Genomic DNA, 57402 nt, shown 5'->3' on the forward strand with positions numbered 1-57402 from the left:
CCGGTCCCATTCCGAACCCGGTAGCTAAGCCTTTCCGCGCCGATGGTACTGCACTCGACAGGGTGTGGGAGAGTAGGTCGCTGCCGACATTCAACCTTCAAGAGGGGGAGTCCGTGTCCGGTGTCATCACCGTGCAGGCTCCCCCTCTTTTTCTTTGTCTGTGACCGTCTCCGCTGTCCCGGCGCGATGTAGCGGTCCGCTCGTTGCGGTCGTCCGACCGCGGAAGTGATGGTGTCCCTTTGTACCCTGACCACGTGACGGACGGGGAACGTCCCGGCAGCGGCCGGGGAGGCAGTGACCGCGGACGGTCGCAGCGGCCCGGTGGGTCTGGCTCCCGGTCCGGCTCCGGCTGGGGACAGAGCGGCAGCGGCTCGTCGCAGAGCGGGGCCGCCGGACGATCCGGCGACCCGCGTGGCCGGCGTGACGACCGGGCCGACCGCAGGAGCGGTGACCGGCCTCGTGGCAGCGGCGGCCCGCACCGTGGCGGCTACCGCGGTACGGACGAGGGCGGCGCCCAGCGCGCACGCCGGGACACCGGCGATTACCGCGGCGGCGGCGGATCAGGAGGTGGCCGTTCCGACACCGGCGGCAACCGGGGTCGCGGGGCCCCGGCCGGCGATCGCGGCGGCTTCCGGCCCGGCGGGCAGCCCGACGGTGACCGGCGCGGACGCGACGGCGGTGGCTTCGGTCGTGACGACAGCGGCGGCTACCGCAGCCGCAGGAACGACAACCGCAAGGACGACTCGGCCGGTCACCGCGGGCGCCGCGACGACGGCGGTGGCCAGCGCGGCCGCGAGGGCAGCGGTGGTGGCTACCGTGGTCGTCAGGACCGCGACGGATACCGGGGCCGGGACGACGGGGACGGTGGCTACCGCCGTGCCCACGACGGTGGTGGCCGGTTCCGTGGCTCGCACGACGGCCCCGGCGGTTCCCGCGGACGTGGTGACGGTGCCGGTGGTGGTCATCAGCGCCGCGACGACGGTGGCCACGGGCGTCGCGAGGACGACCGGCGTGGCCGTGGCGCCGAGCGCGAGCGGTCCGGCGGCGGCGACCGGTCCCGTGGCGGAGCCGGTGGTCAGCGCGGGCGCGAGGATCGGGAACGCCGCGGCCATCAGCATGGTTCGGGCGGCGCCTGGGGCGGACGCGACGGCAGGCCCGACGAGGGTGGCGTGCGGCGGGAAGAGCGCGGCCGCCGTGACGACGCTCGTGGGCCCCGCCGGGACGACCGCCCCCGTGACGGTGGCCATCGCAGCGTCGAGGGCGGTGGACGTGCAGGCCAAGGCCGGCCGACCCGTTCCTACCGCGACAGCGGCGGCCGCCCCACCGGCGGACGGGACGACCGGAGCCGGTCGTTCGGAGACCGGGGCGAGCGCCGAGGATCCGGGCCCGGCCGCGACGACCGCGGCTTCCGTGGCCGGGACGAGCGCGGAGGAATCCCGGGGCCGGGCGACTCGCGCAGCAGGCGCCCCTCCTACGACGACCGGCGTGCGGGCGGGACCTATCGCGACGACCGCGCAGACCGGCCACGGCGCGACCGTGACGACCGGCGAGCACGACCGGAGCGCCCGTTCCGTGAGCGGGACACCGCGTCGCGCAGTGATCGGGACGTCCGGGCCGGTGGCGGATCGGCCGACGATTCGGCGGGCAGCCGCAGCGAGGTCCGTCACGACGCTGACGAGCAGGCTGTCCGCAGGGGCACCGACCCTGTCGGCCCCGAGCTCCACCGGGGCACGGCGGAGCACGGCGGCGACGTCCGCCCCGGTGAGCAGGTCGGGCCCGTCCGGTCGGAGCGGGACACCCGGCCGTCCTCGGCGGAGGCGCAGCTGCCGTCGGGTGTCGAGCCCGACCCCGGAGCGGACAGGACGGGCGGCGGAGCACCGCAGCAACCCCACCAGGCCGCGGCCGTGGCACCGACGCACACCGGCGACCAGCGCGCGTCGGGGGCGGTGGCCTCCGGCCGGCAGGCGCCACAGCGCGACCGGGCCGATCGCGGTCACCGGGACGACCGGCCGGCGCGCCGCGACGACAGCCGCGGCGGGCCCGGGCGACGGTCGCACGGCGGCCCCGACCAGCGTGACCGCCGCGAGCGTCCCCGTCGTATCCCCGAGTCCGCCGAGCGGACCTTCGTCGCCGAGCCGGATCTCCCCGACTCGGTCTCGGCTGCCGAACTCGACCCCGGGGTCCGGCGCGATCTGCGCGGACTGCAGAAGGAGACCGCGGAAAGCGTCGCCAGGCACCTGGTCGCCGCCGGTGTGCTGGTGGACGAGGACCCGGCGTTGGCGCTGGAGCACGTCCGGTACGCCCGGCGACGTGCATCGCGGATCGCGGTGGTGCGGGAGGCGGCCGGGATCGTCGCCTACCACGCGGGTGAGTGGAACGAGGCCCTCGGTGAGTTCCGTGCCGCCCGCCGGATGGGCGGGGGGCCCGGCCACGTGCACGTGATGGCCGACATCGAGCGTGCCCTCGGTCGCCCAGAACGGGCACTCGACCTGGCGCGCAGTCCCGAGGCGCGGGACCTGGGCCGGGAGGAGCGCATTGAGCTGCTCATCGTCGCAGCCGGTGCCCGGCGGGATCTCGGCGAGCTGGACGCCGCCGTCGTCGGGTTGCAGGTGCCCGAGCTCGACCCGGCCGCACGTGACCCGTGGAGCCCACGGCTGTTCTACGCCTACGCCGACAACCTGCTCGCCGCCGGTCGTGAGGCCGACGCCATCCAGTGGTTCGTCCATGCCCACGACGCCGACACCGAGGGACAGACCGACGCCGCCCTCCGGATCGCCGAACTGACGGGGGAGGATCTCCCGCCGTCCGACGACGACGAGCTGACCATCGGTTACGAGGAGCTGCCGGAGGAGGCGGGGCCGCCCCCAGGCCCGGGGGCCCACCGCGCGGCGGACGAGGCTCCCGCCGTGGACGAGGCTCCCGCCGTGGACGCGGCGGGAGCCGTGGACCTCACCGGGCGCGCGCCCGGTGAGCCGGTGCCGCCCGGTGAGCCGGCGCCGACCGACGGGCCGGCGCCGACTGACGGGCCGACGGACGGCGAGGGCCCGGCGGCGGAGTACCGGTCCGACGAGGACCCGGCGGCCCACGCGACAACGGCATCGGAACCGATCGAGGAGCCGATGGCCGGACGGCCCGACGAGATCGGCCCCGCCCGCGGGCGGGTCGACGAGCCGGTGGCGGGCGGGTCCGCGACCGACGAGGCCGCCGGGTCGGGCACGTCCGCCGAGGATGTTGTAGCGGAGAGCCCGGCCACCCAGGACGCTGCCGCCGAGGACGCGACCGCCGGCGACCTCGCGACCGGGGACCCGACGACCGAGGGTCCGGCGACCGAGGACCCGGTCAGCGAGGACCCGGCCACCGACGACGCAGCCGCTGAGGACACGCCCGGTGGGGACACAGCCACACAGGACACAGCGGCCGAGGGCACGGTCGTCGACCCGGAACGGCGCAGCCATGACCGATGATCTGTTGTCCCGGCACGACGTCCTGCTCGCCGACCTGGACGGAACCCTCTACCGCGGCCCCGAGGTCGTGCCGGGCGCGCTGGACGCCGTCCTCGCCGCCGCAGCGCGGGGAGTGCGGACGGTCTACGTCACGAACAACGCGTCCCGCAGTCCCGCGGACGTCGCGGCACACCTGACCGAGCTGGGTTTCCCGGCCGGGATCGCCGACGTGCGCACCAGCTCACAGGCCGCCGCCACGATGCTGGCCGAGCAGCTCCCGGCCGGCTCACCGGTCCTCGTCGTCGGTACCGAAGCCCTCGCCGACGAGGTCCGCGCCCGCGGGCTCACGGTGGTCGCCACGGCGGCCGAGGCCGTCGCCGTCGTCCAGGGACATTCACCGGACACCGGATGGCGGAACCTCGCCGAGGCCGTCGTCGCGGTCCGGGCCGGCGCGCTGTGGGTCGCGACGAACGTCGATCCGACCCTGCCGACCGACCGCGGCCGGTTGCCCGGCAACGGTTCCATGGTGCAGGTCGTGCGCACCGCGACCGAGGCGCAGCCGCAGGTCGCGGGGAAGCCGGCGGCCCGGCTGCTGCGGGAGGCGCAGGGGGATGCGACCCGCCCGCTGGTCGTCGGGGACCGGCTCGACACCGACATCGAGGGTGCGAACGCGCTAGGGGTGCCGTCACTGATGGTGCTGACCGGCGTGAACGGGGCGGCCGACCTGCTCGCCGCGCCACCCGCGCTGCGGCCCACCTACATCGGCGCCGACCTCGCGGCACTCGGCAGGCACCCGGACGAGCTGTCGCCCGGGCCGCGCCCCGGCTGGCAGGTCGAGCACGGACCGGACGGGTTGCGGCTCACCGGACGCGGTGGTGGACCGGACCCGGCGGTCGATGCGCTCCGGGCACTGTGTGCCCTCGCCTGGGAGCACGGCGAGACCCGGGTGAGCGCCGAGGGCGCTGCGGCCGCCGCCGCGCTCGCCGAGCTCGGCATCGGCGCCTGAACCGTCGGCCCCGCCGGCCGGGACCGGGCCACAACGGTGCCCGCGATCGCGCCCCGGCGTGTTCGGCTACCGTGGCCCGCGAGACCCCCGTCCCCGGAGATCAGCGATGAGCGTCCCCACCCCCGGCCCGCGCCCCGGTGACCCGCGGCAGGCGGAAGTCCGCCCGGTCAGCGCGCTGCGTGCCGACGTCGAGGCCGCGGTGGCCGGCCTCGACGATCTCGACGGCCGGCCGGTCTCCGAGCACCCTGCCGCCTTCGAGCGGGTGCACGGCGCCCTCGGCCGCGCGCTGGGCGCCGACTCGGAACGGGGCTGAGCGTGCCACCGATCCGTGCCCGGCTGGACGCCGAGCTCGTCCGGCGCAAGCTTGCGCGATCGCGGGGCCAGGCCGCGGAGTTCATCGCGGCCGGCCGGGTCACCGTGAACGGCATGCCCGCCGAGAAGCCGGCGACGGTCGTCGAACGGGACGCGCCCGTCGTGGTCCGGCCCGACGACGGCCCGGAGTGGGCGTCGCGCGGGGCGAAGAAGCTCCTCGGCGCGCTCGACGCGTTCACCGTGGTCGATCCCGCGGGGCTGCGCTGCCTGGACGCCGGCGCCTCCACCGGCGGGTTCACCGACGTGCTGCTCGATCGCGGCGCCCGCGAGGTCGTCGCCGTCGACGTCGGTTACGGACAGCTCGTCTGGCGGCTGCAGTCCGACGAGCGGGTGCGGGTGCACGATCGCACCAACGTCCGTGCTCTGGAGCCGGACCAGATCGGCGGGCAGGTCGACCTGACCGTCGCCGACCTGTCGTTCATCTCCCTGCGGACCGTGCTGCCCGCGCTCGCCGCGTGCACCGCGCCCGGCGGGTCGCTGCTCCCCATGGTCAAACCGCAGTTCGAGGTCGGGAAGAACCGGCTCGGTTCGGGTGGCGTCGTGCGCGATCCCGCACTGCGCGTCGATGCGCTGCGCGGTGTCGCCGTCGCGGCGGGTGAGCACGGCCTGCAGGTCCTCGGCGCGGTGGCGAGCCCGCTGCCCGGCCCGTCGGGCAACGTCGAGTACTTCCTGCACCTGCGCCGCCCCGACGGCGACCCCGGCCCCGCTGCCGATCCGGAGCCGATGCTGGCCGCCGCCGTCGCGGACGGCCCGGCATGAGGGAGGTCCTGCTCGTCCTGCACACCGGGCGCCCGGCGAACCGCAAGACGGCAGTGCGGGTGATGGGCGAACTGGCCGCGCTGGGCCTGCGGACCCGGGTGCTGGCCGACGAGTGGGCCGAGATCGGCGCCGATCCCGACCTTCCCGCACACCTCGCACCCCTGCAGGTGGCGGCCGGCCCGGACTGTGCGGCCGGGGCGGAGGCGGTCCTCGTCCTCGGTGGCGACGGGACGTTGCTGCGCGCGGCGGACCTCGCCCGGCCGTCCGGGGTGCCGTTGCTCGGGGTGAACCTGGGCCACGTCGGGTTCCTCGCCGAGGCCGAGGAGGACACCCTCGACGAGGCGCTCGACAAGCTCGCGGCAGGCGCCTACGAGGTCGAGGAACGGACGACGCTGCAGGCGGTGGTCCGCTCCAACGGTCACGTGCTGGGCCGGACCTGGGCGCTCAACGAGGCCGTCGTCGAGAAGACCACCCGTGGTCGGATCCTGGAGGTCGTGCTGGAGGTGGACGGCCGGCCGGTGTCGTCGTTCGGCTGCGACGGCGTGCTGTGCTCGACGCCGACGGGCTCGACCGCCTACGCGTTCTCCGCGGGCGGCCCGCTGATCTGGCCGCAGGTGCAGGCGATGCTGGTGGTGCCGAGCAACGCGCACGCCCTCTTCGCCCGGCCGATGGTGATCGCGCCGGACAGTGCGGTCGCGATCGAGGTCTCGGCGGAGGGGCCGTCCGCCGTGCTCGACTGCGACGGACGCCGGACGATCGCGGTCCCGCCCGGGGCCCGCGTCGAGCTGACCCGGGCGGCCGAGCCGGTGCGGATGGTGCGCCTGGCGGCGCAACCCTTCGCGGACCGGCTCGTTCGCAAGTTCGATCTGCCGGTGCGCGGCTGGCGAGGCGCGCAGCAACGCCGGTCCTCGAACACCTGATCGACCGCTCGTCGCACAGGAGCGACCGTACGAACATCTGTTCGCGTGCTCGCGCGTGTCGACGCTGATTTCGGTCGGGGTTCGAACGTATGGTCCCACTCATGTTGGCCGAGATGCGGATCCAGGGCCTCGGAGTGATCGATGACGCGACCCTGGAGCTCGACCCGGGGCTGACCGTGCTCACCGGTGAGACGGGCGCGGGCAAGACCATGGTCGTGACCGGGCTGAACCTGCTCGGTGGCGGCCGCGCGGAGTCCTCGCGGGTGTCGTCCGGGGCTCGGCGGGCCGTCGTCGAGGGCAGGTTCGCAGCCTCGCCGGGAGCGGTCGAGCTGGCCGAGGAGGTCGGTGCCGAGCCGGACGAGGACGGCACGCTGATCGCGGCCCGCACCGTGTCCGCCGACGGGCGGTCCCGGGCCCATCTCGGTGGCAGGTCGGTCCCGGTCGGGGTGCTCGGGCGGCTGGCCGAGGCGCAGCTGGCCGTGCACGGCCAGAACGACCAGCTCCGGCTGCTCCGCAGCTCCGACCAGCGGGCCCTGCTCGACCGGTTCGCCGGCGGGCCGGTCGCCGTCCCGCTGGCCGAGTACCGGAGGGTCCGCGGCGAGTGGCTCACCGTCGTGGCCGAGCTGGCCGAGCGCCGGGGCAATGCCCGCCGGCTGGCCCAGGAGGCCGACATGCTGCGGCACGGCCTGGTCGAGATCGAGTCCGTCGACCCGCAGCCGGGGGAGGACCGCGAGCTCGTCGAGCTCGCCCGCCGGATGGCCGAGGCCGACGACCTGCGCGCCGCGGCGGAGTCCGCCCGGGCCGCCCTGTCGGGGCCGGACGACGGCGAGGCCCCCGGTGCGGTCGATCTGGTCGGGCAGGCGCGCTCCCTGGTCGAGGGCAGCGGGGATCCCGCGTTGCAGGAGCTGGGGCCGCGGCTCGCGGAGGCGCTCGCCGTCCTCGCGGACACCGGTGCCGAGCTGTCCGGGTACCTGGACCGGCTCGACGCCGACCCGGAGCGGCTCGAGCAGGTGCTCGCCCGGCAGGCCGAGCTGCGTTCACTCACCCGCAAGTACGCCGCCGACACCGACGGCGTGCTGGAGTGGGCGCGGACCGCGCGCGAGCGGCTGAGCGGCCTCGACACCTCCGACGACGCGCTGGCGGCGCTCGCCGCCCGGCGCGACGAGCTGGCGGCGGAGCTGGCCGGGCACGCAGCGGCCGTGACCGCGGCGCGTACCGAGGCGGCCGGGCGGCTGGCCGAGGCGACCACCGCCGAGCTCGCCGGTCTCGCGATGCGCGACGCCCGGCTGCAGGTCGGTGTCGCGCCGCGCCCGGCCGGCGACTCCGGCCCGGTGCTTGTCGTCGACGGCCGCGAGTGCCATGCCGGTTCCGCCGGCGTCGACGAGATCGAGATCCGCCTCGTCGCTCACGCGGGGGCCGCGCCGCAGCCCCTGCACAAGGGAGCCTCGGGTGGTGAGCTCTCCCGGGTGATGCTCGCGCTCGAGGTCGCGCTGGCCGGCGCCGACCCGGTGCCGACCATGGTGTTCGACGAGGTCGATGCCGGTGTCGGTGGCCGGGCGGCGGTGGAGATCGGCCGCAGGCTGGCCCGGCTCGCCGCTCGGCACCAGGTGATCGTCGTGACGCACCTGCCCCAGGTCGCGGCTTACGCCGACCGGCACCTGGTGGTCCAGAAGTCCTCCGGATCGGGGGTCACCCGTTCCAGTGTGCGGCGGCTCGCCGAGCCGGAGCGCGCCGCCGAGCTGGCGCGGATGCTCGCCGGGATGGACGACACCGACACCGGCCGCGCGCACGCGGAGGAGCTGCTCGCCGCGGCGACCGCGCACCGTGAGGCAGATCGCCGGGAGCAGCTCGCAGCGGCCGAGCCCGCGGACCTGGCCGAGGCGCGATCGCGCCGCACCGGAGCGGCGACGACCACGGCGCGGGCCCGGCGACGCGGGGTTCCACGGGCCGGTTGACCGGGCCGGGCGGCCCTGCGCCGCGAGCGCAGCGCCGGTTGCGGCGGCCGGGGTCCCGGGGATCCGGCAACCGGGTGACAACACTGCACCGAGGGGCGGAAGCGCCGGGGCGGTGCGGCGTGCCTGCGTGGTCACAGCCGCCCCACCTGCCACAGTTCGCTCCATGAAGCTGTCCGGCCTGCTGCACCGTTCGCGACCGGAGCTGCCGGGCCTGACCGGCCCGGTCCGCACCGACCGCCGTACCGAGGCGCTGCTGCGCCGGCTCCGGCCCGGTGACATCGCCGTGATCGACCAGGTCGACCTCGATCGGGCCACTGCCGATGCGCTGGTCACGGCCCGGGTCGCCGCGGTCGTGAACGCCGCCCCGTCGATCTCCGGCCGGTTCCCCAACCTCGGCCCGCAGGTGCTCGTCGAGGCGGGCATCCCGCTGGTCGACGACTGCGGCGCGGACCTCATGCACGCGGTCAAGGACGGCGCGAAGGTCCGGCTGCACGACGGCGTGCTCTACTCCGGCGAGCAGCCGCTCGGCGAGGGCCGGGTGCAGACCGAGGACAGCGTCGCCGACGCCCTCGACGAGGCGAAGTCCGGTCTCACCCATCAGCTCGAGGCGTTCGCCGCCAACACCATCGAGTTCATGCGCCGGGAACGGTCGCTGCTGCTCGACGGGCACGGCGTCCCCGAGGTCGACGTCCCGCTCGACGGGCGGCAGGTGCTCCTCGTCGCCGCCGGGTTCGAGCACATCGCCGTCCTGAAGCGGCTGCGCTCCTACATCAAGGAGTACCGCCCGGTGCTGATCGGGGTGGGCGCGGGCGCCGACGCGCTGATGAACGCGAAGTACCGGCCGGACCTGATCGTCGCGGACCCGTCCGAGGTGTCGAACCAGGCGCTGACCAGCGGCGCCGATGTCGTCGTGCCGGCCTTCCCGGACGGGCACGCGCCCGGCCTGCACCGGGTGCAGGACCTCGGCGCCAGCGCGGTGACGTTCCCGTCGATGGCCAACCCGGAGGATCTCGCGCTGTTGCTGGCCCACCACCACGGCGCCTCGATGATCGTCACCGTCGGGTTGTCCGCGTCGATGGCCGAGTTCCTCGACCGCGGCCGCTCCGGCAGCAACGCCTCCACCTTCCTCACCCGGCTGCAGGCCGGTGGATCGGTGGTGGACGGCGCGATGATCGCGCAGATGTACCGCAGCCGGTCGTCGTTCGCACCGTTGCTGCTGCTCGTCGCGGCGGCGGTCGTCGCCGTGGTCGTCGCGGTGCTGGTCTCCGGAGCGGGGCCCGCGGTGCTGGAGTGGGCGCGCGGGCTCATGGAGACCGTGCGGGCCTGGTTCCCGGCGTGATCTCGCGCCGCTACCACCGGATCGCCCTCGTCACGGTCTTCGTGATCGCGCTCGCGGCCGGCGTGGTGATCGCGACCGTCGGACTGCCGCAGCGGGTCGCGGCATCGCTCGCCGCCGCCACCGCCACGAGCGAGGTCGACCAGCTGCGGATCGAACGGGACGTGCTCGCCGACCGGCAGGCGTCCGCCGACGAGTTCACCGCGCGGATCGGGCCGGACGTCGTGCGCGGCGCGCTCACCGGGGTACCGGTCACCGTCGTCGCGCTCGGTGCCGATCCGGCCGACACCCGAGCCGTCGCCGAGCTCCTCGCCGCGGCCGGGGGGAGCGTCGCCTCCGAGATCGTGCTGACCCCGGCCGTCACCGATCCGGCCCGGGCCGACCAGCTCCGCGATCTCTCGGCGCGACTGCTTCCCTCCGGTGCGCAGCTGCCCGAGTCCTCCGAGGCCGGCGCGCTCGCCGGCGGACTGCTGGGCGCGGCGTTGCTGACACCGCCGGACGGACCCGCGCCCGATCCGCAGCAGGCGTCCGCGGTGCTCGCCGGGCTCGCCGGCGGGGGGTTCGCCGAACAGCCTGCGGCCGACCCGGCAGCGGGACGGCTCGCCGTCGTCGTCACCGGGGGGCCGTTCGGCGGGGTCGACGCCGCCGGGTCGGCGGCCACCGCGACGGCACTCGCCGCCGAGCTGGACCGTCGCGGCGCCGGTGCCGTGCTGGCCGGGAGCGATGCGGCTGCGCACGGCGCGGTCGGCGCGGCCCGCGGGGCCGGCGCCCCGCTCTCCACGGTGGACGGCGTCGGGACCGGCGCGGGACGGATCGCGACGGTGCTCGCGCTGGCCGAACGCAACGGTGGCGGGACCGGCCACTACGGCTCCGGTGACGGTTCGCAGGGCCCGGTTCCGGCCGTTCCGCAGCGATCGGTAGGCTGAAACTCCGTGCAGACTCGCGCCACCCGTCATCTGTTCGTCACCGGTGGGGTCGCCTCCTCGCTGGGCAAGGGACTGACCGCCTCGAGCCTCGGTCAGCTGCTCACCGCGCGCGGGCTCCGCGTCACCATGCAGAAGCTGGATCCCTACCTCAACGTCGATCCCGGGACGATGAACCCGTTCCAGCACGGTGAGGTCTTCGTGACCGAGGACGGCGCGGAGACCGACCTGGACATCGGCCACTACGAGCGGTTCCTGGACCGGAACCTGCAGGGCCGGGCGAACGTCACCACCGGGCAGGTCTACTCCGAGGTGATCGCCAAGGAACGCCGCGGCGAGTACCTCGGCGACACCGTTCAGGTCATCCCGCACATCACCGGTGAGATCAAGGACCGGGTGCTGGCGATGGCCGCGCCGGACGCCGAGGGCATCGCCCCCGACGTCGTCATCACCGAGGTCGGCGGCACCATCGGTGACATCGAGTCGCTGCCGTTCGTCGAGGCCGCCCGGCAGGTCCGGCACGAGGTCGGCCGGGACAACTGCTTCTTCCTGCACGTCTCGCTGGTGCCCTACCTGGCGCCGTCCGGCGAGCTGAAGACCAAGCCGACCCAGCATTCGGTCGCCGCGCTGCGCAACATCGGTATCCAGCCCGACGCGCTGGTGCTGCGGGCCGACCGGGAGATCCCGGACGCGATGAAGCGCAAGATCTCGCTGATGTGCGACGTCGAGATCGACGGTGTCGCCGCTGCGCCCGATGCGCCGTCGATCTACGACATCCCGAAGGTGCTGCACCGCGAGGGCCTCGACGCCTACGTCGTCCGACGGCTCGGGCTGCCGTTCCGCGACGTCGACTGGACGGTGTGGGGTGACCTGCTCGACCGCGTCCACCACCCCCAGGAGACCGCGACGATCGCGCTGGTCGGCAAGTACGTCGACCTGCCCGACGCGTACCTGTCGGTGACCGAGGCGCTGCGCGCCGGCGGGTTCGCCCATCACGCGAAGGTCGGCATCCGCTGGGTGCCCTCCGACACCTGCGAGACCCCGGCCGGAGCGGCCGAGGCGCTCGACGGTGTCGATGCCGTCCTCGTGCCGGGCGGGTTCGGCATCCGCGGCATCGAGGGCAAGCTCGGTGCGATCACCCACGCCCGCACCCGGCGGATCCCCACCCTCGGCCTGTGCCTGGGCCTGCAGTGCATGGTGATCGAGACCGCCCGCAACGTCGCCGGTCTGGCCGACGCGAGCTCATCGGAGTTCGACCCGGACACCCCGCACCCGGTGATCTCGACGATGGCGGCCCAGCGCGACGTCGTCGCTGGGGAGCGCGACATGGGCGGCACCATGCGGCTCGGCGCCTACCCGGCGGTGCTGGCGCCGGGGTCGGTCGTCGCGAAGGCCTACGGCGCACGTGAGGTCTCCGAGCGGCACCGGCACCGCTTCGAGGTGAACAACACCTACCGCCAGCAGCTCACCGATGCCGGACTGGTGTTCGGTACCTCACCGGACGGTGCCCTGGTCGAGTTCGTGGAGCTGCCGGAGCAGGAGCACCCGTTCTTCGTCGGCACCCAGGCGCACCCCGAGCTGAAGAGCCGCCCGACCCGGCCGCACCCGCTGTTCGCGGCGTTCGTCCGGGCCGCGTTGCGCTACCGGGCGGAGGACCGGCTGCCGGTGGAGCTGCCGGGCCGGCACGGCAGCGTCCCGGAGGAGACCGGGGCGCAGGAGGCCACGAACGGCGTCGCCCCGGCGGAGAGCACCGCAGGACCGACCTGACGGCCGGCCCCCGGCGCCCGGAGCGAGACCGGATCGCGACCCGCACGGGTGAACGCCGCGGCGGGGCGGGGCGGGGCGGGACGGGAGCAGTAGTGTCCCGTGAGGTGAAGATCAGGCGCTGGCCGGCCACCGGCCCCACCTCCCCGGTCGCCGGACCGTGACCCGCCCCGGAGAGCACGACTTCCCGGTCCGCTCGGCCACCGACATCTACTCGGGCCGGGTCATGGCACTGCGGTCGGACCGGGTGGTCATGCCCGGTGGCCGGGTCGCCACCCGGGAGATCCTGGAGCACCCCGGTGCGGTCGCCGTGCTCGCCGTCGACGACGACCGGCGGGTACGGATGCTCTACCAGTACCGGCACGCCGTCCGGCGCCGGCTCTGGGAGCTCCCGGCCGGTCTCCTGGACGTCGCGGGGGAGGACCCGGTCGTGACGGCCGGCCGCGAGCTCACCGAGGAGGCCGGGCTGGCGGCGGACGACTGGTCGGTCCTGCTCGACGTCGTCCCGTCGCCTGGGTTCTCCGACGAGTCCGTCCGGATCTTCCTGGCCCGCGGGCTCACCGAGCGCCCGCGCCCGGACCTCGGGGACGACGAGGAGGCCGACATCGAGCTGCGCTGGATCCCGATCGACGACGCCGTCGCCATGGTCTTCGCCGGTGAGATCGTCAACGCGGTGACCTGTGCCGGCCTGCTCGCGGCACGGTCGGTGCTGGCCGGGGACGCCGAGCCGCGGCCGGTCGGGGCCGAATGGGTGGACCGGCCGGAGCGTTTCGCCCGCCGCCGCGACGGCGACTGATCATGGGCGCAGCGGCCGCCCGTCCGGGTCGGTCGGGTTCCCGGCCAGGATCACGATCCCGTCGATGAACGACCAGATCGCGCCGAACCCGAACGTGAACAGGGTGACCAGCAGCTGCGCGACCGCCATCGCGGTGTGCCCGGTGTAGAACCGGCCGACGCCGAAGGGCAGGAACATCTGCAGCAGACCGCCGACGATCCGCTGCCGGTCCGAGTACGGCCGCCCCGAATAGGGTTCCCGCCCGAACGGTGCGGCCGGGTCGTACCCGGCGTACACCCCGTAGGTGGGTGGGCCGGGATGCGGCGGGTAGGCGGGCGGAGACCCGCCGTGCTGCCACGGGGCGGACTCGTACCCGGGCGCGAACCCGGGAAAGCCTGGCTGCTGGGCATCGGGCGCCGCAGGCCACGGCGGTGGCGGGTGACGGTGCTCGGCGCCCCGGCCCGGGTAGGTGGCCGGGTCCTGGGCATCGCGGTACGGGTAGGGCTGCCAGGTGTGGGCGGTCGGGCCGCTCCGGCTCGTCGGAGCCGGAGCGGCGGAGCCCGGGGTGGCATCGGCCGGGACGGCGGGGTCGGGAGCCGCCGCCGTCCCGGCTGGTGCTGCGGTGCCGGTGGGCGCCCCTGCGCCACCGGGGGCCGCCGCGGTGTCGGCGGTGCGGGTGGCCGGGTCCGGTGCGTCGGCCGGGGACGCCGCCGTCGTCCCGGACCGGTGGGTCGCGCCGTCCGCACCGCCGGGCCCCGGCACGGCTCCGGGCGGGAACACCGGGTGCGGCTCGGGCAGGTCGCTGAACAGCGACGCCAGTTCGGCCCAGGTCCCGGCCGCCCGTGCCCGCCGGACCCGGTCGTCGAACGCCTCGACCTCCAACCGGCCGCCGGTGTAGTGCTGGGACAACACCCGCACCGCGTCCTCCTGCTCGGCGTAACCGATCTCCCCGGTGCTCATGGTGGCGACGGTATCCCCGGGCGTGCCGCGGTCCGAGTGCCGGTTCTAGGCTCGGTCCATGCGCTTCGGACTCTTCGTGCCCCAGGGCTGGCGACTCGATCTCGTCGGAATCGACACCAACGCCCAGTGGGACGTCATGCGTGGCCTCGCCGAGTACGCCGACCGCGGCGACGTGTGGGAGTCGGTGTGGGTCTACGACCACTTCCACACCGTCCCGGCGCCGACCGACGAGGCCTGCCACGAGGCGTGGAGCCTGATGGCCGCGTTCGCCGCCAGCACCGAGCGGGTGCGGCTTGGCCAGATGTGCACGTGCATGGCCTACCGCAACCCCGCCTACCTGGCGAAGGTGGCCGCGACCTGCGACGTCATCTCCAAGGGCCGGGTCGAGATGGGCATCGGCGGTGGATGGTACGAGCACGAGTGGCGGGCCTACGGCTACGGCTTCCCGCGTCCGGGTGAGCGGCTCGGCATGCTCGACGAGGGCGTGCAGATCTTCGCGCAGGCCTGGCGGGAGGGCCGGGCGACCCTGGACGGGAAGCACTACCAGGTCGACGGTGCCATCGTCGCCCCGAAGCCGCTGCAGGACGGCGGCATCCCGCTCTGGATCGCCGGTGGCGGTGAGAAGGTCACGCTGAAGATCGCCGCGAGGTACGCCCAGTACACGAACTTCGACGGCACCCCCGAGGGCTTCGCCCACAAGTCCGAGGTCCTCGCCGGGCACTGTCGCGAGCTGGGCACCGACTTCGACGCGATCGTCCGGTCGGCGAACTACAACATCGCGATCGGTCACACCGAGGACGAGGTGGAGGACCGGTTGCAGCAGCTCGTCGCGCGCCTCGAGCCGCTCGTCGGGGAGGAGAAGGCGCAGGGCGCGCTCGGTGCGTTCCGCGGGATGCCCGGCTGCGGCACGCCGGAGCAGATCATCGAGAAGCTCTCGGCGTTGCGGGACAAGGGGATGAGCTACGCGATCTGCTACTTCCCGGAGGCCGCCTACGACCGGTCCGGGATCGAGCTGTTCGAGCGCGAGGTCGTCCCGGCGCTGCGCGGCTGAACCGCCGGTGCCGTCCCCGGAGCGGGTCGTCGAGGACTACCTCGGGCACCTCGCCGTCGAGCGCGGGCGGGCGCAGAACACGCTGCGCTCGTACCGGCTCGACCTGGCCCGCTACACCGGGCATCTGGCGTCGTCGGGCCGTGACGATCTCGCCGCGGTGCGCGAGGCCGACGTCGCGGCGTTCGTGACGGCCCTGCGGACCGGGGAGCGGCCGCTCGCGGCGTCGTCGGCGGCACGCGCGCTGGCGGCGGTGCGCGGGCTGCATCGGTTCGCGGCCCGGGAGGGGCTGGTCCCGACCGACGTCGCCGCCGCGGTGGCACCGCCGTCGTTGCCGTCCCGGCTGCCGAAGGCACTCTCGGTGGACCAGGTCGATCAGCTCCTCGCCGGCTGCGTGGCCGACGGCCCGACCGGGTTGCGGGACCGGGCGCTGCTGGAGCTGCTGTACTCGACCGGCGCCCGCATCTCCGAGATCGTCGGCGCCGACCTCGATGACCTCGACCCCGGAGCTCGGACGATCCTGTTGCACGGCAAGGGGAACAAGCAGCGGATCGTGCCGGTCGGGCGGCCTGCGCTGGCCGCGGTCGACGCCTACCTCGTACGGGCCCGGCCGGTCCTCGCCGGCCGCGGCACCGGCAGTCATGCGTTGCTGCTCAACGCCCGCGGCGCAAGGCTGTCCCGGCAGAGCGCGTGGCACGTGCTGCGCGCGGCGGCCGAGGCCTCCGGTCTGGAACCGGCGGTGGTCGCATCGGTGTCCCCGCACACCCTGCGGCACTGCTTCGCGACGCACCTGCTCTCCGGCGGGGCGGACGTGCGCGTGGTGCAGGAACTGCTGGGGCACTCGTCGGTGGCGACGACCCAGGTCTACACCCACGTCGCGGTCGACACGCTGCGCGAGGTCTACGCCACCGCACATCCGCGCGCCCTCGGCTGATCACGGATCCGGCACCCGAACCCTCGCGCGGCGAACGTCGGGGTGCCGGATCCGTGATCACCGGGGCTCGCGCGGGCGAACGGTCTCGCCCGGTCCGGTCCCGGGGCGGCGGGAGCCGGGCAGCGTCGGGGCATGGATCCGGCCCGGGTGCTTCGCGAACAGGACGGCGTGATCACCGCCGCCCAGGCCGCTGCCTGCGGGATCGCCGCGCAGGCAGCCCGGCGGCGGGTCGCGGCCGGCCGGTGGTCGGCGCCGTTCCCCGGCGTGTTCCACGACCGCGGACAGCAGTTCGGACCGCGGGCGCGGATCCGCGCGGCCGGTCTGTGGGGCGCCGATGCCGTGGTCTCCGGGCCGGCGGCGGCCTGGTGGTGGGGGATGCTCGACGTCGCGCCCGCGGTCGTCGATCTCACGGTGCCCCGGAGCCGGCGCCGACGGCCCCGAACCGGGGTCCGGGTGCGGCGACGTGACCTCGACCCCGTCGACCGGATGCTGCGTCATGGTCTCCGGCTCACCGGCCGTCCGCTGACGGTCCTGCGGGTGACCTGGCACGACCTCGACACCGCGCCGGCTCGCGTCGTCGCCGAAGATCCGGCACGCCCTCCGCCTCGCACGCTGATCCCGGATCGGGCACCCGAACCCTCGCGCGGCGAACGGCGGGGTGCCCGATCCGTGATCACCGGACCCGGCGGTCGGCCCCGCGGCCGGAGGTACTACGTTCCGGGATCGATGCGATACGGAGCGTGGGTCGTCGGGGTCGTGGCGTGCCTGGTGGCGGCCGGGTGCGGGAGCAACGGACCCGAGCAGCAGGAGAACGTCGACGACCGGATCGACAGGACGGTGTCCAGGGTCGAGATCGACTCGGACGCGGGGCCGGTGCGGCTCGTCGCCGGTGCGGAGTCCTCGGTCGAGCAGGACCTGCGCTGGACCGGGGACGCGAAACCGCAGGTCGAGCACCGGCTCGACGGGGACGTCCTGCGGATCACTGCACGCTGCCCGGACCCCGGGACCGACCGGTGCCAGGCCGGGCTGGTGGTCACCGTGCCCGCCGCGGCCTCGTCGCGGGTCGAGCTCTCCGCGGGCGGGATCGAGATCTCCGGGCTGACCGGTGAGCAGGACGTGCGCACCAGTGCCGGCGGCGTGACCGGCACCGGACTCGGGCCGGGGTCGGTGACCGCCTCGTCCACGGCGGGCGGTGTCGATCTCCGGTTCGCCGAGGCCGCACCGGAGGTGACCGCGGAGTCGACGGCCGGGCAGGTCGACGTCCGGGTGCCGATCGGGCCCGCCTACTGGGTCACCGCCGAGACGACCGCCGGGAGCAGCACCGTCGAGGTGCCCGACCAGCCCGGGGCGGACCACCGGATCATCGCGCGCAGCACGGCCGGGGGCGTGTCGGTCACACCCGGCTGAGATGCGTGGCGACACGCCGGGCCCGGGCGCCGGGGAACCGCCACCGTGCGCGGGTAAGGTTGCGACATCAGTTCGCGAGGTGCACGGCGAGGCGCGTTGCCGCACGTGGGGGCGGTTCCTACAGTGCGGGTCGGGATCAGTGCAGTTGACCGAGGACCCGGCACGCACCCCACGACGAGACCGGAGACCGCATGAACCCGACGCGGCCGGAGCCCCAGGACCGGCTCGACCACTCGGTTGACGACTCGGCCGACGAGTCGTCAGCGACCCCGGGGCGAGGCATCCCCAGCACCAGCAGCCGAGCCCCGGAGCCGGAGCCGCTGACCGTGCACGGCCCGGCCCGGGTGATCGCCGTGGCGAACCAGAAGGGCGGCGTCGGCAAGACGACGTCCACCATCAACCTCGGGGCCGCGCTGGCCGAGTACGGCCGGAAGGTCCTGCTCGTCGACTTCGACCCGCAGGGCGCGCTGTCGGTGGGGCTCGGCGTGCAGCCGCACCAGCTCGAGGCGACGGTCTACAACCTGCTGATGGAGCGTGACGTCGAGGTCGACGAGGTGCTGCAGGACACCGGTGTCGAGAACATGGACCTGCTGCCGTCCAACATCGATCTGTCCGCGGCCGAGGTGCAGCTGGTCACCGAGGTCGGCCGGGAGCAGGCCCTCGGCCGGTCCCTGAAGCGGTTCCTGCCCGACTACGACGTCGTCCTGATCGACTGCCAGCCCTCGCTCGGCCTGCTCACGATCAACGCGCTGTCCTGCGCCGACGAGGTGCTGATCCCGCTGGCCTGCGAGTTCTTCTCGCTACGCGGGGTCGCGCTGCTGATGGACACCATCGACAAGGTCACCGACCGGCTCAATCCGGACCTGCGGCTGCTCGGCGTCCTCGCCACCATGTTCGACACCCGGACGCTGCACACCAAGGAGGTGCACGACCGGGTGGTCGAGGCGTTCGGTGACAAGGTGTTCGACGCCGTCATCAACCGGACGATCAAGTTCCCGGAGACCACGGTCGCCGGCGAGCCGATCACGGTGTGGGCGCCGAACTCCCACGCGGCTGCCTCGTACCGGATGCTGGCCCGGGAGGTCATCGCCCGGTGACGTTGCTGGCCGACGGCCCGGGTGGGCCCGTCCCGGAGAACCTGGACGACGGCGACGTCGCCGCCCCGCGGTCACGGCGCTTCACGGTGCGCCTGGTGAACTTCGAGGGCCCGTTCGACCTGCTGCTGCAGCTGATCGGCAAACACGAGCTCGACGTCACCGAGATGGCGCTGCACAAGGTCACCGACGACTTCATCGCCCACCTCGCCGATCTCGGCGACGACGCCGATCTCGACGAGACCACCGAGTTCCTGGTGGTCGCGGCGACCCTGCTCGACCTGAAGGCGGCCCGGCTGGTGCCGGGTGCCGAGGTCGAGGACGACGAGGACCTCGCCCTGCTCGAGGCCCGCGACCTGCTGTTCGCCCGGTTGCTGCAGTACCGCGCCTACAAGCAGGCCGCGCAGCTGTTCGTCGAGCTCGAGAAGGGCGCGATGCGCCGTTTCCCGCGGTCGGTGTCGCTGGAGGACCGGTACGCCGAGCTGCTGCCCGAGGTGCTGCTCGGGGTCGATGCGAACGCGTTCGCCGAGCTCGCTGCCGCGGTCTTCCGGCCGCGACCGCCGCAGGAGGTCGGTGTCGACCACCTGCACGCGGTGCACGTGTCGGTCGCCGAGCACACCCAGTTGCTGCGCGAGCGGCTCGCCGCGGCCGGTACGGCCACCTTCGCCGAGCTGACCGCGGACTGCGTCGGCACGCTGGAGGTCATCGCCCGGTTCATGGGGCTGCTGGAGCTCTACCGGGAGCGCTCGGTCGCGTTGGAGCAGCCGGAGCCGTTCGCGGACCTGACCGTCACCTGGACCGCGGACCGCGCCGATGACCCGGTCGCCTACGCGGCCGCGCTGGAGGACGAGCGGACCGCGGCGGAGGAGGCGGTGCGGGCGAGGAACCGGCGGCGCAGGAAGAAGAACCGCGACGGGGACGGTGCGGCGGGTCCGGAAGCCGCTACGGACGGCGACGGGGCGGGCGCGCAGGACGCCGATGCGGATCCGGACCTGGACGGCTCGGACCTGGACGGCTCCGGGGCGCCGGACGACGACGGGGACATCCGCCAGAGGGACGGCGGCGTCACGACGTCGGACCGGGCCGCGGGCAGCGGCTCCGACGACCCGGCGGCCGGTGCGGGACCGTGGGACGGGACAGTGCCCGATCGCGAGGGGACCGGGACGACCGGTGACTGACCCGGACGACCGGCCGGGCTCCGACGACCCGGAGGACCCGTCCGAGCTGATGCGCCTGATCGGCCGCACGGTGCCGCGCAGCCCGCACGCCGACAGGGACCGCAGCGCAGCAGGTGACGGCGGTGCTGCGGACGGCGGTGCTGCGGACGGCGGTGCTGCGGACGGCGGTGCTGCGGACGGCGGTGCGCCACGGCCAGTGACGGGCCACCGGCCCCGATCCGGTCGGCACGACGACCCGACCGTGGTGCCGGGCCCGCACCGGCCGGGTCCGGGTGGTCGCGGCAGCGCACCCGTCGCCGGTCTCGGGACGCCGGACCAGGCGGCGGGGGCGGAACCGGACGGGGAGCGCTCCGCCCCGGAGAAGCCGCCGTTCACCGAGCTCCCCGGTGACACCGAGTTTCCCGGTGACACAGAGCCTCCCGATGAGGAGGCCGGGCGGGAGCTCACCGATGACACCGAGCTGGAGAAGGTCCTCGAGGCACTGCTGCTGGTCGTCGACACCCCGGTGGACGAGGCGTCACTCGCGACGACCCTCGACCAGCCCCCGGCCCGGATCCGGCAGACCCTGAACCGGATGTCGCTCGCCTACACGGCCGACGCCCGCGGCATCGACCTGCGCCGGGTGGGTGGCGGCTGGCGGTTCTACACCCGCGACCGCTACGCCCCGTACGTCGAGAAGCTGCTGCTCGACGGCCAGCGGGCCCGGTTGACCCGGGCCGCACTGGAGACCCTGGCCGTCGTCGCCTACCGGCAGCCGGTGACCCGGGCGCGGGTCGCCGCCGTCCGTGGGGTGAACTGCGACGGCGTCCTCCGGACACTGCTCACCCGGGGGTTGGTGGAGGAGGCGGGTGCCGAGGAGCACACCGGGGGCACACTGTTCCGCACGACCGAGCTGTTCCTGGAGCGGCTCGGGCTGTCCTCGGTGCAGGAGCTGCCGCCGCTGGCACCGCTGCTGCCCGACATCGACGCGATCGACGACCTGGAAAGCTAGAGGACATGAGCAACACACACGACCCCGACGGAGTCCGGCTGCAGAAGGTGCTGGCCCGCGCGGGTGTCGCCTCACGGCGGGCCGCCGAGGAGCTGATCGCGCAGGGCCGCGTGCAGGTCGACGGCGTGACCGTCCGCGAGATGGGCCGCCGGATCGATCCGGACACCGCCGTCCTGCACGTCGACGGTGCGCGGGTCACGCTGCGCGACGACCAGGTCTACCTGGCCCTGAACAAGCCGCGCGGCCTGCACTCGACGATGTCGGACGACCTGGGCCGCCCCTGCATCGGTGATCTGCTGGCCGACCGGGTCGAGCTGATGAACGAGGCGCAGCGCCTGTTCCACGTCGGACGGTTGGACGCCGAGACCGAGGGCCTCCTGCTGCTCACCAACGACGGGGAGCTGGGACACCGGTTGATGCACCCGTCCTACGAGGTGCCGAAGACGTACCTGGCCGAGGTCGAGGGCCGTATCCCACGGGACCTGGGCCGGCGGTTGCGGGACGGGATCGAGCTGGACGACGGGCTCGCCCGGGTCGACTCGTTCAAGCTCGTCGACTCGCTGCCCGGCCGCGCCACCGTGGAGCTGGTGCTGCACGAGGGGCGCAAGCACATCGTCCGCCGGCTGCTCACCGAGGTCGGGCACCCCGTGCAGCGGCTGGTGCGCACGGCGGTCGGCGAGGTGCGCCTGGGCAACCAGAAGCCGGGCAAGCTGCGCCCGCTGGACCGGGTGGAGATCGGCTCCCTCTACAAGGCCGTGGGGTTGTAGCGGTGGCCGTGCGCGCACTGCGCGGTGCGACCCAGGTCGACGCCGACGAGCGGCAGCAGATCCTGGACCGTTCCGCCGAGCTGGTGACCGCCGTGCTGGAACGCAACGAGCTCGTCGCGGCGGACATCATCTCGATCTGGTTCACCGCCACCCCGGACCTGACCGCCGAGTTCCCGGCCTACGCCGCCCGGCTGCTCGGGCTGACCGACGTGCCGCTGATGTGTGCCACCGAGATGGCGGTCCCGGGGGCGTTGCCGCGGGTGCTGCGGTTGCTGGCCCATGTGGAGACACCGAAGGAACGCTCGCAGATGCGCCACGTCTACCTGCACGGGGCGCGTGCACTGCGGACCGACCTGCCGCAGTAGAGACCCCGCCCCGGCCGTGCCACACCGGACCGGCGAGAATGCCCCACGCATCATCGGCACGACAGTGTGGGGGACAGGTGGCCTTGCGGGGCGTCGTCGCGATGGACGGTCCGTCCGGGACGGGCAAGTCGACCGTCTCCCGGCGGCTGGCGCAGGCCTGCTCGGCCGCCTACCTGGACACCGGTGCGATGTACCGCGCTGCGACCCTGGCGGTGTTGCGCGCCGGGCTCGGCGAACAGACCCCGGCGGCCGAGCTGACCCGGGTCGCCACCGCGGCGACGATCGAGTCGGGCACCGACCCGGCCGCACCGACGATCACCCTGGACGGCGAGGACGTCTCCGCCGAGATCCGTGGCCCCGAGGTCACCACTCTGGTGTCCGCGGTGTCGGCGGTACCCGAGATCCGCGCGGAGCTGGTCGGGCGCCAGCACGCACTGATCCGGGCGGCGGTGGACGGCGGCGGCGGAATCGTGGTCGAGGGCCGCGACATCGGCACCGTGGTGGTGCCGGAGGCACCGCTGAAGGTGTACCTGACGGCGTCACCGGAGGTTCGCGCCGCACGCCGCGGCAGGCAGGACGCGCGAGCGGGCCGGGAGTCCGACCTGCACCGCACCCTCGCCGACGTCGAGCGACGGGACCGGCTGGACTCGTCACGCCGGGTGTCGCCGCTGTACGCGGCGGCCGACGCCCTCGTGCTCGACACCGACCTGCTCTCCGCCGACGCCGTGCTGGACCGGTTGCGCCAGCTGGTCACGGAACGGGGGCTGGACGGGTGAGCCGGGCGGGTGCCGCGCCGCCCGGGCTGCCCCCCGGCAGCATCGGATGGCTGCACGACCTGGCACGATGGCTCGGTACCTGGATCTTCACGCCGTTCTACCGGATCCGGGTGCGGCACCGGGAGCGCATCCCGGCCGAAGGGCCGGTGGTCGTCGTCGCGAACCACAGCGCGTTCGTCGACGGGCCGCTGCTGTTCGGCATGTTCGGGCGGCGGGTGGTGTTCCTGGTGAAGCAGGAGATGTTCCGGGGGCCGCTGCGGCTGCTGTTACCGGCGCTGGGACAGATCCCGGTCCGCCGGGAGGTGGCCGACCGGCGGCCGCTGGTCGCCGCGCTGGACGTGCTACGCGGTGGTGGTGTGGTCGCGGTGTTCCCCGAGGGCACCCGTGGCACCGGCGAGGTGGCCGCGGCCCGGCAGGGTGCGGCCTGGCTGGCCAGGGCGGCGTGTGCACCGCTGCTGCCGGTGGCGGTGCGCGGGACCCGGCGTCCGGACGGGTCGGGGCGCAGGTTCCGGCCTACGGTGGACGTCCTGGTCGGTGCGCCGCTCCCGGCCCCGTCCGTCCCCGGGCGGGCCGGGTTGGCGGCCGCGACCACGGACGTCGCGCAGGCGCTGCGGGCCCTGGTCGGCGAGCTCGCCGGGCCGCGCAACGACAGACAGCTATGAGGCCGGATCGAACCCGGCCGGGACGTGAGTGACAGGTGAGTGACGACAGGAGCGGCGCCGACATCGTCGGGGACGCCGACCGAATGGAGATGGACCGGCTGGGGCTCGACCCCGCCGAGTTCGTCGCCGTCGACGAGGAGGGGCACGCCGCCGCCGGGATCGACCCGGACGAGGTGCTGGCCACGCCGACCCTGGCCGTGGTCGGTAGGCCGAACGTCGGCAAGTCCACGCTGGTCAACCGGCTGCTCGGCCGCCGGGAGGCGGTCGTGCAGGACGTGCCGGGGGTGACCCGGGACCGTGTCGTCTACGACGCGTTGTGGAACGGCCGCCGCTTCAAGCTGATGGACACCGGCGGGTGGGAGCCGGACGCCTCCGGATTGCAGGCGTTCGTCGCGCAGCAGGCCGAGACCGCGATGCGCACGGCCGACGCGGTCCTGCTCGTGGTGGACGCGTCGGTCGGTGCCACCGCCACCGACCAGGCCGTCGCCCGGGTGTTGCGCCGCGCGGACGTCCCCGTCCTGCTGGCCGCCACCAAGGTCGACGACGACCGGCTCACCTCCGACACCGCCGAGCTGTGGCGGCTCGGGCTCGGCGAGCCGCACCCGGTGTCCGGCCTGCACGGGCGTGGCTCCGGTGACCTGCTCGACGCGGTCCTCGAGGTGCTGCCGGAGACCCCGCGCGACGACTTCGGGGCGTCCGGCGCCGGGCCACGGCGGGTCGCGCTGGTCGGCAAGCCGAACGTGGGCAAGTCGAGCCTGCTCAACAAGCTGTCCGGGGAGATCCGGTCGGTCGTGCACGACGTCGCGGGCACCACGGTCGACCCGGTCGACTCGCTGGTCGAGCTGGACGGCGAGGTGTTCCGCTTCGTCGACACCGCGGGCCTGCGCAAGCGGGTCAAGATGGCGTCCGGGATGGAGTACTACGCGTCGTTGCGCACCAGCTCCGCGATCGAGGCCGCCGAGGTCGCGCTGGTGCTGATCGACGCCTCCGAGCCGATCGCCGAGCAGGACCAGCGGGTGCTCACGATGGTCGCCGAGGCCGGTCGGGCGCTGGTCATCCTGTTCAACAAGTGGGACCTCGTCGACGAGGACCGCCGGGAGCAGCTGACCCGGGAGCTGGAGCGGGACCTGATCAGTGTCCGCTGGGCGGAACGGGTCAACGTCTCGGCCCTCACCGGGCGCGCCACCCAGCGGATCGCTCCCGCGATGCGCCGGGCGTTGGCGTCCTGGGAGACCCGGGTGCCGACCGGGCGGCTCAACCAGTGGCTGAACGACCTGGTCGCGGCCACCCCGCCGCCGGTGCGCGGCGGCAAGCAGCCGAAGATCATGTTCGCCACCCAGGCACAGACCCGTCCGCCGACGTTCGTGCTGTTCACCTCGGGCTTCCTGGAGGCGGGGTACCGCCGGTTCGTCGAGCGCAAGCTCCGGGAGGAGTTCGGCTTCGGCGGCACGCCGATCCGGTTGTCGGTCCGGGTGCGCGAGAAGCGCCCGCGGAACAAGTGACGATGCGCGTCCTGCTCGGCCGGCCAGGGGCACGTTGCTGGGAGCCCGGTGAGATCGCCACGCCCGAGCCGGGACCCGGCGAGCTGCTCGTGCGGGTCCGCGCGGCCGGGGTGAACCGGGCCGACCTGCTCGCGCTCGCCGGCCGCTACCCGGTGCCGCACGCCGGCCCGGACGGCGTGTTCGTCGCCGGGATGGAACTGGCCGGGGAGGTCGTGGCGGCCGGGCCGGGGACGGCCGGTCGCGGCCTGGGCGACCGGGTGTGCTGCAGCGCCGCGGCCGCGTTCGCCGACTATGCCGTGGTCGACGCCCGCCGCGCGCTCCCGGTGCCCGCCGGACTGCCCTGGGCCGACGCCGCGGCCCTGCCGGTGGCGCTGGAGACGGCGCACGACGCACTCGTCACCCAGGCCGGTTTCGGCTCCGGCTCGGTGCTGGTGCTGGGTGGGACGACCGGCGTCGGGCAGGTCGCGATCCGGTTGGCGCGCGCGCTCGGCGCCGAGCCGGTGCTGGCGACGACCACCTCCCCGGCGAAGCGAGACGCGCTCGCGGCAGCCGGAGCGGTGCCGTTGGTGAGCCCGGACGGGCTCGCCGACGCGGTCCGCTCCGCGACCGGCGGGGAGGGCGTGGACGTCGTCCTCGACCTGGTCGGAGGCGAGCATCTCGCTGCTGCGCTCACCGGTGTCCGGGTCGGCGGGACCGTGGTCCAGATCGGCCGGTTGGCCGGGCCGGCCGCCACACTGGACCTGAACACGCTGTCGTTCCGCCGGCTGCGCCTGATCGGGACGACCTTCAGCGTGCGGTCCGCGGACGAGCGGGCTGCCGTCACGGCTGCGCTGGCCCCGGTGCTGGACCTGGTCGTGGACGGCCGGGTCCGTCCCACCGTCGACCGGGTCGTCCCGTTCCACGAGGCGTCCGCCGCACTCGATCACCTCCGGTCCGGCGCGGCGATCGGCAAGGTCGTCCTCGACCTGGGTGAGTCTGCTCCAGGGCAGGCGTAACCGACGCGTCCTGTCCGGCGAGGTCGCAGGCGGGACGGTGTTCGAGCGGTGGTGGCCCGCCGTCCTGGCGGTTCGACGGGCCCTGGCCGAAAGGTCCTTTTCCCTGGATCCGAGATGTCACCCTCAGTAGCCTGTGCCCGGTGAGAGACACATCGGTGGGGCGCCCCTTCCACGGCCGCACCGCCGAACTCGAGCTGCTCAGATCCGCATTGCGAGCAACGATCGCCAACGGGGTGTCGGCGGTGCTGCTCGGCGGTGACGCCGGTGTCGGCAAGACCAGGCTGGTCACCGAGTTCGGCCGGACCGCCGTCGCCGAGGGCACCGTCGTGCTGACCGGGCGGGCGCTGGACATCGCCGAGGCACCGTCGTTCTGGCCGGTCGTGTCCGCCCTGCGCGAGCACGCCCGGACCGGGACGGGGGAGGCGGCGCGGCTCTTCGCGGCTGCGCTGGACGCTCTCGAGGGCAGCGGCGGCACGTCGGCGTCGGGCCGGGTGGAGATGCTCGGCGAGCTGTGCGGGCTGGTCGGGCGAGCCGCCCGCGACGCACCGGTGGTGCTCGTCGTCGACGACCTGCACTGGGCCGACCGCTCGACCCGGGACCTGTTCGCCTACCTGCTGGCCGGGTTGACGACCGAACGCGTCCTGCTGGTCGGGACCTACCGCGACGACCCCGCCGGCGGCACACCGGCCGCGCTGCTGCCGCTGGTCACCGAGCTCCGCAGGCACCGCACCGTCACCTTCCGCCAGGTGCAGCCGCTGCCCCGCGGCGAGCTGGCCGAGCTCCTCGGCATGTGGGCGCCCGACCGTCCGGACCTGGAGCCGATGGTGTGGGCGCACTCGGCGGGGAACGTGTTCCTGGCCGAGCAGACCGTGCGGGCGGTGCTCGACGGAGATCCGCGCGGGGTGCCGCAGACCGTGCGGGAGCTCGTGCGGGCCGGGGCCGCCGGGCTCTCCGCGGGAGCCAGGGACGTCGTGCGGGCGATCGCGGCCGGTGTCGGTGACGTCGAGCACCCGCTGCTCGCCGCCGTTCTCGACCGGTCGGGGGCCGAGCTCGCCGTCGACGTGCGGGAGGCCGTCGACGCCGGGTTCGTCGTGGTCGCGGGCAGCGACGGCTACGCGCTGCGGCACGGGTTGATGACCGAGGTCGTCGCGGGGGACCTGCTCCCGGCGGAGCGGGTCGACCTGCACGAGCGGTACGCACGGGCCCTTGCCGACCGCGAGGGCCCGGGTGTCGCGGCCCGGCTCGCGCACCACTGGCACCGCGCGGGGCACCCGGCGCAGGCGCTGGCCGCCACACTGGCGGCGGCGGAGGAGGCGGAGCGGCTGCGGGGTTACGCCGAGGCGCATCGGCACTGGCTGCGTGCGGCGACGCTCCCGGTGGCCGGGTCCGCGGTCGCCCGCGGCGGGTTCCTGGAGCGGGCCGCCGCCGCGGCCGAACTGGCCGGGGACCACGAGTCGGCGGTCGCCCTGCTCTCCGAGCGGTTGGCCGGGCCGGAGGCGCCGACCGGGATGGACGAGGCGGTGCTGCGCTGCCGCCTGGCCCGCTACCTGATGTCGGCCGGGCAGGCAGGCGAGGCGGAGGAGGCCGCGCGGCGGGCGGTCGCCGCGCTGCCGGTCGCTCCCGCGGACGGTCCCTCCACCGGTGCGGCCACCGAGGCGGCCCGGGCCGAGGTGCTCGCCGGGTACGCGACGGCCCTTCTGGCACGGGCCGAGTTCTCGGCCGCCCGGAAGGTCGCCCAGGAGGCACTCGTACCTGCCCGCCGGGTCGGTGAACCGCGTGCGTTGGCGTCGGTGTTGTCGGTGCTCGGCTTCGGCGCGGCCTTCACCCGGGACGGCGGGGCCGGGTTGGAGGCGCTGACCGAGGCCGTCGGGATCGCCGAGGCCAGCGGGGATCCGGTGACGTTGGGGGAGTGCCTGCAGCAGCGCGCCGAGCTGTTGTCCGGCCCGCTGAACGCGCTCGACGAGGGGGTCGCCGAGGCCCTGGCCGGGGCCGAACGGATGGCGGAGCTCGGGCTCGGCCGGACGGCCGCGGTGTCGCTGCGTGCGCTGGCGGCGAACGCGATGTTCCGGCGCGGCTCCTGGGACGAGGCCGAGCACCAGGTGATGCTGGCCTGGGCGGCAGCGCCGGCGGGTGCCCAGGCGGTCGAGGTGCGGCTGGCCAGGGCCCGGCTGCGGATGGGCCGGGGGGACCTGGACGGCTCCGAGGAGGACCTGGCGGCCGTCGAGCTCGTCGCGGGCTCCGCGGGGCTGCCGAAACTGCGGCTGCCGCTGCTGATCCTGCGGGCCGGGCTGGAGATGTGGCGGGGTCGCCCGGAGGTCGCGCGCGAACACGTCGACGCCGGGCTGGACGTCGTCGAGTCCGGGATCGACGACGTCTGGGCCTACGCACCGCTGCTGTGGCACGGTGCGCGGGCGCACGCCGAGGCGGTGATCGCCGGGCGCCCACCGGACCCCAGCGGACTGCGCAGGTTGCGCAGGCACCGCGGTGAGCTGATCGCCCGGGGCGACCGGTCCGTCCCGGCGCTGCGTGCGGTCCTGGCGACGTACGAGGCGATGTGCACCGCCGAGGACGCGCGGATCACGCCGGGTGCCGACACCGGCACCTGGGCCGGGGTCGCCGACCTGTTGGAACGGCTGGGCCAGCCCTACCCGACGGCGTACGCCCGGTTGCGCAGCGGTGAGGCGCTGCTCCGCGCGCGGCGGTTCGGGGCCGGTGCCGACGAGCTCGGCCGCGCGGCGACCGGGGCCCGGGAGCTTCGGGCGGCACCGCTGCTGGCCGAGATCGCCGAGATCGCCCGCCGTGCGCGGGTGCAGGTCCCGGAGCTCCCGGTGATCGTGGCCCAGCCGTCCGGCGTCCGGGTGTCGCAGTCCGACCCGGCCCCGGACAACCCGCTCACCCTGCTCACCGACCGCGAGCTGGAAGTACTGGAGGTGCTGGCGGACGGGGCGACGAACAAGGAGATCGCCGCGGCGTTGTTCATCGCCCCGAAGACCGTCGGCGCCCACCTCGCCCGGATCTTCGCCAAGCTGGGCGTCACCAACCGGACGCAGGCCGCCGGTGTGCTACGCCGGTACGTGCCGGAGCGCGGTGTGACGGAATAGGGCGCACTTGGCGCAACGCTAGGGCATTCACCCGATGGCCCGGTGCGGGCTCTCGGTGAGGCTGGTGCGCACGCCGACCAGCTCGAGGAGGCCCGGGTGAGGACGCTGTTCGAGACACCGTCGGACGGGCGGGGCGCAGGCCCTCCGGGCGGGCCCGCACGGATCGCCGCCCTGCTCGCCACCACGCCCGAGGACATCGACGGCGTCGTCGCCCACCTGGAGCAGCTGCAGGAGATCCTGGAGCAGGAGTACGGGCCACGTGACGGCCTGGCCTGCTTCAACCACCTGTACCTGCACATCACCCGCGGCATCCGGCACCAGCTCGACGGAGACCACTTCTCCGACCGGGACTTCCTGGTCCGGCTCGACGTCGAGTTCGCCCGGCGCTACTTCCGCGCGCTGCTCGCCGACGCGAGCGGCTCCGAGCCGCCCCGCTCCTGGGGTGTGTTGCTCGAACGACGCTCGCACCCGCGGATCGACCCGATGGAGTTCGCCGTCGTCGGGGTGAACGCGCACGTCAACTTCGACCTCGCGCCGGCCGTCGTCCGGACCTGCACGGTGCTGGGCCGGACCGCGCTCGGACCTGCCGAACGGGCCGACTACCGGGCCGTCAACGACGTCTTCGCGCTGCACATGAACAAGCTGATCGAGCACTTCGAGGGGTGGCTGGGCGACGCGCTCGACGGGACGGTCGCCGAGCAGCTCATCGGCGCGGTCGCCGACGTGCCCGTGGTGCTCGCCCGCGAGGTCGCGTGGCGGCAGGCGCTGGAGCTGTGGGAGCTGCGGTCGCGGCCGACCGAGTACGAGCGCGAGATCGACGCGCTGGACCGGCGCACCGCGCTCATCGGACGGGGACTGCTCACACTGGGGTCCCTGACATGACACCCGCCCGCGTGAGGGACGGGCGGGTGTCATCGTCACCGGCAGGTGCACCGGAGCCGGTCACCGGTGACGTGTTGCTGGTCGACGACCACGAGCTGGTCGGCGCGTCGCTGGCGGAGGCGTTGTGCCAGGGCGGCGAACGGGCCCGCTTCCGGCCCGCGCACTCGGTGTCCGACCTGTACACCGCCGTCCAGGGAGCCGAACCGGGGTTGCTGGTCCTCGATCTGGACCTGGGGACCGACGAGCACGGCCGCCGGATCGAGACCATCCCGGTGATCCCCACGCTGCGCAGCTGCGGCTGGCGGGTCCTCGTCCTCTCCGGCAGTTCCAACCCGCTGCGCATCGGCGCGGCCCTGCACCACGGCGGCTTCACCTGGGTGTCGAAATCCGCGCCGATGGCGACGCTGCTCGTGGCGATCCGTGAGGCCAGGGCCGGCCGCTCGCTGCTGCCGCAGGCGAGGCGGGAGGAGCTCGTCCACCGCTACCTGGAGTGGGACCGTCGGCAGCGCGCCGTCCGGGCCAAACTCGCCACCCTCACCCGGCGGGAGCGGGAGGTGCTGGACCTGCTCGCGTCCGGGATGCGGGTCCAGGCCATCGCCGAGCACTTCGTCGTGTCGCTACCGACGGTCCGGACACAGGTCAGGGCGGTGCTCGCGAAGCTCGAGGTGGGAGCGCAGCTGGAGGCTGTCGCGCTGGTACGGAGCGTAGACGCGGGGGAGGAGGCCCCCGGCGTTCCGGGGCGGAGGGTGCGGTAACCTACGACTGCCCCGCGAGGGGTGGCCGGGACGTGGCGCAGCTTGGTAGCGCACTTGACTGGGGGTCAAGGGGTCGCAGGTTCAAATCCTGTCGTCCCGACAGGCCGAACAACAGCCCGTTGATCTGGGAAAAGACCAGGTCGGCGGGCTGTTTCGTTGCCGGGGTTTCGATCATCGTTCTGGTCATCCCGCAGCCTCCTGGGGACCATGTGGGGACCGCGGGGCTCGTAGGAAGGCCGTCAGCGAGTCCCCGGCGGCCGACACTGCGGCCTGATCCGGGTGCAGGTAGCGCTGCGTTGTGGTCAACGACCCGTGCCCGGCGATCTTGCGGAGCACGTGCACCGGGACACCAGCGTCGGCCATCCACGTCAGGCCGGTGTGGCGGAGTCCGTGGCGGCGCAGGTGCTCGAAACCGAGGGACGCGACAACCTCGTCCCAGTGGGTGGCGTCGCGGAACACCGCGGTGGTGATCCGGCCACCGCGGGGCCCGGTGAACAGCCGGGCGTCGGGCCGGCCCTCGACGACGTCGATCCGGTGCTGGACCAGGTCGCGTACCTCCGCGATCAGCGGGACGAACCGCGCTCGCTTGCCCTTGGTGCCCTTGTCGACGAGGCCGCCGGGGGAGGGGGTGGTCTGCCGACGGACCGTCCAGAGCCACCGGCCAGTGTCGATGTCGGCGACCCGTACTCCGGACACCTCACCGATCCGGGCCGCGGTGCACGCAGCGAAGATCGTGACGTCACCCCAGCCGCGGAAGTGCCCGGAGGATCGGGCGACCAGCGCGTCGGCCAGGGCGCTCAGCGCCTCCCAGTTCGGCAGCGCCAGCGCACGGGGGTTGTCGAGCTCGTCCTCCGCCTGGCGGAACGCATACTGCCAACCGGTGACCCGAGCGGGGTTGCGGTCGACGATCCCGTCCCGGACAGCCTGTTCGAGCACACGCACCAGGACGGCCAGGCTGTTCTTCACCGTGGAGCGGCTGCACTCGTCGGCGATCCATTGCTGGACCGCGCGGTCGACGGCACCGTTCGTGACCATCCGCACTGAGAGATGACCGAGCGTCGGAACCACTCGGTACTTCCAGCCCGCGAGGTATGGGTCGTGGGTCTTGGCCTCCAACCCGCGCAGCGCGAGCGGCATCACGGCGTCGCCGTAGTCGGCGAGCGTGCGGGTCGCGGTGAGCGGGTCGACCCCGGACGTGGCGAGCCGCTGGACCTGCTCGATCCAGCTCTGTGCCGCGGCGGCGGTGTCGAACGCCTCCGACTTGGATCGGCGCTGCCGCGTGGCCGGGTCCATCCAGCGGACACGGGCCCGGTACGGCTGCGGGCGGTCCGGCCGGTGCTCGACGTCTCCGCGGATCGTCACTCCCAGGGGGAGCCCCTGGCCCGGAGAGGCCATCACGCGGCCCTCCCGGGATCGACGCGGCGGCTCCGCAACCAGGTCTCGACGTCAGCGGCCGAGTACATGGTCACCCGGGACGAGACCCGGACGAACGGCGGTCCTTGTGGCGGCCGCGCGGTCCGCCAACGACGCACGGACGACGGGTCGACGTTCAGCAGCTCCGCCAGTTCCTCCGTGGAGTACCAGCGTCCGAGCAGTAGTTCAGCAGTCATGGTCATCACCTCCAGTTGCGGGGCTTGGTCAGGCTGTCGTGCTGGTCAGTTCCTCGCGGGCGGTGCGCCTCCTGGCCCGTGCTTCTGCTGCGGCGGTGTTGGCCAGTACGGCGTCGGCGGTGGTGTGCCAGCCGATCCCGGCGAAGTGCAGCGAGGAGATGACGACCTCGGTCGTGTCCTCGCCGTCGTCCAGGCGCTCGACCTCATCCGCGGCGGGGCGGGGGTTGGCGTGGTCGCGCTGCCAGTCCCGCCGTGCCTGCCGCAACGCGGTCAACGTCGTGGAGTAGCGCCGCGAGCGGGTTGAGAAGTGGCCGGCGAACCCGAGCATGTGCGCCCACCGCCACAGCCGCCCCCAGGACGTCGCCCAGTCCTCGGGGTCCCAGCCGACAGGGCGTTGGCCGAGGCGCCAGCAGGCGTCGATCTGGCGGCCGGTGTGGGTGGCGTGGTCGGTGTAGGAGCGCACCGTGTCCGGCCGCAGCCGGGTCGAGAGGTGCCCGGCGGTCTCGGTCGCCTTCGTGGCGTACTTGGCGAGGTAGGCGGCGACGGCGGTTGTGGTGATCTCGGCGGCGTCGTCGAGGTCGCGGGCGGCGAGCCGGACCGGGCGGGGGTCGACCTGCTCGCCCCACGCGATCGGCCAACCGTGGGGCCGGTAGGGGTGCGAGGCGGTGGCGAACGAGGTCTCGATGACCGCTCCACGGAGCAGCAGTGCGACCTGGGCGGCGGAGATCCCGGGCGGGGGCGGCAGGGTCAGGTGCGACAGGGCAGGGTCGGGGTCGCGGCCGTCGAGGCGGACCAGGGCGTGGAGGTGGACCGCGCCGCGGGCCTGGAACTCGGCGACCTTGGTGTAGCTGAGCCGGAGCTTGGCGCCGGTGAGCTTCTCGAGTTGCCGGAGGTGGCGGGTCGCGGCGATCATCGTGCGGCGCCAGAGTTCGCCGACGTGCAGGTTCCACACCGCCTGGTGGGGGTGGTCGTAGCAGTCCAGGCACAGCGGCTTCCCGACGCGCGGGTCGTCTTCGGCGTGGCGCTCCCAGCAGGCGTGCCCGGTCCCGTGCTCGCAGCTCGTGTCGTCGCGGCGGGGGCGGCACGGAAGAGGCCGGCCTTTCCGGTCGGTGCGGTGGGTGTGGACCGGGCCGAACGAGGGTGCGGTGACGGTCAGGAACACGCACGGATGCCCGGCGACGCTGGCCGGGGTGCCCTTGCCGCCGACCAGTCCGGCGGTGACGAGCTGGAAGGTGTCGGCCCGGTAGGTCTCGGCACACGACGGGCACACGGACGCGCGGCGGTTGCCGCAGGCGGTGTAGATCAGCCCGTCAGGCATCTCGGCGGTGTGGCGCTCGGAGGTGATGCGGCCGGTGGCTTCCTCGACCCGGAACACCGTCCCGGACAGGCGGATCGGGTGGGCGCACCCGGCGGCGGGAGTGACGTGACGCAGCCACCCAGCGAAGTCCTCCCGGCGACCTGCGGCGGCGACCAGGTCGGCAGCGGGAGTGGTTCCGGCCAGGCGGGACAGCCGTCGGGCCGCGAGGCTGTCGACGGTCGCCGAGCACTGACCGGTGCTCATCACGCCACCCGAGCCGCAGCGGCGGAGCGGGCGTGGTCGCGGGCCGAGTCGGCCCAGCGAGCAGCGTCAGTGAGCGCTGCGCCCTGAGCGGCGGCGACGGCCGAGATGTAAATCTGTGGGATCGAGTGGTCCTGTACCGCGACGCGGGCGAGGACTCCCCACCACCGGGCCTCCCGGGCGTGGGAGTGGGCCAGCTCGGTGCGCCACTGCACCGGGCTGATCGCTCCCCTCTGGTAGCGGGCGGTGGCCGCCCGGCGAGTCTCGGCGGCGCGGTGAAGTCCGGCGTGGACCAGCTCGGCGGTCATTGGTCGCGCGGTCATGCCGCACCGCCGGTGGCGTCGTCGAGGTCCTGGTCCCCGGTGTGCTCGGCGATCCCGGCGGCGAGGCGGCGCAGCGCGGCGCGCTCGGCCAGGGCGTAGACCTGCTCGTCGGACAGGTGCGCAGCCTTGATCCGTCGCGGGACACCGCCTTCGGCGAGCAGGAACCCGATGCCCTTGGTCTCCGGAGCCACGCTCGCCGCGGAGTGACCACGGGAGGCCCAGCCGTGACCGAGCACGATGTCCGAGCTGGCGTCGGTGGTGCAGCGGAACGCCCACCGATAGCCGAACAGGTCCCGCAGGCTCGTCGGGATGATGTCCGAGGACGGGCGCTGGGTCGCGGCGACGACGATGATCCCGGCCGCGCGGCCCCGGGCCACGAGGTCGCGGACCAGGACTGAGAAGGCTTCCTGCTCGCGCTTGGTCCCGACGGTGGCGGAGAAGTAGGCCAGTTCGTCGAGGACGACCACGATCGGGGGGACGCTGTCGGCGGGGGCGATCTTGCGGCGGCGCTCGTCGTCGAGGACGGCGTAGCGGGAGTCCATCTCCGACTGCAGGTCCAGCAGAGCCGCGATGGCGTCGTCGAGGCTGTTGGCGACGAACCGATCCGCACACGACCGCCACAGGCCGAGTTCGACGATCTTCCCGTCGAACAACCACAACCGGCAGTCCGTCGCCAGGGCGGCGTGGGCGACGATGTTGTTCAACCCCACCGACTTCCCGGCGCCGGGCTCCCCGGCCAACAGCATGTTGCGGTAGATCAACGGGATCCGGACCTCCCGCCCGTCTTCGTCGGTGCCGAGGTGGATCGGCTCCCAGATCGACGGCCCGGCGTCGGTGCGACGGGCCCGGCGGCGGGCGGTGAACTCCTCGGCCCATCGGGCCAGGACCAGCAGCGGCCGGACGAGGCGGTCAGGCGCCGCGGTCTCGGCCAGAGGCAGCGGCAGGGTCGGCGGGTTGCTCGGCTCAGACATAGTCCGACCAGTCCCCACCGCGCCCGTTGTCGGATGGGCCGTCGAGCGCAGGCGCCGGGGTCGCGGGCAGCGCCGGGCGGGACGGCTTCCGGCGCGGGGTCGGGACCGGCGCGTCGGGGCCGTCGTGAGTGGGCCAGCCCGGGTCGTGGATGTCGCCGGAGGCGTAGCGGAACAGGTCCGAGCGGATCAGGTTCGGCGCCAGCGGGTCCCGGCGGATGATCTCGACCCGGACCACGGTGGTGAACCGCGGCCACGGGATGACCCGGGCCTCACGGGCGAAGCACGCCGACGCCAACTCCTCCACCTGTTCGGCAACCGCCGCCGGGGAGATCCCGGCGCGCAGGACCACCCACACGGCTTCCCCGACCCGGGTCGAGCGGGCCCAGACGGTGAGGGGGCAGGCTCGGGAGCGGGAGTTGAGGACCCGGCATTCCAGGAGCGTCTGGCGGACCCGGTGGCGGGTCAGGACGGCCTGAGCGCGGTGGAACAGGTAGCGCCGTGTAAAGGGCAGCCCAGCCAGCACCAGCGCGACGGCGACGAACACAGCGATGCGGGTCGTGGTGTCCCAGCCGGTGTCGGGTGCAGCGACCCAGCGGCCGGCGGCATCGCGGACGTGGTCGGGGCCCAGCCACACCCATACGGTCAGCAGGACCGCGACGACGGCCAGCTCGGCCCGCAGCCGCAGCAGGAGCGCCAGGACGCGGACAGCGGGGTTCCGAGGTGGGGCGGAGATGATCTCGAAGGAGTCCACACGGGACTTCCCGACACCGAACGAACGGGACGGAGCAGCGGCGCGAGCCATGATCAGGGCCTTCCGAGCGCAGACGGGCTAGAACGGCGGGCGCCGGGGTGCGGGGCGGGACCCCGGGGAAGACAGCCCCGACCCGCACCACCGACCAGACGAGCGGTCAGGAGGCCTTGGACGCCTGCGCGTGCGCGGGCTCGATCCGGTCGGCCTTGAACGCCACACCGGCCCGCTGGCCCTGCTGCCACGGGATCGCGATCAGCCCCACCGGGCGGACCTCGGCGCCCTGCTCGACCTGCGGGGCGCCCGGGGTGGTGATGGTCAGGATCTCGGCGCCCTCGGCGTCGACCTTGACCAGCTGCGTGGTGAACAGCGGAGTCCCGGTCTGGCGGTCGGTGCGCTGGCGGCCGTCCATGTCGTTCTTCGGGCGCGGAGCCGCGCCCACTGTGTAGCGGGTGCCGGTGGTGTCGACCTTGATCGTGGCCATGACGGTCCTCCTGGGACTCGCGCTCTGTCGTCCCGACTCTCGGGGAGCGCCCACCTAGGAAACCGCCAGGTCAGAGGCTCAACCCGCACAAAAATGCGACCCGCACAGGAGTGCGGGTCGTGTGGGGTCCGGCGTCAGGAGTCGCGGTCGGGAAGAGCAGCCACGGCATCGACGATCCATCGCGGATCGAAGTTCTTGACTACCTCTCCACCTCTACCAGAGGGCACGGGCGCCGGCCTCGTGACGTAGCCGACACGGGGGTCCAGGAACCGGACCCCGGCGGCGGTGAGCCGGTCCAGTGTGGCGGTCCAGGCCGGGTGCCCCCACAGCCGGTCGTTGACCATCACCGTCGCCAGCACAGGAGAGCCTGTCCCGAGTGCGTCGCTGAGCATGCCGGTGACATCGTTGTCCATTACCCCGGTGGCGATCTTGTTCGCCGTGTTGAACGTCAGGGGGAACGCGAGGACCCGGTTCGGCCGTGGCGTTCGCCGCTGCTCGCTATCCGATCCACGAGTCGAAGAACGGCTAGCGGCGGCAAGCTTGTCCGGATCGGCCCACTCGGTGCCGGCATCTGTGATCCCGACGGCGAGTTCCCAGCCATGCGCGACAAGTGCCGCGGCAACCTCGGGTGCGCGGGCGGCCAGCGGAGCGCCACAGACCACGAACCCGAGAGGTGCCGTCACGGGTCCTAGTCCAGCACACCAGCCCGGGTCGCGAGGGCCTGCAACGCGTCACCGTTGCCGCGTTTCGCTCGGGCGAGCATCGTTCGCATGATCTCGCGGGGCCACGATGTTCTGCGCCACGGCTTCCGGGGCCGCCTTCTCCGCAGCCAGCAGGTTCAGCGTGGCCTCGGCATCCCGCCGTCGCTGTGACTGCGCCCAGGCCAGGTCCAGGTTGACCTGCGCACGCCGGGACAGCAGCCCGGTGGGGAGTGCGTCGAGGTCCACCGCGGCGGCGGCATCGAGTGCCGCACCCGGGTTGCCGAGCTCGGCTGCGACGGAGACGCGGTGGATGGCGACGTTGGTGGGCCCGAAGGCCGTCCAGGCGTAGTTCGCGTCGTGCCCCAGCAGATCGGCCAGTGACGACGCCTCCGCCAGCCGACTCTCGGCCTCCCACTGCTCGGTGCGGCGGGCAGCGATCACCGCAGCGATCAGCCAGAGCGCACCCGTGACCGACACGAGCGCCGGGTCATCGGATCGCACCAACGGGCCGAGCTGCTGGACCATGCGCATCGCGAGCTGTTCGGCCTGTTCGACCTGGTCGGAGCGCAGGAGCGCGGTCACAACCTGGTAAACCGCCATCCCCTGTGCCGCGGGGGAATCCGATCGACCGGCTGCCATCGCAGCTCGATCTGCGGTGACCGCTCCCAGGTCGCCCACGCCGAGCTTTGTCAGGGGCTTCGACGCGACCACGTACGTCTCGACATAGGAGAGCGCGGCCTCTCGGTCGTCGGGCCCGGCGTGCAACAACGCCGAATCCGCGTCGGCGATGAGTTTCGGAATGCTACGCATGACGCTCGCGTATCGGGCTGCCTGGTAGTGCGAATGAGCATCAGAGGCGGAGCGACGTATTTGAGCAAGACGTGGAATCGTTTCGGAGCCGCCGAGAAGGCCCGTGTACTGATTCAGGGCGCTGCGCACCTCCTCAATCCCATCGGCACGCTGAGCACCGTTGGGCGCGAGCTGCCACGGGGTGCCGGTCAGCGCTTGCACGTCCACGTGCAGCAGGCGTGAGAGGTCAAGCAGCACAGACATTCTGTCGACCGACCGGACGCCTCGCTCGACCTGCGAGAGCCACGACTCCGAGCGGCCGATGAGACCCGCCAGTGCAGCTTGGCTCAGACCGCGGCGGCGCCGATATGTAGCGATCCGCTTGCCGATCGAGTCCCCGGTCATGTCCCCATTGTCCCACGAGTCCGTTGATCATCTCCGCTGTTCGGCACGGAAAGTTCGGAAATAAGCTGCTGGATCCGCTGCTCGATCTCGTTTCGGATGGGGCGGACTCCGGCGACGCCAAGATCTGCTGGGTCCTCGAGTTGCCAGTCGAGATAGCGCTTGCCAGGGAAGACCGGACAGGCGTCGCCGCAGCCCATGGTGATGACGACGTCGGACGCCTCCACCGCGTCGGTGGTCAGCTTCTTCGGAGTGGCGTCGGCGAGGTCGATGCCGATCTCGGCCATGGCCTCGCGCACGGCGGGGTTGATAGAGTCCGCCGGAGCGGACCCCGCTGAGCGGACGACGACAGCGCCAGCAGCATGGTGGGCGAGCAGGGCAGCGGCCATCTGGCTACGGCCGGCGTTGTGGACGCAGACGAACAGCACCTCGGGCACATGGGTCATGACGGGACTCCGTCTCGGAAGAGCCGGCGGCGTAGCCACAGGGAGACGTAGACCAGGGCCACGAGGACGGGGACCTCGATCAGCGGGCCGACGACTCCTGCCAGCGCCTGGCCTGAGGTGACGCCAAAGGTGCCGATGGCGACGGCAATGGCGAGTTCGAAGTTGTTGCCTGCGGCAGTGAACGCGAGGGTGGTGGTGCCCTTATAGCCCATCCCGACGGCGCGGCCGAGGGCGTAGGACCCGGCCCACATCAGTGCGAAGTAGGCCAGCAGGGGGAGAGCGATACGGGCCACGTCGAGAGGCTGCGAGGTGATGGCGTCGCCCTGTAGGGCGAACAGCAGCACGATCGTGAACAGCAGTCCGTAAAGCGCGAACGGCCCGATCCGCGGGATCAGGCGGTTCTCGTACCAGGTGCGACCCTTGGCGCGTTCGCCGATGCGGCGGGTCAGGTAACCGGCCAGCAGCGGGATGCCGAGGAACACCAGCACGGACCTGACGATGTCCCAGGTGGAGAACGCGACGTCGGTGACCGGCAGGCCGAGCCAGCCGGGCAGGACGACGAGGTAGAACCAGCCCAGGGCGCCGAAGGCGATGACCTGGAACACCGAGTTCAGTGCAACGAGGACGGCGGCGGCTTCGCGGTCGCCGCAGGCGAGGTCGTTCCAGATGATGACCATGGCGATGCAGCGGGCGAGCCCGACGATGATCAGTCCGGTGCGGTACTCAGGCAGGTCGGGCAGCATCAGCCAAGCCAGCGCAAACATCAGGGCGGGCCCGAGTACCCAGTTGAGCGCCAGTGAGGTGACCAGTAGCCGTCGGTCGCCCGTGACGGTGTCGAGACGGTCGTAGCGGACCTTGGCCAGGACCGGATACATCATCACGAGCAGGCCCAGTGCGATCGGCAGCGAGATCCCGTCGACGGTCAGCGCGTCGAGCGCGGGGGCGAGTTCAGGCACCAGGCGGCCAAGCAGGAGCCCGGCAACCATGGCGGCGACGATCCAGACAGGCAGGTACCGGTCGAGGGTCGAGAGTCGGGCGGCGACAGGAGCGCTGCCGGGTGCGGTGATGTTCTCGCTGCTCACTGAGTTGCTTTCGCCTTCGTCGTAGATTGACGCCTGACGGAGGTCGGCGCGAGTACATCGGCGAGCTGACCGAGGACGTCGGGCAGCACGCGGTAGTAGACCCAGGTCCCACGCCGTTCCCCTGCGATCAGGCCGGCCTCTCGGAGCACCTTCAGGTGGTGCGAGATCGTGGGGCCGGACAGGTCGAACACGTCGGTCAGGTCGCACACGCACGCCTCACCTCCGGCGTGCGAGGCGATGAGCGACAGCAGCCGCAGGCGGACCGGGTCTCCCATCGCCTTGAAGACCCGTGCCAGCTCACCGGCCTGACTGCCGGACAGAGGCTCGGCGACGAGGGGAGAACAGCACTCGATGCCGCTGTCCAGCGACAGTACCCCAGGGGCTTGTTTCGACACACGTCTATCTTGACAATCGTCGAGACACGAGCGCAACCTCTGTCTCGATAGTCGTCGAAGCAAGGAGGAGTCATGTCTCGTGTGCAGCTCGCTCTGCGAGTGTCGGACCTGGAGGGTTCGATCGCGTTCTACCGGTCGCTGTTCGGCGTGGAGCCGGCCAAACGCCGCCCTGGCTATGCGAACTTCGCTGTCGCGGAGCCGCCATTGAAGCTCGTCCTGATCGAGGGTGAGCCCGACAAGTCCACGGTGCTCGACCACCTCGGGGTCGAGGTCGAGGAAACCTCCGCGGTCCAGGAAGCCACTGAGCGACTGTCCGAGCTGGGACTGTTCACGCAGGTGGAGAACGACACCACCTGTTGCTACGCCCGGCAGGACAAGGTGTGGGTGCACGGTCCCGGCGACGAGCCGTGGGAGGTCTACACCGTAACCGACGATTCGTCCGAGTACGGCCGCGATGGCGCGGTGATGCCGATGGCAGCCCCCGAGACCGGCGAGGGCGCCGAACGGTCCGCATGCTGCTCGTCCTGACCCGACTTACCTGATCGCTGACGCGCCGTCGGCTGACGTCGTCCGTCCGGTGAGGACTTTCTTTACGTCTTCAAGCCGGCCCTGACGGGCCGGACGGGCGGCGTCGCTGCCGTCCGCCTATCGCCTCCGGCCCGGCGGCCGGCGCGCGCACGCCCGCCACCGCGGACCAGCTCGAACCGCAGAACGACCGTCACCCCGGAATTCACCGTTCGCGTACACTCGACGGCCACCATCGAAGGAGCGTCATGGTCGTCGCGCGACTGAGCGCCGAAGAGATGGCGTGGTTCGCTTCGGTGCCAGCCGACGATCCGGCGCGCATCGCCGACGCCCGGATCCGCGACCACGCTGAGCGAGAAGGCGGCCGAACGCTGGCCTATTGGAAGCTCGAACTCGGCCGCATCTGGGGCGACCCGATCATGATGACGCCCGACGAAGCGGCGGCACGTCTGGGCTGGACTGAAGCCGAAGCGGAGGAGATCCGCCAGGCCACGTTCCGAGCCTGCGGATACGCATGACCGGCAGTGTCGACGGGTCCCTCTGACAGCGCAAGCTGTGCGTCTCTGACGGCCGGACTTCGTGCTCAAGGCCGCACGGGCCAAGCGATCGATCAGGCGGACCGCCTCCGGCGGGGACCTGACGGCCCCGAAGCGTCGCACGGGCTCACTCAGCATCAAGGGTGCTGCGCATCGGCTCCGCCGACCGCCTCCGGCGGCCCTTGACCCTGAGCCTCCGAGCCCTTGTCAGGCGCTCCGCGCGGAGGCGGGGGAACGCACCCCGCCCCCTCAACTCGGGGCCACCAGGCCCACGACGTCGCGGAGGCCAGGATCATGCCCACCTACTCGCACATGTTCGACACGATCCGCAACTGGATCGCCTGGAACGGAGCGGACTACGGCGCCCGGGTCGCTGAGGCCGCGGGCAAGCGTGTGAGCGCGCAGAGCTACCGGGGCAGCCCGCGACGAGCACACCGTCGACCCGCTGCAGGTCCTGCGGACCGTGGTCGATCTCGTCGAGTCGCTGAACGCCGGTCGCTGGGACACCATCACTGAGGCCCGTCTTCGCTGAGCTAGCTGGGACGAGATCGGTCGCGCGGCCAACGACCCAGTCGGAGCCGTGCGCTGGGAGTACGCCGCGATGGTCGACTGGGTCGCCGCCAACCGGGCGAGCTTCGTCGACCTTGACTGGTATCGCGCAGCTCGCTGAGGTTCGCAACGATGGATTCATGGCTCTCACCGCGACCGTGGCCGCCGTCAGCTCCAGTCCATTTCCTGCGTGGCCAGGTTGGGTTGGAGCCGCTGGCCTGCTGATCATGGCCCTGGTGGATCCGGCACAGACCCGATCACCTCTGTTATGACTGCTCCTCCCGTCGAGGCGCTCGACGTGTCGGACCAGTTGCACCAGAGATCGGACAAGTCCCCCAGTGCGGTTACTCCCGGGTGGGGCACCACGGTGCCGCGGGGCGGTGGGTGGATGCGCACCTCCTCGGTCGGTGCGGTCCGGCTACTCGATCGTCGCCACCGTGTCGTGCACGGCCACCCGGTCACCTGCCGCCACGTGCACGCTCACCACGGTCCCGGCCCGCGTCGCCAGCACGGGGATCTCCATCTTCATCGACTCCAGGAGACAGAGCACGTCGCCCGCCCCGACCGCCGTACCGGGGCGGACGGTCACCTCGAGGACCACCCCGGGGATCTCCGGGCTCACCGCACGCAGCGCCCGGCGGGTGATCACCCTGTCGTCGTGTTGACGCATTGTCACCAGTCCCGTCACAGAGGAATGTTGCGCTGGTCGGAGCGCCCGCCGGCAGCCGAGTCCAAGGCCTCGGCGATCCGTGCGGGGGTCTCCGCGGGATCGATGACGCGGTCGACGTGGCCGTGGGCGACGAGCCGGTCGAGCGAGGTGGCCGTGCGTTGCCCGGTGACGAGCTCGGCGCGCCGGGCCGCGGCCTCCTCCTCCGACAGGGCGGCGAGGGCGCGCCGGTGCAGGACACCGACCGCCGCCTCCGCCCCCATGACCGCGATCTCTGCCCCCGGCCAGGCGAACACCGCGTCGGCGCCCATGGACCGGGCGTTCATCGCGAGATAGGCGCCGCCGAACGCCTTCCGGGTCACCAGCGTGATCCGCGGTGTCGTGGCCCCGGCGAAGGCGTGCAGCAGTTTCGCGCCGTGCCGGAGCACCCCGCCGTGCTCCTCGGCCGGGCCGGGGAGGTAACCGGGCACGTCCACCACGGCCACGACCGGGACACCGAACGCGTCGCACATCCGCACGAAACGTGCCGCCTTCTCCGACGCCGCCGCGGTGAGACAACCGCCGAGCCGGATCGGGTTGTTGGCCACCACCCCGACCCTCCTGCCACCGAGGCGGCCGAGCCGGGTGACGATGTTGGGGGCGCGGTCCGATTGCAGCTCGATCCCGTCGTCGTCGAGCAGCAACCGCAGCAGCGGGCCCACGTCGTAGGCGCGCACCGCGCGTTCCGGGAGCACCCGCCGCAACGCGGGCCGATCCTCCGGCGCGCTCGGCTCGTCGCGTCCGGGGGTACGCAGCAGGGCGGCCAACTGACGGGCGGCACCGACAGCCGCGTCGTCGTCCCGGGCACGGACGTGGGCCACCCCGGACATCTCGTGGTGCACGTCGGGTCCCCCCAGCTCGCGCATCCCGATCTGCTCGCCGGTGACCTGGCGGATGACCTCCGGGCCGGTGACGAACATCCGGGCCTCGTCGGACATGACGACGACGTCGGTCAGCGCCGGACCGTACGCCGCCCCGCCCGCGGCGGGACCCAGCACCACCGAGATCTGCGGCACCACCCCAGACGCCCGCACCATCGCCCGGAAAACCGACCCGACGCCGTCGAGCGCGTCGACACCCTCGTCGATACGTGCCCCACCGGAGTGCCAAAGCCCAACCACCGGCACGCCCTCCCGGCTCGCCGCCTCGACGACGCCGACGATCCGGGCACAGCCCGCCCTGCTCAGCGCCCCGCCCCGGACACCCGGGTCGATACAGAACGCGTGCACCGGGCGCCCGTGCACCGGGCCGCGGGCCACGGCGACGCCCGAGCTGTCGGCGTCCGAGCCGCCGCTGTGGTCGAACAACAGCGAGAGACGGCGTCGCGGGCAGCGGTCGTCGGCAGGCCGGGGCCGGCTCGTGTCGGGAGGCCGACCGTCGTGCCCGATGGGAAGGGTGTGTGTCACCGGTCGCTCCTGCGGGGTCGTGGCCGATGGTGCCCCGGTCATCGCATGCGGGCGATCACTCGGCCGAAGCTCTCCAGGTCGTGTTCCATCACGGTGACCGAGCTGATCCCCAGCTCCTCGCGATGGCGATACATCTGCTCCTCGATCGCGTCGAGGCTGCCGACCCACAGGCTCGGCAGCTCCAGTAGCTGGTCGTCGGACAGGGCGCGGCCGTAACGGCGCAACCCGGCCACCGCGGACGCCCGGTCGCCGGTGATCACCGTGGCCTTGGCCAGGACGTCCAGACGCAGGTCCGCGGCCCGGTCACCGGCCATCGCGTGCACGTACTTCACCCGTCCGGCGAGCTCGTCGCGGTCCAGCAGGTCCATCCGGCCCAGCTCCGGGCGGAACGTCGTCCCCACCAACCCGACGGTCTCGGCGTACCGGGCCGCCAGTGCGAGGACGCGGTCGCCGTTCCCGCCGACCAGCAGCGGCGGCCGCGGCGACTGCCGTGGCCGGTACACCGCGAGGTCCGGGCCGGCGGTGAGCGCCTCGAGCGCGGCGGCCAGCCGGTCGACGCGCTCCCGCGGGGCCCACGGCCGCCCGACGGCCTCGAACTCCCACGGCACGTAGCCGCTACCCAGTCCCACCTCGAGCCGCCCGTCGGTGAACCGGTCGAGCGTCGCGATGTCACGACGCAGCAGCGCGGGTTCGTGGAAAGAGGCGTTGAGCACGTAGGTCCCGACCCGCACCCGCGACGTCACCTCTGCCGCCAGCATCACCGCAGGCAGCGGCGAGCACAGGTTGACGTGATCGGCCGCGGCCACCAGGTCGTAACCGAGGTCCTCCGCTCTCCGGCAGGTGCGGACGAAGTCCGCGCGGGAGCGACCCTCGGCGATCAGGCAGACCCCGAACCGGAACGGCCTGACCATCAGACGACGTGGACGTCGGGCACGTAGAGGATCCAGCGGCCGCCGGCCTCGCGGAAGGCCCGTTCCTTGGCCATGATCTCCTCGGCGTGGTTCCAGGCGAACAGCAGCGCGTGGTCCGGGTGGGCCTCGGCGAACGCCTCCGGCGGGCGGACGGGGATGTGCGTGCCGGGGGTGAGCCGGCCCTGCTTGGCCGGGGTCGAGTCGGCGACGAACTCGACCAGGTCCGGGCCGAGCCCGCAGTAGTTGGCGACGGTCGCGCTCTTGGCCGTCGCTCCGTAGGCGACGACCCGCCTGCCCTGTGCACGCAGCTCGGACAGCAGCGCGACCAGGTCCGTGCGGATCCTGGCGACGGCGTCGCCGAACGCGCGCAGCGTCGCGGGTTCGCCGAGACCGCGCTCCGCCTCCTCGGCGAGGAGCGCCTCGACGGCCGCGTCCACCGGCCGGGATCCGGCCCGGGCGACGGTGTAGCGCACCTCGCCGCCGTGCACCGGGAGCCGCTCCACGTCCACGAGCTCGAAGCCGTGCCTGCGCGCCATCTCCCGCACCGAGCGGGCGGTGAACAGGTAGAAGTGCTCGTCGTAGATCTGGTCGAACGAGGTCCGCTCGACGATGTCGCCGAGGTAGGGGTCCTCGAACACGAACACCCCGGACGGGCGCAGCAGGACCTCCAGCCCCTGGAAGATCGAGTTCAGGTACGGGATGTGGCAGATCGTGTTCGCCGCGTAGACGACGTCCGCGTGCCCGTGCCCGTCGGCGATCTCCCGGGCCGTGGCCTCCTCGAAGAACGCGGTCCGCACCCGCACCCCCAGTCGGCGCGCCACCTCGGCGACGCCGTCGGAGGGGTCCACCCCGAGGTGCCTGACGCCCTGCTCGGCGACGGTGCGCAGCATGATGCCGTCGTTGCAGCCGATCTCGACGATGAACGGGTCGTCACCGTTCAGCTCGGACTCCAGGAAACGCCGGGCGGTGAGTTCGAAATGCTTGCGCATCACCGTCGAGCCGGAGGAGTGGTACGGGTAGTCCTCGTGGAACATCTTCTCGCGGGGTACCTCCTCCATCAGCTGAGCCATCGTGCAGGTACCGCACAGGCCCACCGCGAGACGGAAGAAGAACTCCTCCGAGGAATCGTCCGGGACGCGGAATGCATCGGACAGCGGCTGCCGTCCGAAATCGACGAGTTCGGTCACCTGGCCGCCGCAGATCTGGCACTCGGTCATGGTCGAAAAGTAGGTCGGCCGGTCGGCCGCGGCCAACCCCAGAAACGGTCTCCCGCCGCGGGTAGGGGTGTCGGCGCCCTCGGGACCGCCGCACGATCGGGAGCGGCACACGGACCGCCGCGGGAGCCGTGACGTTCGTCAGGTCACCTCGATGACGTCCGGGAGCGGTCCGCGCGGACGAACCGGACGAAGGTGAGGGGTATGACCACAGGGGATGTCGTCAGGACGGACGGGCGGGACACCACGGCGCCGGCCGAGGCCGCGGTCCGGCTGCGCGGCCTGGGCAAGGACTACGGGACCGTCCGAGCGGTCGACGCTATCGACCTGAGGATCGAGCCGGGGGAGGTGGTGGCGCTGCTCGGCCCCAACGGTGCCGGCAAGTCCACCGCCATCGACATGGTGCTGGGGCTGACCACACCGGACCGCGGCGAGGTGACGGTGTTCGGCGCCCCGCCGGCCGAGGCCGTCCGGGCGGGCACCATCGGCGCGATGCTGCAGGGAGGTGCGCTGCTCGACGATGCCACCGTCGGCGAGGTCGTCGGCATGGTGTCCTCGCTGCACCGGTCCCCGATGGGGGTGTCCCGGGCGCTGGCCGTCGCAGGTATCTCCGACCTCGCCGGGCGTCCCACCACCAAGCTCTCCGGCGGCCAGCGCCAACGCGTGCGCTTCGCCCTCGCCGTGGTGAGCGATCCCGACCTGCTGATCCTGGACGAGCCGACGGCCGCGATGGACGTCGTGACCCGGCGCGCGTTCTGGGAGTCCATGCAGGAGCTGACCAGCACCGGCCGCACCGTTGTGTTCGCCACCCACTACCTGGAGGAGGCCGAGCAGTTCGCCGACCGGGTGGTCTTCCTGCGCGCGGGCCGCATCGTCGCCGACGGTTCGGTCGCCCAGGTGCGGGCGCTGGCCGCCGGGCGCACCGTTCGGGCCGCCGTCCCGGAGACCCCGGAGGACGTGCTGCGGGCACTGCCCGGCGTCGTCGACGCCGAGATCCGCCAGGGCGTGGCCCGGCTGATCAGCTCCGACTCCGACCGCACCCTGCGGGCCCTGGTCCGGGAACTCCCGGACGCACACGACATCGAGGTCGTCGGGGTCAGCCTCGACGAGGCGTTCGTCGCCCTGACCGGCGCCGACGCCACCCCGACCGACACGAAGGGAACCACGGCATGACCACCCAGGTCCGCGACCGTGGCCGGGCACCGGCACGGGCCGGGTTCGGTATCGACCCCGGCTACCTCTACCTGGAGATCCGGCGCGCCCTGCGGGCACCGGGCACCCTGCTGTTCACCATCGGCTTCCCCGCCGGGTTCTACCTGCTGGAGGTCATGTTGTTCACCGACGTGGCGGGCGCCGACGCGTCGGCCACGGACTTCCCGCGCACCGTCATGGTCGGCATGGCCGCCTGGGGCGTGATGACCGCCGGCCTGCTGATCGGGACCAGGGTCGTCAACGAACGGGTCGCCGGCTGGCAGCGCCAGCTGCGCCTGACCCCGTTGTCCGGCTTCGGCTACCTGGTCGGGAAAGTCGCCGTGGCGATGGCGGTCGCGCTGCCGACCGCCGTCGTCGTGCCGGTGGTGGCGGTGGTGCTGGAGGGGGTGCGCCTCGACCTCACCGGCTGGTTGCACGTCACCGTGTTCATCTGGCTCGGCGCGCTGCCGTTCGCCGTGCTGGGCCTGCTCATCGGGCAGGTCGCCACCAAGGACAACGTGCAGAACTTCGTGATCATGGCGATGCTGCTGCTCGCCATGTTCGGCGGCCTGTTCATGCCGCTGGAGATGCTGCCCGCCTGGTGGAACGACATTGCCTCGTTCGTCCCGAGCTACTGGCTCGCCGAGCTGGGCCGGGCCGGGATCCTGCCCGACCGCAGCCCGGTGACGGCGGCGCTGATCCTGCTCGGCTGGACGGTCGTCCTCTCCGCGGCCGTGGTGTGGCGTTACCGGCGCGACTCCGCACGGACCTGACGGGCGCCGCGACCGGTCCGGGATATCGTCACCTCATGTGGTCGAACGGCGGCGGGCTGTCGCGGGACCGCGGGGCACGGGTCGTGGCGCCGCTGCTCAGCGGGGTGTTCAGCGTGGTGCTGGTGCCCGCCTGGGTGGACGCGCTCGGCCACGTCGAGCCCGCGCTGCGGATCCCGGCCACGATCCTGGGCGTGCTCTACACCCTGGCCTGCGTGCTGGCGGTCCCGCTGTCGGTGCGGATGAGCGAGGTCGCCCGGGGCGTGTTCTGCATGACGCTGGTCGCGGCCGGCGTCACCTTCGTCGGGGTGACGGGGATCGGCAACTCCTGGGTGCTGCTGTGCGGGCTGGGCATCGTCGCCGCCCTCATGCCCACCTGGGTCGTGACGGTCGTCACGACGGTCGTCGCGGCCGGGCTCACCGTGACGGCCTGGGAGACCAGCGACCTGTCCGACCAGTTCGCGAACGTCGTCGTGCTCGTCTCGGTGACCGCCGCAGTGGCACTGATGGTCCGGCTCACCGAGGCGAACGAGGAGCTGCAGACGGCCCGCGACCAGGTCGCCGAGCTGGCCGCCGTGCGTGAACGGCAGCGGGTCGCGCGCGACCTGCACGACATCCTCGGGCACAGCCTCACCACCATCACGATCAAGGCCGGCCTGGCCAGGCGGGCGCTGGAGACCGGGTCCGCCGAACAGGCTCGCGGCGAGATCGGTGACGTCGAGCGACTCTCCCGCCAGGCCCTCGGCGACGTGCGCAGCACCGTCTCGGAGTTCCGCGAGACGTCTCTGGCCGCCGAGCTCGCCGGGGTACGCGAGACGTTGCGCGCCGCCGGCATCGACGACGACCTGCCGACCTCGGTCGACGACGTCGAACCGCACCTGCGGCAGGTCTTCGCGCACGTGCTGCGCGAGTCGGTGACCAACGCGGTCCGGCACTCCGGGGCGGGCACCGTCACCGTCCGCCTCGGCCGCACCTGGGCCGAGGTCGAGGACGACGGCGCCGGTGTGGCCGGCGCCCCCGAGGGCAACGGCCTCACCGGACTGCGGGAGCGGCTGGCCGCGGTCGACGGCACGTTGCGCGTCGGGGCGGGCAACCGGGCGGGGACCCGGGTCCGGGCCGAGGCCGGCTCCGGGCGGGCACCGCGGACGGACGACGACGGGACGGCGGAGACGTCATGATCGAGGTCCTGGTGGTCGACGACCAGGCACTGGTGCGGGGCGCGCTGGCCGCCATGCTCGACCTGGAACGTGACATCACCGTGGTGGGCCAGGTCGGGTCGGGGGAGGACGCCCTGGCCGCGGTCGCGCAACGCCCGCCCGACGTGGTGCTGTTGGACGTGCAGATGCAGGGGCTGGACGGGCTGGCCACGGCCGAGCGCCTGCACCGCGACCACCCGTCCTGCCGGATCCTCATCTGCACCACGTTCGGCAGGCCGGGTTACCTGGCCAGGGCGATGACGGCCGGTGCCGCCGGGTTCGTCGTCAAGGACGCCCCGCCCGAGCAGCTCGTCGACGCCGTCCGCCGAGTGCATCAGGGACTGCGTGTCGTCGACCCCGGTCTCGCCGCGGAGTCCCTGACCATGGGCGCCAGCCCGCTCAGCGAGCGCGAGCGCGACGTGCTGCGTGCGGTCGCCGACGGCCGGACCGCCGCGGCGGCCGCCGCCGACCTCCACCTGACCGAGGGCACGGTCCGCAACTACCTGTCCTCGGCGATCGGGAAGACCGGGGCCAGGACCCGTGGCGAGGCGCTGCGTATCGCCGAGGAACGGGGCTGGCTGTGAGGGGGTCAGGGGTGCCCTAGGGGTTGTCGGTCACGGCCAGATGGATTGAGCTGGATTCGCGGAGCAGAACTGCGCGCCGAACTCCATGCCGACCATTCGGAGGATGCCACGTGACCACCCGCGTGTGGGACTACCTGCCCGAGTACGAGAGCGAGCGCGAGGACATCCACGACGCCGTGGACACCGTTTTCCGGTCCGGCAGGCTGGTACTCGGGCCGAGCGTCGAGGCATTCGAGTCGGAGTTCGCCGCCTACCATTCACTGCCGCACTGCGTGGGTGTCGACAACGGGACCAACGCGATCGTGCTGGCCTTGCGCGCGCTCGGTGTCGGGCCCGGCGACGAGGTCGTGACCGTCGCCAACACCGCCGCGCCGACCGTCGTCGCGATCGACCAGGTCGGCGCCACCGCGCGGTTCGTCGACGTCGGCGAGGACGACTTCCTGATGGACGTCGGCCAGGTCCGCGCCGCGGTCACCGAGCGGACCCGTGCGCTGCTGCCGGTGCACCTCTACGGCCAGTGCGTGGACATGGCCGCTCTGCGGGCGGTCGCCGACGAGACCGGCGTCCCGATCATGGAGGACTGCGCCCAGGCGCACGGCGCGACCCAGGACGGGCGGCTCGCCGGGACGTTCGGCCGGGCCGCCGCGTTCTCCTTCTACCCGACCAAGGTGCTCGGCGCCTACGGCGACGGCGGCGCCGTCGTCACCGCGGACCCCGAGCTGGACGCGACCCTGCGCAGGCGGCGCTTCTACGGCATGGCCGACGTCTACTACGTCGTCGAGACGCCCGGGCATAACGCTCGCCTCGACGAGGTGCAGGCAGAGATCCTGCGGCGCAAGCTGACCCGGCTCGACGCCTACGTGCAGGGCCGGCGCGCGGTGGCCGCCCGCTACGCCGAGGCGCTCGCCGGCACCGACCTGGTACTGCCCTCCGCCAACCCGGGCAACGAGCACGTGCACTACGTCTACGTCGTGCGGCATCCGGAGCGCGACCGGATCCTCGCGGCGCTCGCCGAGCGCGACATCCAGCTCAACATCAGCTACCCGTGGCCGGTACACACGATGACCGGTTTCGCACACCTCGGCTACGGCGCCGGTGACCTGCCGGTCACCGAGAAGCTGGCCGGCGAGATCTTCTCGCTGCCGATGTACCCGAGCCTGCCGGCGGGCACCCAGACCAAGGTCGTCGACGCGCTGCTCGAGGTCCTCGACCGGCTCTGACGCACCTCACCCTGCGACATCGACCGGAGGTCGACCCGTGCGCATCCTGTTCACGACCATGGCCGAACGCTCCCACGTGCTGACCATGGTCCCGCTCGCTTGGGCGCTGGCCACGGCCGGACACGAGGTCCGGCTGGCGGGTTCCCCGATGATCACCGAGACGACCGCATCGGCCGGCATCACCGCCGTCGAGGTCGGCAAGGACCACACCTACCACGAGCTGCTCGGCGCCCAGGACACCGTCGAGCACGAGATGGCCGACTGGAGCGAGCCGTTCGCCGATCGCCAGACCTGGGAGCAGGTCCTGCTGAAGTACCAGGCGGGCGTACCCTACGGCTTGGCCCCGTTCAACGACCCGATCGTCGACGACCTGGTCGAGTTCGCGCGGTGGTGGCGGCCCGACCTGGTCGTGTGGGACCCGCTGACCTATGCCGGCCCGGTCGCCGCGGCCGCCGTCGGCGCCGCCCATGCGCGACTGCTGTGGTCGATCGACGTCTACTCCACCATGCGCTCGGTTTTCAACGGGCTGGCCGCGGACCAACCGGCTGACGAGCGCGAGGACCCCCTCCGCGAGTGGCTCGAACCGCAGCTGGAGGCGGTCGGATCCGGTTTCGACGGCCGCGCCCTGCACGGTGACTTCTCGATCGACCAGGTTCCGCCGGGAATCCAGCTCGACCTGGGCGACCTGCGCCGGGTCCCGATGCGCTACACCGCGTACAACGGGCGCGCCGTCGTCCCGCCGTGGGTGTACGAGCCGCTGGAGCGCCCGCGGGTGCTGCTGACCCCCGGCACCTCGTTCGCGACGGCGCTCGGGGAGACCTACATCCCGTTGAGGGACTCTCTCGATGCGCTCGCCGACCTCGACGTCGAGGTCGTCGCGACGCTCTCCGCAGAGGAGCAGGAGCAGCTCGGGACGGTACCGCCGAACACCCGGCTCACCGAGTTCGTCCCACTGCACGCGATGGTCGGGAGCTGCTCGGCCGTCATCCACCACGGCGGCTTCGGCACCTGGTCGACCGCGGCCCTGCACGGCGTCCCGCAGGTTCTGCTGCCGATCCGGCACGGCGACATGTGGATCAAGGCCATCCGGACGGCGGAGCTCGGCGCCGGGCTCTACGCGCACCCGTCGTCGGTGGGCGTGGGCGATCTGCGCGACATGGTCCGCAGGCTGCTCAACGAGCCGTCGTTCACCACGGCAGCCGGGAAGCTACGGGACCGGATGCTCGGGATGCCCGCACCGAACGAGATCATCGGCGAGATCGAGTCGCTGACCCGCGAGCTCCGCCGCTGAACCGTCCCGCACGACGCCCCCGCGCCCGGACCGGCCGCGGGGGCGTCCCGCGTTCAGGCCGGGCCGGGGGAGGCGAGGCTGTGCAGGCAGGCGACCAGGGTCCGGGCCTGCACGTTCACGTAGTGGCTGTGCCGCAACAACCCGACCAGCTGGTGCAGGGGCATCCAGCGGTGGTCGGGCCGCTCGGCGGGCGTCACGTCCTCGTCGATCTCGACGATCAGGTAGCGCACCCTGGCGTGGTCGAACCGGCCACCCTCCTCGGAGAGCACGACGTCGTAGCGGACCGCGCCGGGCGGGGCGTCGAGCACCACGTCGAGGAACGGCGGCCGCAGCTCCGCCGGGCCCGGCACGTAGTTCTCCACCGTGCACTGCACGGTGGGGGCGAGCTCGACGACGTCCATCAGCCCCGGCTCGACCCTCGCGTGCACCAGCGCGTGCAGCACCCCGTCGATCCGGCGTACCAGGAACGCCGACAGGCCGGTGCCGACCGGTGAGAACATCGGCTGCGACCAGCGGGCGACCTCCCGACCACGGGCGACGATCTCCAGCCCGCGGACGGTGAAGTGCCTGCCGGTCTCGTGCCCGATCTCGCCGTCCCGGTGCACCCAGCGTTCCAGCTGGTTCAGCGGGACCCGGGTGGCGGTGATCTCGTGCCGGGTGCGGGCCCCGGTGATCCAGCTGAGGATCTCTGCCGAGGAGTGCCGCGCGGGTGCTGCCTCGTCGCAGGACCGGGCCACCGCGGCCGCGAAGTCACCCGCGCCGGACGGCAGCAGTGCCGCCGGATCGGGCCCGGCGAACGGCAGGCAGGACAGCACCGTTCGCAGGTCCATGTTGACGGTGTCGGTCGTGCCGAGCAGGGCGTGCACCTGGCCGAGGGTCAACCAGCAGAAGTCCTCGTGCACCGGCGGCGCGGGCTCGCCGGTCAGGTCGACGACCATGTTCCGGTTCCGCTTCTGCAGGAACCAGGCGCCCTGCTCGGACTGGCGGACGTCGGCGACGACCCGGTGCCCGGCCGGTTCGCGGAAGTGCTCCAGGTACGGGATGGATCGTCCACCGTGGACTCTGGTGTAGTTGCTGCGGGTGGCCTGCACGGTCGGCGAGATCTGCACGCCGTTGCAGTTGCCGGGCTCGACCTTGCCCTGGACCAGGCAGTGCAGCACCCCGTCGAACTCGCGCACGAGCAGCCCGAGGATGCCGATCTCGGGCTGGTTGATGATCGGCTGGGACCAGTGTTCGACGACCGCGCCGGGCCGCCGCACGTCGAGCCCCTCGACGACGAAGAAGCGGCCGCTGACGTGCGCGAGATTGCCCGTCTCACGGTGCATCGTCCATCCGTCGAGCCGGTCCAGCGGTACCCGGGTGGAGGTGGTGTGGTTGCGCTCGGCGCAGCCGTCGTACCAGTCCAGGTAGTCCTGCGGCGAGGTCGCGCCGGAGCGGGTGAGCGCGGACACCGCGATCCTCGCCGGGTTCGTCGGTGCAGGTCGGGGTACGGCGGTCAGGGACACGGTGGCCTCCAGGGCGGTCCACGGGCGGTCCCGGCCGCCCGCGGGGGCGTGGTCAGGGTCGGTGGTGGGCCGGGAGCAGGCCGGCGGCGGCGGCGTCACGCAGCATCGGTGCGTCGCGGTCGCGGGCGGAGAGCACCGGGGCCGGTCCGCCGGTCCACGGCAGTGCCAGCTCCGGGTCGAGCGGATGCACGGTCCGCTCCAGCTCCGGGTCGTAGTTCGTGGTGACCAGATAGGACATGACGGTGTCGTCGGTGAGCGCGCGGAAGGCGTGCCCGGTGCCGGCCGGGAAGTACAGGCCGCGGAACGCGACGTCGTCCATCTCGACGACGTCCCAGCGGCCGAAGGTCGGCGAACCCTCCCGCAGGTCGACCACGACGTCCAGGGCCCGCCCGCGCACACAGTGCACGAACTTCTCCTGGCCTGGCGGGTCGGCGACGTAGTGCACGCCGCGGACCACCCCGGCCGCCGAGCGGTTCTGATTGGTCTGCACCACCGCCAACGGGTGTCCTACCGTCTCGACGAAGGCGGGCTCCTGGTAGGGCGAGACGAACACGCCGCGGGCGTCGCCGTGCACCGGAGGGGAGAACTCGACAGCACCCTCGACGGCGAGCGGACGGATCCGCATCCCGCCGGTGAGGGTGCGCGGCTCAACCGGCCGGGCGGACATCGCGATACCCGTGCTCGGCGGCGATGGCCATGACGTAGCGGCCGTAGGCGGTGGCGCCCAGCCGTTCGCCCAGCGCGTGGCAGGCGGCGGCGTCGATGAAGCCCATCCGCAGCGCGATCTCCTCCAGGCAGGCGATCCGCACGCCCTGCCGGTGTTCGAGGGTCTGCAGGTACTGGCCGGCCTGCAGCAGCGAGTCGTGGGTGCCGGTGTCCAGCCAGGCGAAGCCGCGGCCGAGGTCGATCAGCCGGGCGTCGCCGCGCTCCAGATAGACGCGATTGACATCGGTGATCTCCAGCTCCCCGCGAGCCGACGGGCGGATCCCACGGGCGATCTCGACGACGTCGTTGTCGTAGAAATACAGGCCGGTGACCGCACGGTTGCTGCGCGGGTGGGTCGGCTTCTCCTCGATGTCGGTCAGGCGACCCCACTGGTCGGTGATCGCGACGCCATAGCGCTCCGGGTCCCCGACGGGATAGCCGAACAGTACGCAGCCGTGCACGTCGGTCGCGGTGCGTTCGAGCAGTTCGGAGAAGTTCGGGCCGTGGAAGATGTTGTCGCCCAGCACCAGGGCGGCGGTGTCGTCGCCGATGTGGTCGGCCCCGATCAGAAAGGCGTCGGCCAGCCCGCGTGGCTCGTGCTGCGCGGTGTAGCTCAGGTTCAGACCCAGGTGACCACCGTCGCCGAGCAGCCTGTGGAACAGGGGTAGGTCCCGTGGCGTGGAGATGAGCAGGATGTCCCGGACGCCGGCCAGCATCAGGACCGAGAGCGGATAGTAGATCATCGGTTTGTCGTAGACCGGGAGCAATTGCTTGGAAATCGGCAGCGTCACCGGATGCAATCGAGTCCCGGCGCCACCTGCCAGCACGATCCCCTGCACGAGACGTTCACTTCCCCTCCGTCGCGACCCGCTGTTCGGTCCGTGGTGTGCCGGGCCCGACCCTAGGGGCGATTCGGCCGCCGGGAGACCCTGTGACCTGCTTTCCGGGGGTGGACAGGGGTGGTCCCGCGCGCGGCGGCGGGCCGGCGGGGGCGTTAGGGGTTGAGGTTAGGGGTGGGTTCCGACATAGCGTCCGCAGTTGTCGATCACCGTGTCGGCGGGCCGCGAATCCTGTTCCGTCCGGTCCGGGCCGAGCGTACGGACAATCGTCGGGGGAGTCGTGTCAGAAACGGGTCATGGAAACGGTGCGGGACCGATCGCCGTGGTCGGGATGGCGTGCCGGCTGCCGGGCGCCGCCGACCCGGCGGAGTTCTGGCGGTTGCTGTGCGACGGCGTCGACGCGCTGTCGGGACCGCCGCCCGGCCGCCGCCCCGCCGGGCCGGCGCTCCGCGCGGGCTACCTCGATGCCGTGGAGCGGTTCGACGCCGCCTTCTTCGGGATGTCCCCCCGGGCTGCGGCAGCCACCGACCCGCAGCAGCGGCTCGCCCTGGAGCTGGGCTGGGAGGCGTTCGAGGACGCCGGGATCGTCCCGGGGGCGGTCGCCGGGCGGCGCGTCGGGGTGTGGTTCGGGGCGATGGCCGACGGCTACGCCGCACTGCTCAGCAGAGACGGTGCCGCGCCCGACCGGCACACCTTACCGGGACTGCACCGCACCATGATCGCCGGCAGGCTGTCACACGCGCTCGGGCTGCACGGTCCCAGCATGGTCGTCGACACCGGGCAGTCGTCCTCGCTGACCGCGGTGCACGCGGCCTGCGCGGCGCTACGGGGCGGGGAGGCCGGGCTCGCACTGGCGGGCGGCGTGCACCTCAACCTGGACCCGGCCGGGGACGAGGCGACGTCGGCGTTCGGCGCACTGTCCCCGCACGGGCGGTGCGCGACCCTGGACGCCGACGCCGACGGCTACGCCCGCGGCGAGGGCGGCGGTGCGGTGCTGCTGCGCCCGCTGGCCGACGCCGTGGCGGCGGGCGACCGGGTGTACTGCGTGATCACTGCGGGCGCGGTCAACAACGACGGCGGCGGGCCGGCTCCGACCGTGCCCAGCGTCGAGGGCCAGCGTGAGGTGGTGCGGGTCGCGCACCGGCGCGCGGGCGGTGACCCGCACCGGGTGCAGTACGTCGAGCTGCACGGCACCGGCACCGCGGTCGGTGACCCCGTCGAGGCCGCTGCGCTCGCCGCCGAGCTCGGCGCCGGACGCCCGGCAGGAGAGCCGCTCGTCGTCGGGTCGGTGAAGACCAACATCGGGCACCTGGAGGGCGCCGCCGGCATCGCCGGGCTGCTGAAACTGGCGCTGGCCGTGCACCACCGCTCGCTGCCGCCGTCGCTGCATCACCGCACCCCGCACCCGGTGCTGCGCGGCAGCGGGTTGCGGGTGGGCACCGAACGGTCCGGATGGCCGCGGCCGGACGAGGGACTGCGCGGGGCGGTCAGCTCCGTCGGGATGGGCGGCAGCAACTGCCACCTGGTCGTCGACGAGGCTCCGCCGGTTCCCGCCACCGCCGAGCCGACCGGGGGCCCGCGGACCGACGGGCCGCACCTGGTGGCGGTGTCCGGTGCGACCGCAGCCGGGTTGCGTGTGCAGGCCGCCCGGCTCGCCGAGCATCTCGAGGGAGGCGCGGAAGACGGGCTCGCCGACCTGGCCCGCTCCGCCGCCACCACCCGCACCGCCCTGAGGCACCGGGCCGCCGTGGTCGCGCAGGACCGGGCCGAGCTGACCGCGGGGCTGCGCGCGCTGGCGGCGGGTGAGCCCGCCGAGCACGTCGTCACCGGGCGGGCCACGGACGGGACGACCGCGTTCGTGTTCAGCGGGCAAGGCTCGCAGCGACCCGGCATGGGGACCGGTCTGGCCGCCGCGGACCCGGTGTTCGACCGCCACCTGGACACCGTCTGCGCAGCGCTGGACGAGCACCTGCCCCGGCCGCTGCGCCCGGTGTTGGGCACCGGCGGCGACGGCGCGCTCGACCGGACCCGCTGGACGCAACCCGCCTTGTTCGCACACGGCGTGGCACTGGCCA

At 73.1% G+C, this 57402-nt stretch carries 54 protein-coding genes, 1 tRNA gene, 1 rRNA gene and 2 pseudogenes (1 of these 58 only partly in view); 37 read left to right on the forward strand and 21 right to left on the reverse strand.

Features of this window, described 5'->3' with window-relative positions:
• Positions 1-89 (forward strand): 5S ribosomal RNA (gene rrf, locus AB0J24_RS17590); the annotation flags it as partial.
• 471 nt (positions 90-560) lie between these two features.
• Here the strand turns inward: rrf and AB0J24_RS17595 are convergent.
• Positions 561-1247: a hypothetical protein gene (locus AB0J24_RS17595; RefSeq protein ID WP_358682469.1), complete on the reverse strand. Its 687-nt coding sequence runs from the start codon at positions 1245-1247 to the stop codon at positions 561-563.
• A gap of 657 nt (positions 1248-1904) precedes the next feature.
• On the opposite strand from AB0J24_RS17595, the gene AB0J24_RS17600 reads away from it, so the two are divergent.
• The 10 genes from AB0J24_RS17600 to AB0J24_RS17645 all read left to right on the forward strand — a co-directional run bounded on the left by AB0J24_RS17600 (position 1905) and on the right by AB0J24_RS17645 (position 13274).
• A complete protein-coding gene (locus AB0J24_RS17600; protein ID WP_358682472.1) occupies positions 1905-3464 on the forward strand; it encodes a hypothetical protein in 1560 nt (519 codons plus the stop codon).
• Entirely contained in the window at positions 3454-4449 is a 996-nt protein-coding gene (locus AB0J24_RS17605; protein WP_358682475.1) for an HAD hydrolase-like protein, read from the forward strand. Before AB0J24_RS17600 ends, AB0J24_RS17605 begins: the two co-directional genes overlap by 11 nt.
• Positions 4450-4555: 106 nt before the next feature.
• A complete protein-coding gene (locus AB0J24_RS17610; protein ID WP_358682478.1) occupies positions 4556-4762 on the forward strand; it encodes a hypothetical protein in 207 nt (68 codons plus the stop codon).
• Between the two features lie 2 nt (positions 4763-4764).
• Positions 4765-5580, forward strand: coding sequence for a TlyA family RNA methyltransferase (locus AB0J24_RS17615; protein ID WP_358682481.1), 816 nt, complete (start codon positions 4765-4767; stop codon positions 5578-5580).
• On the forward strand, positions 5577-6500 hold the full coding sequence (locus AB0J24_RS17620; RefSeq protein WP_358682484.1) for an NAD kinase: 924 nt from the start codon (positions 5577-5579) through the stop codon (positions 6498-6500). The genes AB0J24_RS17615 and AB0J24_RS17620 overlap by 4 nt, the downstream gene beginning before the upstream one ends.
• 101 nt (positions 6501-6601) lie before the next feature.
• Positions 6602-8455, forward strand: a complete 1854-nt coding sequence (recN, locus tag AB0J24_RS17625; RefSeq protein ID WP_358682487.1) for a DNA repair protein RecN — start codon at positions 6602-6604, stop codon at positions 8453-8455.
• A gap of 163 nt (positions 8456-8618) precedes the next feature.
• Complete coding sequence (steA, locus tag AB0J24_RS17630; protein ID WP_358682490.1) at positions 8619-9794, forward strand: putative cytokinetic ring protein SteA; 1176 nt, start codon at positions 8619-8621, stop codon at positions 9792-9794.
• A complete protein-coding gene (locus AB0J24_RS17635; protein ID WP_358682493.1) occupies positions 9791-10717 on the forward strand; it encodes a copper transporter in 927 nt (308 codons plus the stop codon). The genes steA and AB0J24_RS17635 overlap by 4 nt, the downstream gene beginning before the upstream one ends.
• Positions 10718-10723: 6 nt before the next feature.
• Positions 10724-12481: a CTP synthase gene (locus tag AB0J24_RS17640; RefSeq protein ID WP_358682496.1), complete on the forward strand. Its 1758-nt coding sequence runs from the start codon at positions 10724-10726 to the stop codon at positions 12479-12481.
• Positions 12482-12638: 157 nt separating this feature from the next.
• Complete coding sequence (locus tag AB0J24_RS17645) at positions 12639-13274, forward strand: NUDIX hydrolase (protein ID WP_358682498.1); 636 nt, start codon at positions 12639-12641, stop codon at positions 13272-13274.
• On the opposite strand, the gene AB0J24_RS17650 is transcribed toward AB0J24_RS17645, so the two are convergent.
• Positions 13275-14213 carry a DUF1707 domain-containing protein gene (locus AB0J24_RS17650; RefSeq protein WP_358682501.1) on the reverse strand — a complete coding sequence of 313 codons (939 nt, stop codon included), beginning with the start codon at positions 14211-14213 and terminating at the stop codon, positions 13275-13277.
• 58 nt (positions 14214-14271) lie between these two features.
• Between AB0J24_RS17650 and AB0J24_RS17655 the strand changes: the two genes are divergently transcribed.
• From AB0J24_RS17655 to AB0J24_RS17735, 17 genes and pseudogenes are all read left to right on the forward strand, one after another.
• Entirely contained in the window at positions 14272-15264 is a 993-nt protein-coding gene (locus AB0J24_RS17655; protein ID WP_358682503.1) for an LLM class F420-dependent oxidoreductase, read from the forward strand.
• Positions 15265-15271: 7 nt separating this feature from the next.
• On the forward strand, positions 15272-16195 hold the full coding sequence (locus AB0J24_RS17660) for a site-specific tyrosine recombinase XerD (RefSeq protein ID WP_358682506.1): 924 nt from the start codon (positions 15272-15274) through the stop codon (positions 16193-16195).
• Between the two features lie 132 nt (positions 16196-16327).
• A pseudogene (locus tag AB0J24_RS17665) lies at positions 16328-16402 on the forward strand (hypothetical protein); the annotation flags it as partial.
• Between the two features lie 519 nt (positions 16403-16921).
• Entirely contained in the window at positions 16922-17602 is a 681-nt protein-coding gene (locus AB0J24_RS17670) for a hypothetical protein (protein ID WP_358682718.1), read from the forward strand.
• 191 nt (positions 17603-17793) lie between these two features.
• The gene (locus AB0J24_RS17675) at positions 17794-18699 is read left to right on the forward strand and encodes a ParA family protein (protein ID WP_358682509.1); all 906 of its coding nucleotides are present in this window, start codon (positions 17794-17796) and stop codon (positions 18697-18699) included.
• Between the two features lie 41 nt (positions 18700-18740).
• Positions 18741-19496, forward strand: a pseudogene (locus AB0J24_RS17680) (segregation/condensation protein A); the annotation flags it as partial.
• Positions 19497-19866: 370 nt separating this feature from the next.
• Complete coding sequence (gene scpB, locus AB0J24_RS17685; RefSeq protein WP_358682512.1) at positions 19867-20865, forward strand: SMC-Scp complex subunit ScpB; 999 nt, start codon at positions 19867-19869, stop codon at positions 20863-20865.
• 5 nt (positions 20866-20870) lie between these two features.
• Positions 20871-21632, forward strand: coding sequence for a pseudouridine synthase (locus tag AB0J24_RS17690; RefSeq protein WP_358682515.1), 762 nt, complete (start codon positions 20871-20873; stop codon positions 21630-21632).
• 2 nt (positions 21633-21634) lie between these two features.
• Positions 21635-21997 carry a chorismate mutase gene (gene aroH, locus AB0J24_RS17695; RefSeq protein ID WP_358682518.1) on the forward strand — a complete coding sequence of 121 codons (363 nt, stop codon included), beginning with the start codon at positions 21635-21637 and terminating at the stop codon, positions 21995-21997.
• 38 nt (positions 21998-22035) lie between these two features.
• Entirely contained in the window at positions 22036-22773 is a 738-nt protein-coding gene (cmk, locus tag AB0J24_RS17700; RefSeq protein WP_358682521.1) for a (d)CMP kinase, read from the forward strand.
• A complete protein-coding gene (locus AB0J24_RS17705) occupies positions 22770-23435 on the forward strand; it encodes a lysophospholipid acyltransferase family protein (protein WP_358682524.1) in 666 nt (221 codons plus the stop codon). The genes cmk and AB0J24_RS17705 overlap by 4 nt, the downstream gene beginning before the upstream one ends.
• Positions 23436-23518: 83 nt before the next feature.
• Positions 23519-24937, forward strand: a complete 1419-nt coding sequence (gene der / locus AB0J24_RS17710) for a ribosome biogenesis GTPase Der (RefSeq protein WP_358682710.1) — start codon at positions 23519-23521, stop codon at positions 24935-24937.
• 2 nt (positions 24938-24939) lie between these two features.
• Positions 24940-25932 carry a zinc-binding dehydrogenase gene (locus AB0J24_RS17715; RefSeq protein WP_358682712.1) on the forward strand — a complete coding sequence of 331 codons (993 nt, stop codon included), beginning with the start codon at positions 24940-24942 and terminating at the stop codon, positions 25930-25932.
• 140 nt (positions 25933-26072) lie between these two features.
• Positions 26073-29033, forward strand: coding sequence for an AAA family ATPase (locus AB0J24_RS17720; protein WP_358682527.1), 2961 nt, complete (start codon positions 26073-26075; stop codon positions 29031-29033).
• 96 nt (positions 29034-29129) lie between these two features.
• Positions 29130-29915, forward strand: coding sequence for a DUF5995 family protein (locus tag AB0J24_RS17725; RefSeq protein ID WP_358682530.1), 786 nt, complete (start codon positions 29130-29132; stop codon positions 29913-29915).
• Between the two features lie 26 nt (positions 29916-29941).
• Entirely contained in the window at positions 29942-30670 is a 729-nt protein-coding gene (locus tag AB0J24_RS17730; protein WP_358682533.1) for a response regulator transcription factor, read from the forward strand.
• Between the two features lie 26 nt (positions 30671-30696).
• Positions 30697-30770 (forward strand) — tRNA-Pro (locus AB0J24_RS17735).
• Between the two features lie 83 nt (positions 30771-30853).
• On the opposite strand, the gene AB0J24_RS17740 is transcribed toward AB0J24_RS17735, so the two are convergent.
• The 12 genes from AB0J24_RS17740 to AB0J24_RS17795 form a co-directional block, all read right to left on the reverse strand.
• On the reverse strand, positions 30854-32032 hold the full coding sequence (locus AB0J24_RS17740) for a site-specific integrase (protein WP_358682535.1): 1179 nt from the start codon (positions 32030-32032) through the stop codon (positions 30854-30856).
• Positions 32033-32064: 32 nt separating this feature from the next.
• Entirely contained in the window at positions 32065-32280 is a 216-nt protein-coding gene (locus AB0J24_RS17745) for a helix-turn-helix domain-containing protein (protein WP_358682538.1), read from the reverse strand.
• Positions 32281-32308: 28 nt separating this feature from the next.
• Positions 32309-33841, reverse strand: a complete 1533-nt coding sequence (locus AB0J24_RS17750) for a replication initiator (protein ID WP_358682541.1) — start codon at positions 33839-33841, stop codon at positions 32309-32311.
• Positions 33841-34161 (reverse strand): hypothetical protein, encoded by a 321-nt coding sequence (locus AB0J24_RS17755; protein WP_358682544.1) that lies wholly within the window; start codon positions 34159-34161, stop codon positions 33841-33843. Before AB0J24_RS17755 ends, AB0J24_RS17750 begins: the two co-directional genes overlap by 1 nt.
• Entirely contained in the window at positions 34158-35132 is a 975-nt protein-coding gene (locus AB0J24_RS17760; RefSeq protein ID WP_358682547.1) for an FtsK/SpoIIIE domain-containing protein, read from the reverse strand. Before AB0J24_RS17760 ends, AB0J24_RS17755 begins: the two co-directional genes overlap by 4 nt.
• Positions 35125-35883: a hypothetical protein gene (locus AB0J24_RS17765; protein ID WP_358682550.1), complete on the reverse strand. Its 759-nt coding sequence runs from the start codon at positions 35881-35883 to the stop codon at positions 35125-35127. The genes AB0J24_RS17760 and AB0J24_RS17765 overlap by 8 nt, the downstream gene beginning before the upstream one ends.
• A 157-nt stretch (positions 35884-36040) precedes the next feature.
• Positions 36041-36364 (reverse strand): hypothetical protein, encoded by a 324-nt coding sequence (locus tag AB0J24_RS17770; RefSeq protein ID WP_010228114.1) that lies wholly within the window; start codon positions 36362-36364, stop codon positions 36041-36043.
• Between the two features lie 134 nt (positions 36365-36498).
• A complete protein-coding gene (locus AB0J24_RS17775) occupies positions 36499-37047 on the reverse strand; it encodes a flavoprotein (protein ID WP_358682554.1) in 549 nt (182 codons plus the stop codon).
• A 48-nt stretch (positions 37048-37095) separates the two neighbouring features.
• Positions 37096-38259, reverse strand: a complete 1164-nt coding sequence (locus AB0J24_RS17780) for a helix-turn-helix transcriptional regulator (RefSeq protein ID WP_358682557.1) — start codon at positions 38257-38259, stop codon at positions 37096-37098.
• Positions 38256-38702: an arsenate reductase ArsC gene (locus tag AB0J24_RS17785; protein ID WP_358682560.1), complete on the reverse strand. Its 447-nt coding sequence runs from the start codon at positions 38700-38702 to the stop codon at positions 38256-38258. Before AB0J24_RS17785 ends, AB0J24_RS17780 begins: the two co-directional genes overlap by 4 nt.
• Complete coding sequence (gene arsB, locus AB0J24_RS17790) at positions 38699-39784, reverse strand: ACR3 family arsenite efflux transporter (protein ID WP_358682563.1); 1086 nt, start codon at positions 39782-39784, stop codon at positions 38699-38701. The genes AB0J24_RS17785 and arsB overlap by 4 nt, the downstream gene beginning before the upstream one ends.
• Complete coding sequence (locus tag AB0J24_RS17795) at positions 39781-40179, reverse strand: metalloregulator ArsR/SmtB family transcription factor (protein ID WP_358682565.1); 399 nt, start codon at positions 40177-40179, stop codon at positions 39781-39783. The genes arsB and AB0J24_RS17795 overlap by 4 nt, the downstream gene beginning before the upstream one ends.
• A gap of 72 nt (positions 40180-40251) precedes the next feature.
• Here AB0J24_RS17795 and AB0J24_RS17800 point away from each other — a divergent pair, with 72 nt between their 5' ends.
• Both AB0J24_RS17800 and AB0J24_RS17805 read left to right on the forward strand, forming a co-directional pair.
• Positions 40252-40707 (forward strand): ArsI/CadI family heavy metal resistance metalloenzyme, encoded by a 456-nt coding sequence (locus AB0J24_RS17800; RefSeq protein ID WP_358682568.1) that lies wholly within the window; start codon positions 40252-40254, stop codon positions 40705-40707.
• Positions 40708-40952: 245 nt separating this feature from the next.
• Entirely contained in the window at positions 40953-41222 is a 270-nt protein-coding gene (locus AB0J24_RS17805) for a hypothetical protein (protein WP_358682570.1), read from the forward strand.
• Positions 41223-42207: 985 nt separating this feature from the next.
• Here AB0J24_RS17805 and AB0J24_RS17810 read toward each other — a convergent pair.
• The 4 genes from AB0J24_RS17810 to AB0J24_RS17825 are packed head-to-tail and all read right to left on the reverse strand — an operon-like array spanning position 42208 to position 46029.
• The gene (locus AB0J24_RS17810; protein ID WP_358682573.1) at positions 42208-42438 is read right to left on the reverse strand and encodes an acetyl-CoA carboxylase biotin carboxyl carrier protein subunit; all 231 of its coding nucleotides are present in this window, start codon (positions 42436-42438) and stop codon (positions 42208-42210) included.
• A 35-nt stretch (positions 42439-42473) separates the two neighbouring features.
• On the reverse strand, positions 42474-43901 hold the full coding sequence (locus AB0J24_RS17815; protein ID WP_358682576.1) for a carboxyl transferase domain-containing protein: 1428 nt from the start codon (positions 43899-43901) through the stop codon (positions 42474-42476).
• A gap of 38 nt (positions 43902-43939) precedes the next feature.
• Complete coding sequence (locus AB0J24_RS17820) at positions 43940-44812, reverse strand: TIGR03621 family F420-dependent LLM class oxidoreductase (RefSeq protein WP_358682579.1); 873 nt, start codon at positions 44810-44812, stop codon at positions 43940-43942.
• Positions 44812-46029 carry a class I SAM-dependent methyltransferase gene (locus AB0J24_RS17825; RefSeq protein WP_358682582.1) on the reverse strand — a complete coding sequence of 406 codons (1218 nt, stop codon included), beginning with the start codon at positions 46027-46029 and terminating at the stop codon, positions 44812-44814. Before AB0J24_RS17825 ends, AB0J24_RS17820 begins: the two co-directional genes overlap by 1 nt.
• Positions 46030-46230: 201 nt before the next feature.
• Here AB0J24_RS17825 and AB0J24_RS17830 point away from each other — a divergent pair, with 201 nt between their 5' ends.
• From AB0J24_RS17830 to AB0J24_RS17855, 6 genes are all read left to right on the forward strand, one after another.
• Entirely contained in the window at positions 46231-47199 is a 969-nt protein-coding gene (locus tag AB0J24_RS17830; protein ID WP_358682585.1) for an ABC transporter ATP-binding protein, read from the forward strand.
• Positions 47196-47990 carry an ABC transporter permease gene (locus AB0J24_RS17835; protein WP_358682587.1) on the forward strand — a complete coding sequence of 265 codons (795 nt, stop codon included), beginning with the start codon at positions 47196-47198 and terminating at the stop codon, positions 47988-47990. Before AB0J24_RS17830 ends, AB0J24_RS17835 begins: the two co-directional genes overlap by 4 nt.
• A 35-nt stretch (positions 47991-48025) precedes the next feature.
• Positions 48026-49165 (forward strand): sensor histidine kinase, encoded by a 1140-nt coding sequence (locus tag AB0J24_RS17840; RefSeq protein ID WP_358682589.1) that lies wholly within the window; start codon positions 48026-48028, stop codon positions 49163-49165.
• A complete protein-coding gene (locus tag AB0J24_RS17845) occupies positions 49162-49767 on the forward strand; it encodes a response regulator transcription factor (RefSeq protein ID WP_358682591.1) in 606 nt (201 codons plus the stop codon). The genes AB0J24_RS17840 and AB0J24_RS17845 overlap by 4 nt, the downstream gene beginning before the upstream one ends.
• A 110-nt stretch (positions 49768-49877) precedes the next feature.
• On the forward strand, positions 49878-50987 hold the full coding sequence (locus AB0J24_RS17850; RefSeq protein ID WP_358682593.1) for a DegT/DnrJ/EryC1/StrS family aminotransferase: 1110 nt from the start codon (positions 49878-49880) through the stop codon (positions 50985-50987).
• A gap of 37 nt (positions 50988-51024) precedes the next feature.
• Positions 51025-52278 (forward strand): activator-dependent family glycosyltransferase, encoded by a 1254-nt coding sequence (locus tag AB0J24_RS17855; RefSeq protein ID WP_358682595.1) that lies wholly within the window; start codon positions 51025-51027, stop codon positions 52276-52278.
• A 53-nt stretch (positions 52279-52331) separates the two neighbouring features.
• On the opposite strand, the gene AB0J24_RS17860 is transcribed toward AB0J24_RS17855, so the two are convergent.
• The 3 genes from AB0J24_RS17860 to rfbA all read right to left on the reverse strand — a co-directional run bounded on the left by AB0J24_RS17860 (position 52332) and on the right by rfbA (position 55327).
• On the reverse strand, positions 52332-53729 hold the full coding sequence (locus AB0J24_RS17860; protein ID WP_358682597.1) for an NDP-hexose 2,3-dehydratase family protein: 1398 nt from the start codon (positions 53727-53729) through the stop codon (positions 52332-52334).
• A 106-nt stretch (positions 53730-53835) separates the two neighbouring features.
• Entirely contained in the window at positions 53836-54408 is a 573-nt protein-coding gene (gene rfbC / locus AB0J24_RS17865; RefSeq protein WP_358682599.1) for a dTDP-4-dehydrorhamnose 3,5-epimerase, read from the reverse strand.
• Between the two features lie 22 nt (positions 54409-54430).
• Positions 54431-55327 carry a glucose-1-phosphate thymidylyltransferase RfbA gene (gene rfbA / locus AB0J24_RS17870; protein ID WP_358682601.1) on the reverse strand — a complete coding sequence of 299 codons (897 nt, stop codon included), beginning with the start codon at positions 55325-55327 and terminating at the stop codon, positions 54431-54433.
• 322 nt (positions 55328-55649) lie between these two features.
• On the opposite strand from rfbA, the gene AB0J24_RS17875 reads away from it, so the two are divergent.
• Positions 55650-57402, forward strand: the 5' portion of a protein-coding gene (locus AB0J24_RS17875; protein ID WP_358682603.1) for a type I polyketide synthase. The gene runs 10370 nt beyond the window's last position; the window shows 1753 of its 12123 coding nt (coding positions 1-1753); the start codon lies at positions 55650-55652; its stop codon lies off the right edge, out of view.

Origin of the sequence: Pseudonocardia sp. NPDC049635 (assembly GCF_040659795.1) — a bacterium.
Lineage (GTDB): Bacteria > Actinomycetota > Actinomycetes > Mycobacteriales > Pseudonocardiaceae > Pseudonocardia.

Excerpts from the sequence above, each read along its gene's own strand:
- cmk (WP_358682521.1), top strand. The coding sequence starts at position 22,036 with ATGCCCCACGCATCATCGGCACGACAGTGTGGGGGACAGGTGGCCTTG.
- AB0J24_RS17675 (WP_358682509.1), top strand. The coding sequence starts at position 17,794 with ATGAACCCGACGCGGCCGGAGCCCCAGGACCGGCTCGACCACTCGGTT.
- rfbC (WP_358682599.1), bottom strand. The coding sequence starts at position 54,408 with ATGCGGATCCGTCCGCTCGCCGTCGAGGGTGCTGTCGAGTTCTCCCCT.
- der (WP_358682710.1), top strand. The coding sequence starts at position 23,519 with ATGGAGATGGACCGGCTGGGGCTCGACCCCGCCGAGTTCGTCGCCGTC.
- AB0J24_RS17820 (WP_358682579.1), bottom strand. The coding sequence starts at position 44,812 with ATGGTCAGGCCGTTCCGGTTCGGGGTCTGCCTGATCGCCGAGGGTCGC.
- AB0J24_RS17605 (WP_358682475.1), top strand. The coding sequence starts at position 3,454 with ATGACCGATGATCTGTTGTCCCGGCACGACGTCCTGCTCGCCGACCTG.
- AB0J24_RS17715 (WP_358682712.1), top strand. The coding sequence starts at position 24,940 with ATGCGCGTCCTGCTCGGCCGGCCAGGGGCACGTTGCTGGGAGCCCGGT.
- AB0J24_RS17785 (WP_358682560.1), bottom strand. The coding sequence starts at position 38,702 with ATGACCCATGTGCCCGAGGTGCTGTTCGTCTGCGTCCACAACGCCGGC.
- AB0J24_RS17825 (WP_358682582.1), bottom strand. The coding sequence starts at position 46,029 with ATGACCGAGTGCCAGATCTGCGGCGGCCAGGTGACCGAACTCGTCGAT.
- AB0J24_RS17840 (WP_358682589.1), top strand. The coding sequence starts at position 48,026 with ATGTGGTCGAACGGCGGCGGGCTGTCGCGGGACCGCGGGGCACGGGTC.
- AB0J24_RS17650 (WP_358682501.1), bottom strand. The coding sequence starts at position 14,213 with ATGAGCACCGGGGAGATCGGTTACGCCGAGCAGGAGGACGCGGTGCGG.
- AB0J24_RS17845 (WP_358682591.1), top strand. The coding sequence starts at position 49,162 with ATGATCGAGGTCCTGGTGGTCGACGACCAGGCACTGGTGCGGGGCGCG.
- AB0J24_RS17670 (WP_358682718.1), top strand. The coding sequence starts at position 16,922 with ATGCGATACGGAGCGTGGGTCGTCGGGGTCGTGGCGTGCCTGGTGGCG.
- AB0J24_RS17745 (WP_358682538.1), bottom strand. The coding sequence starts at position 32,280 with ATGACTGCTGAACTACTGCTCGGACGCTGGTACTCCACGGAGGAACTG.
- steA (WP_358682490.1), top strand. The coding sequence starts at position 8,619 with ATGAAGCTGTCCGGCCTGCTGCACCGTTCGCGACCGGAGCTGCCGGGC.
- AB0J24_RS17780 (WP_358682557.1), bottom strand. The coding sequence starts at position 38,259 with ATGACCGGGGACTCGATCGGCAAGCGGATCGCTACATATCGGCGCCGC.
- AB0J24_RS17610 (WP_358682478.1), top strand. The coding sequence starts at position 4,556 with ATGAGCGTCCCCACCCCCGGCCCGCGCCCCGGTGACCCGCGGCAGGCG.
- AB0J24_RS17760 (WP_358682547.1), bottom strand. The coding sequence starts at position 35,132 with ATGTCTGAGCCGAGCAACCCGCCGACCCTGCCGCTGCCTCTGGCCGAG.
- AB0J24_RS17750 (WP_358682541.1), bottom strand. The coding sequence starts at position 33,841 with ATGAGCACCGGTCAGTGCTCGGCGACCGTCGACAGCCTCGCGGCCCGA.
- AB0J24_RS17805 (WP_358682570.1), top strand. The coding sequence starts at position 40,953 with ATGGTCGTCGCGCGACTGAGCGCCGAAGAGATGGCGTGGTTCGCTTCG.
- AB0J24_RS17835 (WP_358682587.1), top strand. The coding sequence starts at position 47,196 with ATGACCACCCAGGTCCGCGACCGTGGCCGGGCACCGGCACGGGCCGGG.
- AB0J24_RS17800 (WP_358682568.1), top strand. The coding sequence starts at position 40,252 with ATGTCTCGTGTGCAGCTCGCTCTGCGAGTGTCGGACCTGGAGGGTTCG.
- recN (WP_358682487.1), top strand. The coding sequence starts at position 6,602 with ATGTTGGCCGAGATGCGGATCCAGGGCCTCGGAGTGATCGATGACGCG.
- AB0J24_RS17690 (WP_358682515.1), top strand. The coding sequence starts at position 20,871 with ATGAGCAACACACACGACCCCGACGGAGTCCGGCTGCAGAAGGTGCTG.
- AB0J24_RS17830 (WP_358682585.1), top strand. The coding sequence starts at position 46,231 with ATGACCACAGGGGATGTCGTCAGGACGGACGGGCGGGACACCACGGCG.
- AB0J24_RS17770 (WP_010228114.1), bottom strand. The coding sequence starts at position 36,364 with ATGGCCACGATCAAGGTCGACACCACCGGCACCCGCTACACAGTGGGC.
- AB0J24_RS17655 (WP_358682503.1), top strand. The coding sequence starts at position 14,272 with ATGCGCTTCGGACTCTTCGTGCCCCAGGGCTGGCGACTCGATCTCGTC.
- AB0J24_RS17755 (WP_358682544.1), bottom strand. The coding sequence starts at position 34,161 with ATGACCGCGCGACCAATGACCGCCGAGCTGGTCCACGCCGGACTTCAC.
- AB0J24_RS17595 (WP_358682469.1), bottom strand. The coding sequence starts at position 1,247 with ATGGCCACCGTCACGGGGGCGGTCGTCCCGGCGGGGCCCACGAGCGTC.
- AB0J24_RS17620 (WP_358682484.1), top strand. The coding sequence starts at position 5,577 with ATGAGGGAGGTCCTGCTCGTCCTGCACACCGGGCGCCCGGCGAACCGC.